The organism is Herbaspirillum sp. YR522 (genome assembly GCF_000282575.1).
Classification (GTDB): domain Bacteria; phylum Pseudomonadota; class Gammaproteobacteria; order Burkholderiales; family Burkholderiaceae_D; genus Herbaspirillum.
In genome coordinates, this window is record NZ_AKJA01000109.1 from 1 (window position 1) to 56454 (window position 56454).

Below are 56454 nucleotides of genomic sequence, written 5' to 3' on the forward strand. Positions count from 1 at the left end.
TGAGAAATGGGGGGATTACCGATCTTCCTCGCAGAGTGATCAACATCCCAATAGAACTCCGGAGAATCGGAAATAAAGGCGTACCCCCTGCCGTGGCGCTGTCTACATCGGCAGTCAGAATTTTGGAGCAACTGCCGCGAGTAGATAACCGCGTCTTCCCCTCAACGCAAAATGCTTTGGTTTGCGTTTGGAAACGCTGCTTACTGAAGCTGCAGATATACGATCTACATTGGCACGACCTGAGACATGAAGCCACGAGCAGACTGTTTGAAAAAGGCCTCACTTTAGTCGACGTGGCCGGAATAACCGGCCATAAGACCGCAGCTATGCTGATGCGATACACCCACCTGTCGGTAGATCACCTGTTATCCCGTCTGGGATAAATGGCCTAGGAATTTTTATAGAGAAAAGGTGAAAAAGCATGGGGGAGATGACTTGTCAGTCAATTTTCTACCGCCCCCTATATCTCGATACGCTGGTAACGACTTTCACGCTGAATTTCGGAGCAAGAGGTGAAAAACCATGGGGCCAAAGGTGAATACCCATGGGGCATCAAGCAACTATGCGAAATAGGCTGCAGCAGCCACTACAGCCTATTTCTAACCATACTACCTACATAGGAGGTACCATGGCTGAGGCAATTTTAGCAAAAGCTCATGTTCACAATATCGTGATTGAAGACGTGCTTTGCGAAGTAAGCGAAGGCCTAGAAATTGACGAGCAGGTATTGGAATCGCTTGTCCAATTACTTCGCCCAGCAATCGACGATGTTGTCGCTGTCTGCATTGACCGAGACCGGCTGCATAGCGTAGTTGCCAGGCAGATCAAAATGCTGTCAGCAATTTCGCCGCTAGCTGGGGCCGCCTTCGGCCTTTTTGCGTCGAATCTTGCTGCAGGTTTGTAGTGCGGTGCGTCTAGCCCATGCTTAAGCCCGGGCTACGGTGCCAACATGGTCGGCACCTACCGGATCTTACTTCGCGCTTAGCGCGAAGCCGCTTCATGGGCTAGTAGCACTGAAGCCATGTCGGTAGGCTGCGGGTTCGGCAGTGGGATCGAGGTGTTTAAGGGAAAGGCTGCCTTACCCAACAGCGGAGCATTTCCAACCATAGAGATTCCTAGGCAATGTCATGGCTCGTAAAATTTTCATCGATACTGAATTTACTGACTTTCTCGATTGTCACCTCATTAGCCTTGGCATGGTGGCAGAAACTGGGGAAGAGTTTTACATGGAGGTGCCTTACCCAGATGCTGCTTGCAGCGCATTCGTTCGTGAGGCAGTCATCCCCTTGCTTGGCTCAATAGAGGATGCACATTGCCCTTTTGAAGAGCTTAAGCACAGAATTCTCAACTGGCTCATTCTCATTAGGCACGATGGCGAAATCGTCGAAATTTGCTTTGATTTCCAGACCGACTGGGACTTGTTTAATGACGCAATGGACTACCAAGTTCCAGACTGGTGTTGTCCGCGGCTGATCGCACGAAATATCAACGAGTTACTTCGTTATTCTTTCCATAAGAAGAATAAATTGCCTGAGCATCATGCGCTCTATGACGCTCGGGCAAATCGGTATGCATTTCGAGAGCGCCAGAGCGTCACTAGTTGAAGCGTTCAGTATTTTTCGTGTGATATCCGAGCTGCATGTGTTTTTCTGCATCGACGACATTCGTAAAAATGTTCGCCGCTGTCGTTCAGAATGTAATGATATCCATGTCCTCGAATCCACTGGTGTAGACCAAAACGACAAGCCAGCCAGTCTTTGAATCGCTGAAACATATTTTCCTTGTTCCTTTCAATCCATCAGACGTTGGTCGCCAACCTTGAGATGAGCATCAGTGACACATCGGTTCATCAAGGACTTTGCGTGCATGATCGCAAAATCCTTGATCTGGTCCAATGTCAGTTGGTCGACATTGAAATTGATCTCGATGCGCACTGAATCAGCTGGTCCGTCGGTACAGCTATCAGAGATAAATTCCACATCGACTCGCGCAAATGAGCGCAGGCCATCTTTCGTCACCGGGACAACACTTAACTTCGAGACACGGACTCTATCGTCAACCTCTTTCATGGTTCTTCGATCAGAAAGGCGCTTCTACTTCTTTGGTTTGGCTCCTAACGGCAACATTGAAGTTGACCTGAGCCTTTCCAAATGGGAGACCATCAGGAATTAAATTGAAATTATTGAGCTCCACGACCAGCTCTTGACCAGAAAGCTGACTTAGCGCCATGGACAAACTTTTTTCGATCTCGCGGAACGAGTGGTCTTTGAGTGCAGCCGGATCACCAATATATGCAGTGGTCGTTGATTTATATTCGCTCATGATTCTCCTAATCCACCGAAGCGGCATTATCAGTTTTGTAACGACGGCTCGCGCCGACTCTTCATGGTCAGTACCTGGCGCTCGCCGCCGGCATCGGCGATTTCCTAGAGCAATTGGATATCCAGATCGGGGCCCGCCACATGCAATTCTTCCGACATATAAGCGATGAATTTTGGCCGATCAAAGTCCAGCTTGTTGTCGGATACCCATGTTGCGACGGAATTTTGTAGACGGTTCATAAGGTCGATTTGAAGCTCATACTCTCGTGGCGATGGCCCCGGAAATTCCATTTCCGCATTCTCGATCTTTTTGAGAAACTCTACTGCCGCTTTACTATCGACTAGCTTTCCGATTTTTTCACCATTTTGAAGCCCAGAAATCATGCGGGCCAAAATGGTTTTGGCCTCAAAGCGAGCAAAGTACGACGGGCATTCGATTTCTAGTTTTGCGGTCGTGATTTGCGTTCTGCCGTTAGTTAAGCCCGCCTTAATAGCGTCCTGTCGCGTTGAATACCCAGGCACCCACCGACCAGACGCGTCTTTATATGCATATTCTTCAGTCATCATTTTCCTAGATGAATTTTCTCGCAAGGACATCTTCAAGAAACTTATGGCCGGTTAGCTTTTTCCGCTGTGCATTGTCACTTGAGACGCCTGGATATTCGGCTTACAGGGCTTGTGCGCAAGAAGCCGGGAAGTCCGGCTCAGTTGCAAAAAACCATACATTGAACGCCTGCACTACTAAAGTAGTATCGCCCTTACGGAGTGCAGCGCAGTTTTTCGATGACTTGTTCGCTCATGCTTTGACGCCATTCTTTCTTGGCCGGCACCGCGCAGGCCCTCGCAATGCACCTGGCCACAGATGCCAAGCGCTTTCCGCGCTATTTAGGCGAGTATGCATTTTCGACATCAGGTTCGCCCTTTGTCGAGTCGTATACGAATCCTTGGCGCTCCATTTCATGCTGAATTGTCCAACGCTTTTCAGTAAGGCCATCTTTATTTCTTGCCGCCTCTTGTGCGGCTTTAAACGCTTCGCTGCGTGTTGTCATCTCATTCCTTCCTGGTCAGCACCATGCCAACCTCTCTCAATGCGAAAAGCCCGTCTAGCAGGCGATGGGTAGAGCTGTGGCACACCTGGCGACCTCGCCGGCGGCGCAAGCGTTTTCCAATGCGTCCGGCGACTTACAGTGGTTCCGCGTCAGTTCGTCCCAAACGAAGGTGCTCCAATCCGCTTTGGATATGCCGCTCTTCTGGCCCCAACGCTGCTAGGAACGACGACACCGACTCTGGCTTATACCAGTAGTGGGCATGCCCCAAACCAGCGCGGACTGACTCCATTTCATTTTGAGTCAACGAGGCCATGAACGCCCTCATTCGGATCTCTACACGTTCACGTGCCTCGTGGCACGTTCGGCACAGTGCACGAAACGCACCAAGCGGGTACTCCCAAGGTTCGAAGCCGTATCGCATACTCGTGTAGTAACAATGATGTGCATCGAGTGCTTCGCCTTTGCCGCAGTCTTGGCATGAATGGCCGGCACGATCTTTGACTAGCCTCGCCTTACGTTGCCAGCGCGGGTCTTGCAGCTTCCTTAAATAAGATCCTTGGGCCGGTGAGTAGTCGTAGCCCTCTTCGACGTTGAAGCCCACGCTCCAGGAATAACCCAGCTCGTACCAAAATCCGAACGACTCAATGAGATCGTCGAACTCCGATGTATCTCCACCGTAGTTCAACATTGTGTGTAGTGCGCTGCCGTCGATCACCAAAACCAACCGCGATTCTTCGTGGAATTGTTCGCCACGCGCACGCCACTCTACATCGGTATAAAACGTGGCATCACCTAAGAGATCTTCGGTGATTAGCCACTCGTTCAACGCATTCCTCAGCCGTGCGAGATTTGCGTGCACAGGCCCTCCCTTCATCACCGTACATGTTTCTCTGAACGCCGGCGCACCGGCGTTTCCATTACACCCTTTGGCGACCCCAAATGATTCAATTTCGTTCAGATCGTGAGGCTGACCTGGCCGGGCTCGAGATTGGGTGCTTAGCTCACGATTTCGCTGAATAGAATAACACCAGGTCGATCCTGGCGTTCACGAAAAGGATGAGCCACAACGCTACGTCAGTGAAATTGGTACGCCTGATCTGATCACGCCCCCATGCCAGGTTATCCAAATACCTTTTTTTGCCCAAAAATGCATGATCTTTCGGGGTATATCCTCATCACGTCACATACCGGCCAGATCCTTATGCGTCTTCGGACATTATTTAGTGATCCTCATGAACCGTTTGAGAAGAACAAATAGCGAATTTATCCCGGCGGACCGCCTATTTGAATCCGAGCGTCAATGTGACTCTAAACCCATACTTCGGATGCCATTTCATTAATACGAAACTGATCGAGGCAATGTGACTCTACTTTGCTCAAAATTTAAGCAGAATAATGTGTATTGAAGTCGTCCTGTAAAAAAATAGAAGTCAATGTGACTCTGGTTGAGAGCGGGCAGTAGAATACGGCGTCAATGTGACTCTGGTTAGGCTTCATTTAATGTTGAATGATCTAGCCTGGCTTGTGGAGCGTACGGGACTTGATCCTCGTACAGACACTGGCGTTAAATTTCCCCCGCCGCGCATTAATTGTGCTTGCCCGTATCGAGTTCGTGTCTTAGCCGACACATGCCCCAACGCGGTCGAGACATCATCAGGATCAAGTGTTTGCTTCCATTGAGATGCAATTGCGTGCCTAAGAACGTAGGGTGTCACGTCCTTTTTTCGGGGCCAAAGAACCTTTCCCGCCCGCCTCAAGGCGGAAGTGAAATTGACCTTCGAATCAACCGAAACAATAGTGCCGTGTGCGGCTTCGGCACCGATCAAGCGCACGATCTCGGAAAGCAAAAAGTGTGGGGAATCGTGACTCAAATCATATTCAATGACCCTGAATTCCTGACCTTGGGTTTCTTTAACCTTACTTCCGATGATTTTAATGCTCAAGATCTGGTCTTCGAGGCGTACTTGAAGCCCATTCTGCAGCTCTTGCGGCCTTGACCCGCTTACGGCGGCGAGCAAAAACGCAAGCTGATACTTGCTTCCCCGGAACTGCTCATATAGTTTTTCGCGAAAGTCACCGTCCTTTGACAGACCACCGAGCATGCCCCGTTTGGAAACTCGGGCTTTCGGATCTCTTATATGACAAGTCCCGGCCTTCATTATCATCAATCTTTTAATGTCGGCGATGAAATTGATCGATTTACAAATTCTGGCGATCTCGCCATCGGCAGTAGCGGCATCTAGCTTTGCCAGAAGCGTTGCGAAGTTGGATCTCAGGAAGTGATTTGTCGCGGCCCGACGGCGATAGTACGTCGCCTTACTTCTTGTTTCTGACAGTGCAGAAAAGAGTGCGCCCGCACTGTTTTCTCCTCTAGCCGCAAGTTTCGAGATCGTGCGGCGTATCTCGGCTTCATAAGCGGCCTTTGTTTCCTCAGACGTTGTATCGAACTCCAATTCCTTTTTTATGGTTTCGATAATGGGAAGAATGTCGTCATTAAGATATTTTTTCGAGCGCTGATCGATCATTTGGTGCTCCTATCTGTAGCTTGATTTTCTTATTGAATATTGGGCCGGCACCACATTCTCTGTCTCGACAGAGAATGTCATTTGAGTTGCTGAGCACTGATGTTGAAATTAGGAGCTCGCACTGCTATCGTGACGACATAAATTTGGTGCGGAGATCAAATGAGCAATCGGGACTACTCAAATGGTATGGCGGCCGGAAGTGCCGCTGCTGTTGCAGCAGCGAAGCGAGCGCAAAACACCGCTGGACGGTGGCAGGAATTTTCCGGCCGACTCGAAACAAAGCTTGTCAACGAGGAGGTCGAGCGAAGCGTAACGATTGCATATGCCAAAGCCCTTCGGGATGCATTGAAACAAGTTGCGCCCTCGCATCCATTGCTCAATTCGACGGAAGCCGAGAAATTTCTAAACAATGCTCGCGCTCAAGCTTTTGCAGAGAAAGGCTTTGACTACAACCAGGTCACAAATCAGGTCTCTCCCCGACGATAAAAATGTCAGTCGCCGAGAAGATCTTTATTGGACGGGGTCGCTTTGTGGCTAGCTTGGGGAGGTTTGTCGGGATTGTTTGTACCTATTCCCCCTAGCGAGCCGCCTAGACCATGCCGCGCTTCCCTAACGCCCCCCACGAAAATCTGATGGCTTTCCTCCCCCGCACGTTCTGCACCGGCAAGCGCTCCCGAGGCTTGGCCGAGCCAGCGCATGATGTTGTCCGGAATGAAGTGAATCAATGAGAAGGCTAGATGAACGACAGTGGTCATGAGTGTCGCATAAATTGTTATAAAAGCAATAAAAGATACTATCCCTGTTGTTGAGTCCGCTTGAACGCCGGCTACTACGCTCATGAAGGAGCTATTAATCATTCCGGTAACTGGCTGCGTAAGTAGCATCGATCCGAGAAGGCCAAACAACATCAAGCTTGGTCGCATGACTAACGAGAGGACCATCATCCAGCCAGGACCAGCCTTACCTACGGCATCATCCCCATCCGGATGGATGTGGGCAACGGCGAAAAGCGGACCGGCGATAACCGATTCCAGGACGAGAACAAACCAATTGACGACAGAGGTCATCCAGGTGATGAACGGGATCATTGGGATATAAGTGGAAAGAACCACCCCAAAGAAAAACAAAGCGATAGCCAGAGTAGTCACCACTCCAGATAGAACCTGCAGCACGGCTCCGACATCAAAGGCTAGCCCGATGGTCCCCTTTGCGACGACCGAGCTTGCCACGCCAGCTGCGCTGGCCACCGCCGCAAGACATCCTTCACCGATACCTACGATGGTGTCGCCGAACGACTTCATCTGACTCATGTGATTCAGGTTCGAGCCGGCGATCTCCTGGGTCATCTGATTGATGCCGCCCATGAAGGGGGCTGACAGCAGCTTGCGCACATACTCCCAAGCACCTTCGCCCGCTTGGGGCAGCCGCACGTCGGTTTCCGTGTAGTAGACCTGGCGCACGCTGTCGGAACGATGCTTGGCGTATTCGTCGGCGACTGCCATTGCGTCTTTGTAGGTCTGGAGGACCTCCTGTGTTTCCTTGTCGTTGATCGCGATAGGATCCGATGTGGGAAGGCCATTCAGCGTGGATTGCATCACATCGTTCATTTTCACGATGTGGTTGTACCAGGTGCCGGCATAGATCCAGCCGCCATCTTTGGCCGCTGCCAGAAAGTCGGATCGCGCCCGATCGTTCGTCTGGTTGACCGCGTTTTTGGCCGCTGTGCGCAGCGCGTTTTCGTAGTTGTTGGCGGCTGTATCGATTGCGCCGGCGGTGGGCTTGTCACCAGTCACGATTTGATTTGCGACAGGCTGAAGCTCCTTGATCATCGACTGAAGCGCCGCGGCGTGCGCAGCCAGAATTGGCTCTTTCAGGACCTTGGTGTTGCTGTTGCCTTCGGAGGCCTCATAAGACTGCTTCCAAGAGACACCACCGCACACGTTCTTGTTGATGTAGCTGTTGTCGTTAGCGTTCCAGGTGTACTTGGTGACGCTGTAAGTTGCATTGGAGAAGTTCTTTGCCGTCGTGTACATGGCCACCGGCGGGGCCAGATCGAACACGTCGTAGTTGAGCAGTTCGCCAGAATTCATCATGACCTGCTGCGATGTTGCAGGCTCGATGCGCGTAGCGCGGCCGGACTCGCTGTATTGCTTATTCATCGCTGCGGCGCAGACCTCGAACCGCAGAACGTTTGCTGCCAGCGGCCTGGAGTCTGGAATCATCGGCCGCGAGATCATGTTGTCTCGGCTCATTTGCTCGATTGCGGCGTTCCACATTTTGTCGGCTATACCGACGCCCTGCAGGGCGAGCCACAGGATGCCGATCTGGATCAGCGAAAAGCCTGAACTGAGTGGTAGAAGCAGCGCCGTACCGCCAACGGTGCGCAAGGGGATCCAGATCGATGACATCTTCCTACCAAGCAGCTCCCCATCGTGCGCCGAGTCGACCGTCCCCTTGACGGTCGTGTAGCCGACGAAAAGCATGCCGACAAAGAGAACAGCTGTGTTGAAGATTGCCATCATGGACCCGAGCACCGTATCAGTCGGTGCGGCTGAGGCCTTGCCCCCTGACGCGATGAGGCCGACGATATCGCCGAACACCTCTCGCAGAAAGTCGACCGACGTATCACCTGCGGGTGGTGTAAATTGTGCCATCGTTGTATTTCCTGAACCAGCCAACGCCGATGTAGCGAATGCCAGAAGCAAGAATGCCGTGAGCATGCGCCTCATTTTTTTCCTCGATAGATCAGAAATGGAACGGAAAACGCATCGAAAGTCCAAAGCAGCCAGTACGACAATATGGCCCACGGCGTACCCAACTGATAGAACGCGATGACGGACGTGCCTGCGGCCATTGGAAAAAACAACCAACCATGTTCCCATTCTTCGAACGCACCTCGTAAACACAATCGATGCTGACCAAGAGGGGCAACAATACCGGTTAATAACAGAAAATACGCCCACAGCTTGAAGGTTAAGGATTCGAATCTGTGGCTATCCCAAATACGTAGAAATGCGAAACAGACCCATTGGAATAAGCGCGTCATTTTGAATTTGTCCCGATGGCAGTGCTGCTTAGAGGAGTAGCGGGGGGCGGCGGTGTATTCTCGCGAATCCACTGAATGCACCACCGCTCTGCCTCTTTCAATTTGCGTTCTGCACATGTGTTGTTGGGCCCGCACGCAGGGGCCTCTCTTGCGGCTTTCTCGCATTCTTCCTGGGCTTGTGAAGGCTTCCCTTGACTGAATTGGGCTAGGGCGGCCCCACCGAAGCAGAAATTGAGAATCAACAGGATAGGTGCAGTAACAGCTTTCACGCCGAGTCCCCTCTGTTCGCATCGCTGAAAAACTGAATGAACGCAGCGTGGACAGCTTTATGTACAAGCCCCTGCTTGGCATAAAAGCGCTGTAAGGTCGCGCTTCGCTCGACTACGCAGCGTTTAAATTCGTCGATAGCCACTTGGCGGTCATCAGCTGCTAATGCTTCAAATCGAATCTGAGCAGCGCGGTACTTGGCGGCTATTTCAGCGTTTGCAGCCTCTTGCTGGGCAAGAGTTTTTTGGGCGTGGTCATCGCGTGAAGTGGCTTTTTCGACCGCATTTCGCCAAGCGCTAAGAGTTTCGAAATCAGTTCTGTTCGGCCCCTGCTCCAACAGCCGGTTTCTGACTTTTCTTCGATATCCGCCAACATTCTTGATTGTTTTTCCCTTCTCTGCGGCCCATAAGGCCGCATTGACGAGATCTTCAAGCGAGACCTGTTCAAAATCACCACCACCAGGTTGCAGTCCATTCCCTTGAGTGGTGGTAGAGATAGGCGTAAAAATATGGTTAGGGGTATGGTTACCGGGTGCCCCTTGGGAGGTGCTTGGAAGCCCGTCACGATGCCCTCGGTAGGGGATCCTTGCTAAGCTGGAACCGATTTCTTCAAGGGGCTGCTGCCCGAAGAGCGCGTTATAGCCTTTCGCCGCGCCGCTTTCAGAAGCAGTAAGGACGCTCAGCGCTTCGGCGACAGTCCCGTCTTCATCAAATCTGAGGAACGATTCATATGCCGGGCGCTTCCATTTTTCTGGAATTTGGGACATCTCCTTCAGAGCCTTCCCTTTCACATTCCCTACGAACGCGCCGCGAATATAGTTGTGTTTCCACCATTCTTTTACCCAGACCCAGCCAGTAGCTTCGTCAATTTCAACATGTCCCTTCGCCATAAGGTCTCGAGCAGCTAAGAGTGTTTGCGCTTCACTCCAGCCCATTCCTGCACCGACGACACGCCAAACCGTACGGTAAATCCCGATGATGTTTGTATCTTGATTAGTCATCATTAGAACTAAGCACATACGATCTTCGGTGGTGAGATTAATGAGATCCGGGTCCGTCCAAAACGAATCCGAGATAATTCGCTGGCGCCCCATTAACGTTCACCTTTCGTGGAACGTGACGAGCTTCTAGCGATGGAAGCTACAGCTGCCCCCCTATCGGTGTTGCTCTCCGATGCATTTTCACCCTCCTTCATCCAATTACGGATAGCTCCCATCGACCAGCGCCGTATCGTGAAACGGCTATCAGCAGGAGGTAGCGCAACTTTTCTTTGCCGGATAGTCGTTAAGCCTATACCCGTTAAGGCACTGACTTCTTCTGCCGTTACCCAAGCTTGATCTGGTAACTTTGCAATTTTTTCCGCTAACGAAAAATCTCGCTCTTTCATAAACTCGCCTCGGTTATCAATGAATAGCCACAAAGCTACAAAAATCTTTCAAACTAAGTGTTCCACTGATAGCATTTGGCGGTCACTAAGCAGAAGTGCGAAATCTTATGAATCATTCTCAGATCCTTGATGCGCTAATGCCTGATAATCGCGGACCGGTATTTGAAGACCGTATCATCGCGAGAATGCACAGGCGTGCAAAGAACAAAGAGCCTCGAGGCCTGCTATCCCGAGTCAAGACATCTGCACTGTTGCTGTGGTTAAAAGATTGCGCGGACGAGACCTACGGCGAGGCGATTTCCTTCGGTAGATTTCAATCTTTGATTGGCCTGGGGGTGGCAGAAGATGGCGGATATTCCGAAAATCTCATATATCAATACATGAAGTGGACCGACCACAACAATGTTGATGTGCACCTAAACGACGTAAAACTTCCTGATAAAGAACGTGTTCGAGTTGCGGAACCAGCTTCTCGTAGGCTTACCTTCTCTACCGCACGTCAATGCGTAGAAAGAGCACACGATTTAGGCTGGTTTGAAGTAGACGGAGACGAGGACACAACTAGATTCTTGCTCGGCGAAGCTTTAACAGCACTCGGCTATATTCGAGAAGAAGAACTCGCTCACACAATCCTTCATCGATGGAAGCGTCAGAAGCGGTGGGGAAAACCGATTGAGCCTCATTGGCGGGCAGAAATAGCGGCGGAGGACAAGAGCCGTGCAATGAAATTACTCAAGCAATACGACGAACAGCGCATTGCAGCTAAGACAAATGCTATCCACTTGCTAGATTACTTCTTTCAGGAAATCTGCCTGAACAGCCGGGCATGAGCAGATTCAATTCGAAGTATATATTTGCCACACCAGCGCCACATTTGTCCTGCTATCGGAATATAATCGAAGTGAAATGAATGCAATCTAAATACTTACGTAATAAAGAGAACCCAATATAATCCATTGTTAATTAACGGCAAAACGTTCGATTCGTAATCAGTAGGTCGACGGTTCGATTCCGCCCATCAGCACCAGTACCAGAGCGGCTTGCAGCGATGCAGGCCGCTTTTTTTTGCTTCGCAATTCTGGTCTTGCTCCGCGATTTTTTCATTTACGTGCGCCGGACGAAATTTCGCTGGCATTGTGCCCGGCCCAAACCAAGGCTCAAAAAAGCCGCCCGAATGCGGCTCATTCATTTCGTGGGCGTTACCTTTTGGTCCCGTCGTCTTCGCACATAGATTTCAGTAGTCATCACGCTGCCGTGACCAAGCTGGCCTTGCGCTGCCCGCCCCCTTCTGCTTCTGTCTTGTCGGTGCCGGCCTACGCCCGCAGATCGCGGAACTGGAAATCGGTAAATGGTATGCCGGCATCCTCCCGGGCCTTATCGAAGCGGCTGCGCAATGTTTCATACGTGAGCGGCTGACCGACCCGCCAGCAACGTCAACGACGTGGACAAGCTGCGCGAGGCCATGCGCAACAGCAAGGGGCCGGGCAACTTCCGCAACCTGTTCGTCTATGCCCCGGGCGGGAAAAGGACGGTCTGCAAATCCTGCCGGTGTCCGAGATCGCGGCCAAGGATGAATTTTTCAGCATCAAGAACTGCACGCGCGACGACGTGCTGGCGGCGCACCGCGTGCCGCCGCAACTGCTGGGCACCATGCCCAACAACACTGGCGGCTTCGGCGACGTGACCAAGGCGGCCGCCGTCTTCGGCTGCAATGAGATCGAGCCGTTGCAGGCGCAGTTTCTTTCCTTGAATGAGTGGGCCGGCCAAGAGGTCGTCCGCTTCAAACCTTACCAACTGCCAACCAGCGAGGGAAAATAACCATGCGATCACGCCGACAACGCAGACAGCAGAATCTATCGCACCATCGCGGCCGGCCTGGCGGCTGTGCGGCGGGCGCCGGAGCTTTTACCGGATTGCCGGTGCCACTTCTGCGACGAGCATGTATCACCGCAGGCATTGTTTTGCGATGCGGATTGCCGGGATGACTATGACCGCATGCGCTGGGGGATGTTGACTATAGGTCGCTATACCGCGGCAGCAGGTCGTGCTCGACGAGACGCATTTCAATGGACGCCGCGACCTTGATGTGCTCTTCGTTGTCTACAGAGAAGGGCTCGTCGCGGATGCTCACGATGATAGTGCCCTGCTGCCCCCCGTCCTTGTCATGGACGGCGATCAGTTCTTGCGCCTCGGGCACCTGTTGCGTGTTGATTGTGCGAGGAAGATAAAGCATCCAGCCGACTCCAGGCCGATCATCAAACACTTTATGGATTGCTTCGTATCTTGCTTCGCTCACAGAAACAAAGGGTGCCGGCCAGATAGGCAAAAGCGATTCGATGAGCCGCACGACGCTCTTTTTTTCGGCCAGCGCAGGCACCTTGGACCATTCCAGGCTGAACGTGGAGTTAGTAGGCGACTCGGTGCTGAACAACAGATGCCGCATGAGCATCAATCCATCTTTTTCTATGCCGTTCCAAACGACGATGGATCGCATGTCTTCATTGGTCCGACCGCGGTCCTTTTCTTTGAAAATCGCCAATGCAGCCGCCGACGGGCCGTCTTGCTCAAAAGCTCGATTTCGCAAAGCATCTTCTGGTGTGTCCGCTGGAGGGCACCAATCGTCCAGCGGCAGTCCGAGACCAGCTAAAACCATCGCCACACGCCACACGTCGTTGATCTGTACTGACGCAGCCGGCAGGGTGGGCAGCATTGAACGATATGAAAGTGAGAGGTCCATGACTTATGGCTTATAAAAAGAATTGATACGGTATAAACCGAGCGTTCGGAATTCGCGCTTCATGCACAGGTACATGGTTTCCTCCATGAAATACCAATCCAGAGCCGCAGGCGGACTTTTCATCACGATTCCATGCTGCGCAGTAGCTTGCTCAATCAATTTGTCGTATTTCCCACTGAGCACATAGAACGTTTTGGGCTTCAATTCTCTATCATCGAAAAAATTGGTGAACAATGCTTTCGCTTCTTGCAGTAAGCAGCGATCTGCGTGAAAACCATCGAACTCCCTTCCCATGTAGTTCCATTCGGTTCCGGGCGCATATCCGGTCACCCTGGCCTGATAGGCACGTGATGCATCGGACATGCTGTGATTGGGGTGCGATAGAAATCCAGCGGTCGGCGGGCAATCTTTGCATTTTTCTTTCGACTGCGTCGCGACATCAACCTTTCCTAACGCCGAACTCTGCGCCTCTTCTGCTTTCTTGTTGCGATCTAAGATGGTGGCGGTCCCGACGCCGGTCGCGGTGGCGGCCGCACCAATGCCAAGCCAGGTGAGGACCTCGCCGGCCAGCGGAATGATGGGCAACGCTACCATGCTCGACTCTCTTCCTCACGTTGTTTGGCTGTGGTGCCCAGGTGGCGCAGCACGGCTTTCATCTCATCCAGGCGCTGTTCCGGCGTGGCACCGGGCTTGCTGAGATAACGCTGCGCTCCCGGCCGCTCGAACAGCGCGGGATAGTCCGCCGACATATACATCATGTAGATCAGATGCCCCGTGGATGCGAAACCGAGATGGCGGCCATTGTCATAGGCCGCCTGCATGCGCTTGAGGACTTCTTCACGTCCGGGGTCTGTGCGCATGTCTTCGCGCTCGGACAGGAACTGATCCGCCACCGCCGCGATGAAGTTCTGTACATCGCGCGCGAGGAATTTTTGATATTGGGCTTCAGTGAGTGTCAGCATGATGGCGGCCGATATGAACGCGACGACCATTGAGCAGCAGATGCCACTCGACGATGTCGCCGAAGAATTGACGGCGCTGGTCGTCGTCCATGTCTTGCGCGATGGTTGCCAGCACGCGCGGGTCCCAAAACCGCAGCATGGCGGTACGGCCATCGGGCAAGTGCACATCCAGCCGCTGCCGCAGCGCCGCGCCAAGGGACTCGATATCGAGTGGCGTGATGATCCACGTGACCGCATGCGCGGCGAACTCGAGCTGTTCGATCTGCTTGACCAGCCCGGCACTGGCAGTCTTCGGATCAATCAACCATGGGCCGGCATCGGCTAGCGCACCGTCTGCCGTACCATGCAACAACGCCAGCGCCCCGGGCTGCGCACCCAGCGTTTCGCCGGTGACGTGTTCCTGATACTGCAAACCGTCGACCAGCGCATGCAGATGCAGCGAGGGAGCGCCGAGTTGCGCTAAGCGGGCATTGAGTTGGTCGATCATTCGCGCACGATCATGGATGCGCCCGACTTGGCCGCGGCGACCATGCAGCTCAGGCAGATACCGGACTCCTTGGCGTCCTCGGTGAGTGACGCGGCGGATGCCGTATCCATTGCTGCGGATGAGCTGGCAGAGCGGCCCGAACTCGATTCTTCCGCATGTGTGCTCACGGCCTGGCTGGCAATAAGCGTCGCGCCGCAGGCGGTCTTGTCACCTTCACGGGCGGGCGCCTGGCCCATCGATGTCATATCGCCGGCGCCGTTGGCAATCGGAAACGTGCCTTTGCATCGCGGACAGGTAGTGAGGTCACCAACGCGGGCGACCGCCTTTCCGTGCAACAGGAAACTCTGATCGCCGGAAATGACAGTGCCGCCATGGCTGGTCTTGTCCCCGACAGTGATGAATGGACGAGTCACGCTCCCTCCCCGATGTTGTCTTCGACACAATGCGCCGATGAGCTTTAATGGGCATTTTGATGGGTTGCGACATTGAATGTTCCCAGCAGGCGAGAATTTCATTTGAGACGTGTGGCGGGCCGGTAGAGAGGCGCAGAAGGGATCACCGCGAACCCGTGAGACTAATGAATAATTATCAAAGTGATATCAAAATAGTGCCATTCCGGCCTCGCGCGCGCGGTTGCCCCCACCCCGCGCCTGCCCGCTACATAGGTCCTTTTGCAAGATGACTACGGCGTCCGACCACATTGAGCTTGCAACTGATGCAAGGAATTTCTCTTAATTGCTGTATATGTCGCAGCTATCTAATGCATCAGACCGTATAGATGGAGCCTGCTCCATGCACTAAAGTGATCCTCATCATTTGGAGGACTTTATGGCAACGCGTGCATTTATTGAACAAACGGGCGGACTGGAAGTATTGCGGTTGGAGCCGGTGAAAGAACAAACCCCAGGTCAGGGCGAAGTCTGGATCAACCAGACCGCAGTAGGCGTCAATCCCCTTGATGTGAGCCAGCGCGCAGGGCAGGCGCCGCTCCGACAGGTTCCTACCGGTCTGGGTTGGGAGGCCGCCGGGGTCGTCGCCGCAGTCGGCGCCAAGGTCTCCGGGTTCAAGGAGGGAGACCGGGTCGCCTACATGATGGGGCCCATCGGCGCATACGCAAGCGGCAGGCTCTATCCTGGAGAGAGGCTGGTTAAGCTTCCCGATGACTTGAGCGACGAGGGTGCGGCGTCGCTGATGTTCAAAGGCATTACCGCAGAGTATCTCCTCAGTTCGGTATATCCTGTGGGCCCGGGTACTCGCATTCTTCTCTACGGTGCTTCCGGTGCTGTTGGACAGATCATGGTTCCATGGGCAAAACGGCTAGGTGCCTACGTCATCGGCGTGGTGTCAAAATCGTCCAGCGTGGAGCGCGCCAGGAAGGCTGGATGCGACGAGGTTCTGGTATTTGATGCCGCGACCCTGGCCGAGAACGTCGCCGATATCACCAGAGGTCAGAAAGTCGATGTTGTCTATGACGGCGTGGGCAAGGTATCCTTCCAAGCCTCGCTTGACTGCCTGCGTCCGCGCGGAATGATGGTTTCCATGGGAATGACCTCCGGTGCACCGCCTGCGTTGGAAATCGGGACATTGAATGCCAAGGGGGCGCTCTTTCTGACTCGTCCCTCACTGGCGATCTACACCGCTGACAATGCAGAATACCAGGCCCGAGCGGCCAGGGTTCTGGCCGCATTCGCCGACGGAGTCATCCGGCCAGTGGCCCGTCACAGCTACCGCCTCGATGAAGTGGCGCAAGCACATAAGCTACTGCAGAGTGGGGAAGCAGAAGGCGCGGTTATACTTCGCCCTTGACGGGAACATAGCTCCGTCGCCTGCGCAACTGCGCGACGGAGATTTTCTATGAACCCATTCGATAGCAAAAACAGTGACCAAATCGCAGCGCTTCTGGCCCTTAACGAAGGCACTTCGTTTGTGGCGGCCGGAAAGCTTTTGCAGCGACATCCAACTGTAATCTCGAAACGTGTTGCGGAGCTCGAATCCAGGCTCGGGGTACGTTTGGTGGAACGAACTACCCGGCAAGTACGTTTTACTGAAGCCGGCCTACAGTATATCCAGCGCCTAGATTCCGTCCGAACGGCCTTATTGGATGCAGATGCTGAAGTAGCGGCCAATTCCCACCAAGCCCAGGGGACATTACGGCTGGCACTGCCTACGGCGATGGGCCGTATTTGGCTCGCGCCGCTGCTAGCGGAATTCGTCCGGGAGCATCCTAACCTTTCACTGCATGCCGAGTATTCCGAAAAATTTGTCGACATCATCACCGAAGGCTTCGATGCCGCGATCCGCATCGGCGAACTTCCGGACAGCCGGCTCAGGGCGACGAGGCTGTGTGAGAATCACAGGATCCTTTGCGCTTCCCCGTCCTACTTAAAGCAGCGCGGTGTTCCGCAGTCCCCATCCCAGCTGACATTCCACAACTGCCTGGGTTTTACCGGACTTACTTCCTTCCCTGCTTGGAAGCTGTATCGAGGAACGACTTGCGAATCAGTCCCGGTAAGGGGCAACATGACCAGCAACGACAACGAAGCGCTTCTGGCTGCAGCCATCGCCGGCGTGGGAATTTTAGCTTGCGGTTACTGGCTGGTAAGTCGGGAAATTCGTTCGGGGGGTCTGCAGCAGGTTTTGCCAGATTGGGAGCTGGATGCCAAGTCAGGCGTTTACTTTGTAAGGCCGTCTGTGAGTCATGCGGCGGCTAAAGTTAAGACCTTCAAACAGTGGATTGAAAAACGACTTCAGCCCGCCCCGCCTTGGCTGATCGAATAAGCTCTTCCAACAGAAATCTTTGCTCACCGAATCCGGCAGGCGCAGTAGCTATGACCGCTGCTGGCTGATTTCCGACCTTATGAAACTGTATAAGGACACTCGGCAGACTCTGACCTGCGGCGCTAATTTGTAGCCAGTTAAGTAGTGAGTCTGTCGTCGATCCTATCGGAATCCGACATGCTCGACGTATCGTGGCTGGCAGTTGGTAATGATGTGCACTGTGTGGCCTGCGTTCGTTTTAGAAATGGCGCCATTTTTCAATCAAGACCTTGGCCTCGGCACAGCTGCGAAACATTCTCGGTTGAGCAATTCCTCGCGTACTTACCGTTAAAGCCCTCAACGAATCCGTTCTGCCAAGGACTGCCCGGCGCGATAAAGGCTGGCCCGACCAAGGCATCCCTCAGCCAACGCATCACTTTGGCTGCTGTGAATTCGGCCCCGTTATTTGATCCTACGTACACTGGTTCTCATGCAGACGCATCAGTCTGGAGAGCGTCAGGATCACATCTTGCGAATGCAAGCTGGCGCCAACCTCAATGGCCAAGCACTCCCGCGTGTATTCATCGATTACGCACAGCATCTTCAACGAACGGCCATCAACCATCTGGTCGTGTACGAAGTCGTAGCTCCACACGGAATTGGGCTTCGTAGCGCCCGGCAGTCGCACGTCATCGCCACAACAGCGCCGACAAGGTCGTTTGCGGGGGATGCTTAGCTTCAGCGCGCTCCATAGCCGTCGAACACGCGCCTGCCCAAGCGTCAGCCAGGCCGACACCCGGCGATATCCGAAGCGCGGTACTTCCTGTGAAGCCGCAATCAATTTTGCGGCCAGATCGCGATCTTTTTCCGGCTGCAGTGGCTTGTAGGTCGCACCTCCCGGTTACGTGCCTGGTGCCGCACCTGCAGGGCCAAGCCCTGCCCCGCATCGGTTCGTTGCACGGCATCCATGCGCCGTACTTCATGGCACTCTTGTTCGAGATGGGTGAGCTCGCATGCAAGCGGGCCTTGCTGTGTATCGGTTGTACCGGGCGGCACGCCTGCGTGGGAGGCAACCGAGTCGCGGCGTCGCTGGCGTTTTCTGCCAAGTTCGCCATCGGGATTGAGGGGGTCAGGCATTTCTTTCCTCGACACGCCAATCGCCAATCGATGGCGTTTTTTCGGACAGGCGGCGATGTCCTTCGCACTCCCTCTTTCATGACGATGCCGAAAAAGCCAACACGCGCCGGAGGTGATAACGAATGCTGCGCGCTCCGTGAAGCGTTAGATGTAGGTGCAACGACTATAGAACCGTCATCCTCAGGCGCAACCGGAGGCGAGCCATCGATGAAAGGCAGCGGCATCGAATAAAAACGTTACTAAGTGCGCTAGCACACAGATAGATCGACAGCCCTAGGCTATAGTCAATCAACCGCCGCCGGCGCGATGCTGGCGATCGAATAGCGTGCCTACCGCGCCATCGTTGTCCCTATCCACCCCACCCTGTCGGCAATCATCGGGCTCTCAGGCCACGGTTTGCGATGGCCAAGTGAAAGATCCAAAACCGTGAATCCAGACCATTCCTGCCTCGAGGAAGAGCTTCCCCTGCGCGACGAACTGTTCAGTGCCCAGCAAATGGAACAGTATGGGATGCAACTGGCCATAGAACACCGGCTCGGCTCGAACCGGGGCAGCGACAGGCTGCTGCAACGACTGGCCGACAACCAGGCGCTGATCAACGCCACCTGCGCGCTCCTGGGCGATGCCGTCAAGGCCGGACGGCAGGTGACACCCGCAGCCGAATGGCTGCTGGACAACATCTACCTGATCGATGAGCAGATACGCATTGCCAAGCGCCACCTTCCCAAGAACTACAGCAAGGCATTGCCGCGCCTGGACAACGAAGGCCAAAAGGACCAGCCGCGCGTCTATGACATCGCACTGCAAACCATTGCGCACGGCGACGGCCGGATCGATCCGGACATCCTGAGCCGCTTCGTCAGTGCTTATCAGCATCTTGCGACATTGAAGATCGGCGAATTGTGGGCGATCCCCATCATGCTCAGACTGGCGCTGATAGAAAACCTGCGGCGGATCGCGGCACGACTGGCACAGACCAGGCAACACCGCAACCTGGCCCACGACTGGGCCGACGCCATACTGGAGGTGGCGCAGAAGAACCCGGCCGAACTGATCCTGATCGTGGCCGACATGGCGCGTTCCAAGCCACAGCTGCAGAGCTCCTTCGTCGCCGAATTGGTAAGGCGCCTGCAGGCAAAGGGCGCGGCGCTGAGCTTGCCGCTGACCTGGCTATCCCAACGCCTGGCGGAATCGGGCTACAGCATCGATCAGTTGATCCAGCACGAAAGCCAACAACAGGCCGCAGACCAGGTCTCGATCAGCAACAGCATCGGATCGCTGCGTTTCCTTGGCCAGATGGATTGGCGTGACTTCGTCGAGACCATGAGCAAGGTAGATCGCACGTTGCGCGACGATCCGGCCGGCGCCTATGCACGAATGGATTTTGCCACCCGCGACCGGTATCGCCATGCGGTCGAGAAAATAGCGCGCAGCACCGGACGTGACGAGTCCGATGTCGCCGCCGCGGCCATCGACTCGGCCGGCAACGCCTGCCAGGCATTGGGGGCCGAAGACCGCTAATCCCATGTCGGCTACTACCTGATCGGCGCCGGGCAGCGTCCGCTGGAGGATCTCCTCGGGGCGCGCCGGACATGGCTGCAGGCAGTACGCCAGGCCCTGGCTGCGCGGCCGTTGGCGATCTACCTGGCGAGCATCTCGGCATTGACCCTGGCCCTGGCGCTGGGCCTGACCGGGATGGCGTTACAGGGTGACGCCGCGCATTGGCCACAGCTACTTGTGGTGCTGTTCGGGCTGTTGATGGCGCTGCCATCGAGCCAGCTCGCACAGTCGCTTGTCAATTGGGCGGCGACGCTGATGGTGAAGCCTGCGTTACTGCCACGCATGGATTTCTCGACCGGCATCCCGGCGCATGCCGCTACCCTGGTGGCGGTGCCGTCGTTGCTGCAAAGCCTGGTCGGCGCGGAGCATCTGGTCGATGCGCTGGAAGTGCGCTTCCTGGCCAATCGCGATCCCGGCCTGCGCTTTTGCCTGCTTACCGACCTGGGCGATGCGCCCACGCAGAATCTGCCAGGCGACGCTGCGCTGCTGACTGCCGCCGTACAGCACATCGAGCGCCTCAATAAGAAATACCCGCGCCCGCACGGCGACTACTTCCTGCTGCTGCATCGTCCTCGCCGCTGGAACCCGGCCCAGGGTTGCTGGATGGGGCACGAACGAAAACGCGGCAAGCTCGGTGCGCTCAATACCTTGTTGCTGGATGGATCGACAGCACAGTTTTCATGTGTCGGCGGCAACATCGCAGGCCTGGTCGGCACCCGTTACGTCATCACGCTCGATACCGACTCCGGTTTGCCTCGCGACGCCGGACGCCAGCTCGTGGCAACCATGGTGCACCCGCTGAATCGGCCGCTGCGCGACGTCCGCCGCAATATCGTGGTGGCAGGTCATGGCATGCTGCAGCCGCGTATCACGGTCGGTTCCGCCAGCGCCAATGTCTCGCGCTTCGAGATGCTGTATGGCGGCGACGTCGGTATCGACCCTTACACCCGTGCGGTATCCGATGTCTACCAGGATCTGTTCGGCGAAGGCTCTTTCACCGGCAAGGGAATCTACGACGTCCAGGTATTTGAACAGGTGCTGGCCGGCCGCCTGCCCGAGAACCGGATCCTGAGCCACGATCTGCTCGAGGGGTGCTATGCGCGCTGCGCACTGATCAGTGACGTGCACGTCAACGAGCAGTATCCGTTCCGTTACAGCACCGATGTCAGCCGACGCCATCGCTGGATCCGTGGCGACTGGCAGATCGCGGCATGGATGATGCCTTGGGTCCCGTTGCCCGCGGACAGCGGGGCGTCATCCGCGGCGCATGAAAGGAACCCGCTTTCGCCGTTGTCGCGCTGGAAGCTGCTGGATAACCTGCGCCGCAGCCTGGTGGCACCGGCGACCACTGCCATGGCGCTGGTCGGCTGGCTCTTTCTTGATCAAGCTTGGCAATGGACCTTGACGGTGCTGGCAATGGCTTTCCTGCCGGCGTTGCTGTCGTCGCTGTTGGACCTGTTCAGATGGCCAGCACAGACCAGCCTGGCCCAGCACCTTGCCGCGCGCCTGGACAGTATCGCTAACCAGGCGCTGCACGGCCTACTGGCGATCGGCTTGCTGCCTTACGAGACCTGGTATCAGGCCGATGCCATCGTACGCACCCACTGGCGCTTGCTGGTGTCGCATCGCAAGCTGCTGGACTGGGTCGGCTCGACCGATATCCACTTGCGCTCTGCGGACCACCTGCGCGGCTATTACGGAGCCATGTGGAGGTCGCCCCTGCTGGCGTTTTGCGCCGCGCTGGCCCTGGTCCTGACGCATCCCGTGGGTCTGGTCTGGGCAGCGCCGGTCCTGCTGCTGTGGTGGCTGGCCCCCTACATTGCCTATCATCTCAGCCAGCCGGTGGCGCCGCGCCCGGTGGCCCTGGATGATGCCCAGAAACGTTACCTGGGCGCCCTGTCACGCAAGATATGGTTTTTCTTCGACACCTATATGAGTCCTGCGGACAACTGGCTGCCACCGGACAACCTGCAGTTGCACCCGGTGGAGGTGCTTGCCCATCGCACTTCGCCGACCAACATCGGACTGGCCCTGCTGGCAAATGTAAGCGCCTATGATTTCGGCTACATCACGCAGGCCAGGCTGGTCGAGCGCACACGGAATACTTTCCGCACCATGGCATCGCTGGCGCGCTATCAGGGACACTTCTACAACTGGTATGACACCCGCACTCTGCAACCGCTGCAGCCGGCCTATATCTCCACCTTCGACAGCGGCAACCTGGCCGGCCACTTGCTGACCCTGATCCCGGCGCTGGAAGCGCTGATCGACGCCAGCCTGCTGCAGCCGCGACTATTCCATGGCATCGGCGACACGATTGCCGTGCTCGACGAATGGGCCAAGGATTGTCCCCTGCAGGTCCCCATGGACTTGCATCAGGCGCTCCAGGCCGCACACGCCATTGCGACAGACGATATGGCCGGGCAGCACCGGGCCCTGTCCAGCCTGGGCCGGCTGGCGGCGCAATTCAACGCGCAATGCCGGCACCTGGCGGCGTCTGCCGAGGCCACACCGGCTAGCGCGTGCCTGGCCACCGTGGCGCTTGCACTGCAGGTCCAATGCCAGGACGCATTGGCACAACTCGACCACCTTGCCCCATGGCTGGCCCTGGTAACCAGCGACGATTGCCCGTCGCAGGTCGTCGCGCTCAGGACGCTGCTGGTCGCTCCGCTCACCTTGCGTCATATAGCGCAACTGCACCATGCCATTCATTCGGTACTGGCGGCAAGCGCCACCCCACCCGATGGTGCTCTCAGCCTGCCGTTGCAGCAGCTGCTGGCACAGGTCAGGTCCGCCAGCACGCGCGCCGCCGCACGACTGGTCAGAATCGAACGGCTGATGCTGCAGGCCGGCCGGTACGCCTGCATGGAGTATCGTTTCCTGTACGACCCGGCGACCCATCTGCTGGCAATCGGCTATGACGCGACCCAACACCGGCTCGACGCCGGGTCGTACGACCTGCTGGCATCAGAAGCGCGACTGGCTACCTTCGTCGGCATCGCCCAGGGCCAGTTGCCCCAGGACAGCTGGTTTGCATTGGGTCGGCAATTGACCCTGGCCGCAGGCAAGCCGGTCCTGGTGTCCTGGAGTGGCTCCATGTTCGAGTACCTCATGCCACTACTGGTGATGCCCACCTTCGGTCACACCTTGCTGGACCAGACCTACCGCGCCGTGGTCGACGCCCAGATCGCCTATGGCGAACTGCACGATGTGCCCTGGGGCATCTCGGAGTCAGGCTATAACACCTTCGACGCCAGTCTCAATTACCAGTACCGCACCTTCGGCATTCCCGGCCTGGGATTGAAACGTGGATTGGCAGACGACCTGGTCACGGCACCCTATGCATCGGTGATGGCACTGATGGTCTCGCCCCAGGCAGCGTGCCGCAACCTGCAGCACATGCAGCAGGCCGGGCTGGAAGGACGCTACGGTTTCTACGAGGCAATCGACTACACTTCGTCGCGGGTTCCGCGTGGGCAGGACAACGTGGTGGTGCGCTCGTTCATGGCCCATCACCAGGGCATGAGCCTGCTGTCGCTGGCCTACGCGCTGCTCGAGCGGCCGATGCAACGCTATTTCGAGGCGTTGCCGATGTTCCAGGCCACCATCCCCCTGCTGTACGAAAGGGTGCCCAAGGCCAGCAACAATTTCTACTCTGCCTCTGCCCTGTCCGATGTGCGTACGGTGCCAGACGCGCAGAACCTGCCGATCCGCATCATTGACCGCCCTGATCCGGTAGTGCCCGAAGTCCAGTTGCTTTCCAACGGACGCTACCATGTCATGGTGACCAGCGCCGGCAGTGGATACAGTCGCTGGGGCGAGCTGGCCCTGACCCGCTGGCGCGAGGATGGCACACGCGATCATTGGGGCACGTTCTGTTACGTGAGGCAAGTCGGCGAGGCATCCTTCTGGTCCACCACCAGCCAGCCGGCGCCGCCCACGCAGACCCACTACGAAGTCGTCTTTTCAGAGGGCCGAGCCGAGTTCGACCGGAACGACCATGATATCGAGACGCACACCGAAATCATGGTTTCGCCGGAAGACGACATCGAATTGCGCCGCACCAGGTTCAGCAATCGATCGAACCTGGCGCGCACGCTGGAATTGACCAGCTACACCGAGGTGGTACTGGCGCCGGCTGCAGCCGATGTCATGCACCAGGCCTTCAGCAACCTGTTCGTCCAGACCGAAATCGACAGCCTGCGTGGCGCGATCCTGTGTACGCGCCGCCCGCGCTCGGACGCGGAACACGTTCCGTGGCTGTTCCAGCTGCTGGGACTTGACATCAAGGCCGATCAGCTTCGTATCCAGCCGTGCCTGCCGCAGGACTGGCAAGGCTACCGCCTGGAGTATAGCTATCAAGGCACCCCATATCACATCACGATCACGCAACAGCAAGCCGGGAAGGCAGGCCAGGCAGCGTCCCGCTATGTGGTCGACGGCGAACTCCAGCAGCAGGATTTCCTCACACTGGTGGCCGATGGACGAGTACATGACGTTGAAATCCTGGTCCATCGCGCCGCCGCCACTGTCATACCCTGAGTGGCCACAAGCAGGCACTCGGGTTTTACCTGAGGCTGAAACACTGTCTCATCAGGAAACGCACTAAAGGCACTACCGGGAAGCGCCATTATCATGAACACATCGAAAACGGCACATTCCAAGGAAGAGCATCATGATCGGCACCTATCTGTTGACCATCTCCGGCTGCACCGCGGTCGTCATCGTCACCTTCCTTGGCGCGGCCCACTATGTGGCCGAGTGGCACTGGAACAAGCACCCCCTGGCGCGCGTGTCGCAACGGCGGGCTGCCAGCTTTTCATCCCGGAGGTGAGTGTTGCTGGCGCCCAAACAAAAGCGCCCCTGACCAACGGGGTCAGGGGCCACAATCCGGGGGGGACGGATTGTAGGTGGAGTCCCGGGCCCAGGACCATCACCTTGCATTCAATATAGTTATAGATTTGCTTGTGCGCCGTACGCTACCGAACACAGCGCCAGAAAAAATCGGTGCGCCGTCTGTGGAGATCGGATGGCCCATTACGGTATATGCGTCGCGCGGCCGGGACGACCACGAAAGATATCGCCGTCGTCATAGACCTTCTCTCGATGTTCCTGCTGGTCGATATCGGCCTGGCCTGGCGGCGACATCCGAGGATCGGCAGCAGGCGCCGGGCTTGCTTGGCTCGCCTGGCCCGAGGGCCAGGTCCCGGCCAGTTCCTGCCGTTGCCATATCTTCTCCATGCGGGCCTGGGCGGCGATCCTGGCTGTCTCGACTTGCGGCGGATCCGGTGACGGATCGTCTGCGGCAATTTTCCGGGTGGGCATCACTTCTCCTTTGCAAGTCGTTATCCACTGCGCAACACTGCGCCATGTAGTCTGGTCATTCATGCTGCCGACCGCACAGTAGCGTGGCAGCATGCCGATCCGCCGCGATGCGGGCCGGCCTAGAACAGCGATACCGGCATTGGCCTGGTGCGCCGTCCCTTGGTCGCGCGCCAGGCCTTCATCAGGCCGGCTGGATAGAGCGCAAGTATCGCCCGCGCAGCCTGGGGAGAGTCGATATTGAGCCAGTGCCGGTATTGCGATCTTGGCACGATGACCAGGCTGCGCTTTTCCTCGCCCGGCTTGTGAAAGAGGTTCATCAGCGGGTGGCCGTCGGCATTGATGGTGATCTGCGCAAACGAAAACGTGCAACTGCCATCCTCTTCGGTCCAGGGTTTCCAGATACCGGCCACGCAGAATGGCTGGTCGTCGGCCATCCCGATGGCCCAGCGCTCGGCAAATCCCGATTCATAGTTAGGTTCGTAGAACCATTGCGTCGGCAGCAGGCAGGTTTGCACCGTATGCCACTGCCTGGAATAGGCCGGCTTGCTGGCGATGGTTTCGGCACGTGCGTTCATGGTGGACTGCCGGATGTCGGGTTGCTGTATCCGCCTGGGCACCATGCCGTAGGTGCCGACGATCAATTCCGGCGCGCCACCCTGGCCGGCACGAATCACCGGCGCCGCATAGTCTTGCCAGATCTCATCGGACCAGGACGATGCACCGTCGATATCGGCACCGGTGAGCCCGGCAACGATTTCTTTCGAGCCTGCCTTGTAGTTCAAGCACATGTCATGCCTTTCTCTGTCACGCCCTGGTTCCACGCCCTGGTTCCGGTCGTCGCGATTGACGTTAAACCTTGGTGACGCAAGCGTATGTACGGTAAGGCGCATAGCGCTGCGGGCTGGATGTCACGCCCGGCCTGCCGTTTCAATGTTCGATACCGAACGGACGCCGCTCCTGATGCAGCGCATGATCGGACGCACGATGCCTGCCGGCGCCCCGTCCGTTGCGCTGGAGGTCATCATTGTTTTTATTGCGCCAGGACCGGTGGTGTGGACGATAACGCCGATAACGCCGATAACGCGGCGTTGACCCAACAGGAGGCAGTGATGATCGAGTGCCTATTTGTATTTCGACAGCACGGCTGTCGCTCGTCAGCGAGCTTGAGAACCCTACGACGCATGCACGTGGTGCCATCGGTGGGCGATCGCTTATGCCTGCACGATAGCCAGGGCGATGCCGTACCGGCCCGCCAGGTCGTCACCGAAGTGCTTCATGCAATTTCAGCCGAGCAGGACAGGCACACCATCACGGTGTATTACAGCGGCGCCGACGACGCCGACTGGCTCAGGCTCGGCACCTCAAGACACGGTTGAAAAGACCCGGTGGGCTGCCGATGCGGCGGCTTCATCCTCTCGCTGCGAGGCTGCGATGCTGCCCCCGGCACTTGCGCTGCAATCGATGCTTGCGAACAGGAGCCAGACGATGCACAGGAGTCGGATCAAGATCTACAAGGGTATCCAGATCGAGGTGACGGTGACCCGTTTCGATCAAGAGTTCTGCTCGTTTACCAACGTCCGTCCGTATGGGCTCGATACCGGGGCGGCTGCGGTCAGCATTTTCGCCGAATGGATCGACCAGAAGGCAATGACCCCGAAGATCGCCTTCGACAACGCCTTCTCGCGCGCACTGATTGCAATCGCCAAGCGCGATGCCCGGCGTCATCACGACCAGCGGCTCTCACCTTGATGCCGCCGGCGCGGATCGCACTGCGTCATTGCCTGCTTCGTGCCTCCTCCCCTGGCACCCCTACCCTGCGGTCTTGCGCGCAGCTGGCGGATGAGGATTCTCGAATATTTCCTCCACCGGCCGGCCGAACACGGCACTGATGCGATAGGCCAGGTCCAGCGACGGGTCGTGTTTATCCACTTCGAGCGCATTGACGGCCTGGCGCGACACGCTCAGGCGCTCGGCCAGCTGCGCCTGGGTCCAGCCTGCTTCGGCACGCAGCACGCGCAAATGGTTCTTCATCCCGGGCTCAGCGACTTGAACGCACCAGCGGCCAGACCACTGCCGAGACCATCCAGAACAAGGGATAGATCAGCAAGGCGTTCAGGCTCGGCGCTGCGGCATAGCTTTCGCCGAAGCCCCATGCGCTCGAGACCACCATGACGATGCCTGCACTGAGGATGACCCGCTTGGCCCATAGCGCGCGCAGGTATTCGTCGCTCTCGACAATCAGGCGCCATAGCGACCACACCTGCCCCGCCACCGGCAGCGCTACCGCCAGCGCCAACCCCCATCCGGCCGGCGTTCCGATCCAGGTGTCGAATACCCCCAGAATGGCACCGAGGTTGAGCACGGCGTAGACGGCCATGAAGGCAAGGGTACGAATGACGTAGCGCCGGCTGGGAGAAGCCGCGTGCGAGTGTGGCAAGGTGGCAAAAGACATAGAACGCTCCATGTAAGGTTTACATGACTTTATAGATGTCAGGTTTACCTGTCAAATAGCAGGCGATCGATTCTTTATCGTTAGCGCACGGCAGTCGTGCATCGGCGGACATGGCGGACACGGCGGGCCGATTGGTCAGCCAGTGCGCGCACCGCCGAACTGCCGGATTTTTCGTTACGACCGAGGGCACCACAGTATGGCCCCGTTCCACATAAGAAAACCGGTTCACTATGTTCGCAACCGTACATATGGAGCGGGCTGTATTTCCTATAATCCACAGGACCACATTCGTCTCGAGACACCCACCACTACGGAAAAAATACATGCATATCCGGGGACTCTGCACTCGCAAACTTCCTCTTCGCCGAGCTGTTGCCTGAAGCGCAAGCCCAGCTTCAGGCCCAGATGGAGAGGGTCGAGTTGCCGCTGGGCATGGTCTTGTGCGAGTCCGGCGAGAAACTTCACCATGTCTATTTCCCGGTCGACTCGATCGCTCGTTGCTGTCGGTGATGGAAAACGGCGCATCGGCCGAGATTGCCATCGTTGGCAACGATGGCTTCGTCGGCATCGCCGTGCTGATGGGAGGCGGCAGCACGCCCAGCAGGTGCATCGTCCAGAGCGCCGGCTGGGCGTATCGCCTGTCCGCTCTTCGATTCAGGGACGCCGTCCATGGCAATCCCCATACCTTGAACCTGATGCTGCGCTATGCCCAGGCGCTGCTGACGCAAATGGCCCAGACGGCGGTGTGCAACCGACACCACTCCATCGACCAGCAATTGTGCCGGTGGCTGTTATTGTCGCTGGACCGGCTGTCCGGCTTTCAGTTGGCGATGACCCAGGAACTGATCTCGAACATGCTGGGCGTGCGCCGCGAAGGGGTGACCGAGGCGGCCGGAAAATTGCAGAGGCTGGGCGTGATCGAATATGCCCGGGGCCGGCTCACCGTCGTCGATCGGCCACGGCTGGAGACGCTGTGCTGCGAATGCTACGCGGTAGTCAAGAAAGAGACCCACAGGCTGTTGCCTTATATGGCGGCGGCCTGTCGCGCCAAGCCTTCTGCGTGACCCGCATATGTTCGTTAACGGACAGTGACAGTTAATCAAAAGGAACATAATCCATTCATTGAAACGGTAAACGGGCCTGCGCGCGGGCCATTGGCCCTTACCATCACCCGAGAGATGAATTGGAACATGACCAGAATCATATTATTGCGACTTTGTCCCAAGGCGATCGATCGCATTTTCTGAAGCAGTGCAAGCTGGTCGAACTCAACGTGGGCGACGTTATTTCGACGCACAAGGTCAGCCAGGTCTATTTCCCGGTCAGCGGCCTGATTTCGGTGCTGTCGCTGGGTGATGCGACACAGAACTTCGAAGTCGGGATGATCGGTCGCGAGGGAATGTATGGCATTCCCTTCGCCCTCGGCCTGAAGTCCACCGTCTTTCCCGCGTCGGTGCTCTATGCCGGGCAGGCATGGCGCATACCGGCAACCGCGTTGCGCCAGGAGATGAACCAGAACAAGGCGCTGCAACTGGTCATCAATCGTTATATCAACGTTGTCATCGAACAGTTACAGCACTTGCCGTTACATCAAGTTCCATACCATCTACGAGCGGCTGGCCAAGTGGCTGCTGATGAGCCAGGATCGCGCGCATGCGACCGAGTTCGAGATCACGCAGGAGACCCTGGCGTCGGTGTTGGGTGTGCGGCGGGTAGGCATCACCGATGCGGCGATAAGGATGCGCAAGAACGGCATCATCGAATATAGCCGTGGCCATGTGAGGATATTGAACCGCCAGCGTCTCGAAGGACAGGCATGCTCCTGCTACGAAGGCGAAACGCGGATATACGCCCAGGCGCTATAGCGTCCTTCGCCTGTTCTGGACGGCCCGTCCCATGCGGTTGCCGATGGCTTCCACGGTGCCAGGCTGGAACAGCACGATCTGATACCTGGGGCCTGGCCCCAGGATATCGGAGCGTTGCCGGAACAGGTTCACCCCTTCCAGCGTCTTGAGCAGGCCTGCCAGCTCCGACTCGGAATCGACGCCGATGAGCCGGTAGATTTCTCCATGCTGGTTGCCGATGGCCACCACGAGATATTTTTCGCGCACCAGCGGGGCCTTGACGAAACCCAGCTCTACCTGCTGTATCAGGTTGCTATCGAAGTCGCTGCTGACGACTCCGCCTACTAGCGCCGTTATCTTCAAGATCTTCTCCGGATACGCTGCCTGAAGTTCGCAAACCATTGCGCGCCCACCGGATACATACTATTGCCACCCGTTGCGGTGGGTCTGTTCGATATCGAACAGACCCATGCGGGCTATCGGATAAATGAAACCCGCTGGGCCGACAGGCCGATGGATGAACGGCGACAGCGTCAGCAAGAAGGCAAGCCAGGCGATGCGTGGATGACGCTGGTGGCGCATCGATGGCCCCTGCGCGGGTAGGGAGCGCCAAGACACAGCCCGCGACGTTAGTGTATGATTCGTATACGTTTCATATATGGAGTAGACATGGGCATTGTCAATATCGACGACGAACTGCACGACCAATTGCGCAAGGCCACGGCGGTGTCGTGCCGCTCGATCAATGCGCAAGCGGCCTTCTGGATCAAGGTGGGGATGCTCAGCGAGATGAATCCGACGCAGAGCTTCAACGACATCGCGGCCGCCGAACTGCGCGCCGCCGGGGTCGTGCCGCAAGCCATCAGGGTAGCGGCACGATGACCAAGCGCCCTGAAGAAATCGCCTTGATGGCCGAGGCCGGAAAATTGCTGGCTGCGGTATTCGCGCACCTGGACCAATTGGACCTGATCGGCAGGTCGACCATGCAGGTCAACGATATGGTCGACGACTTCATCGTCGGCGAACTCGACGCGCGCCCGGCCAGCAAGGGGCAATACGGGTATGCCTATGCACTCAATGCGTCGCGCAACCACGTGGTCTGCCATGGCGTGCCATCGCCTGCCGATGTATTGCAAAGCGGCGACATCGTCAATTTCGACATCACGCTGGAAAAGCATGGCTATATCGCCGACTCGAGCAAGACCTACCTGGTGGGACAAGTCTCGGCGCCGGCCAGGCGGCTGGTGCAAGTGACCTACGAAGCCATGTGGAAAGGCATCAAGGCCGTGCGCCCGGGCGCGCGGCTTGGCGATATCGGCCATGCCATCGAACAGCACGCGCGCAAGAACGGCTACACCGTGGTCAGGCAATATTGCGGGCATGGCATCGGGCGCGAGATGCACGAACCACCGGAAGTGCTGCATTGGGGCCGGCCCAACACCGGCCTGCGCTTGCAGGAAGGCATGGTATTTACCATCGAGCCGATGATCAACCAGGGCAAGCATGATGTCGAGACCGAAGACGATGGCTGGACCGTGGTCACCTGCGACGGCAAGCTGTCGGCGCAATTCGAGCACACCATCGCGGTCACGCGCAACGGTGCGCAGGTGCTGACCCTGCGTGCCGGCGAGAAGTGTCCCGGCTAGCGCCTCTCCGACAGGCCCGGGAAGTCACCTTCACCAAACCGGTGCCCGGCTTGCGGACGTAGCGACGAACGAGCCCAACTAAGGAATTTCCCGATATCTGAATGGCAACTTTGTTCCTAGGATGAGGCGGAAGACTGCTCAAACCACCGAAAGAAAAGCCATGCCCAGATTTCGCGTCACCTACCAGCCCATGGACCAGGCGGCCCCCTTGCAGGTCGAGTTCGAGGTCGAGCAGGACGGGATCCACTGCGACATCGTCCTGAGTTCACTGGGTCGGCATATCGATCCGTTGCAGCCGTGGCCGTTCGTGGTGGCGCCGCATCCGATGGAGCGCGACGCCGATTTGGCCGAACGCGCGGTGCGCCTTGCGCGCACCATGGGGGCCATGAAATACCTGAAGATGTCGTTCGTGAGTTACCTGATGGAAGGAAAGGCCTACGAGGTGGTCTGCTAGCAAGCTGCTGGCAGGCAATTGCACCGGCCACACGCCGCCCTGGGCATCGCGTAGAATCTCCCTCGCGTTGCCGGGGCTACCGGCGCCAGCCTCCATCCACCCTATCGGGAGTCACCATGCTCGTACGTGCATTGCTGTGCATCGTTGCATCCCTGTCCATGGCAGCCTCGCTGCCGGCTTGCGCAGACGAGCTGAAGGTATTGGCCGCGGGCGCCATTGCGCCGGTGGTGCGCAGCGTGGCCGCCGACTTCGAACGTCGCAGCGGCATGCATGTCGAGGTCCAGAACGCGACCGGTGGTGTCACCGAACGGCGTATCCGTAGCGGTGAACGTTTCGACCTGACCGTGGTACCGGCCCCGCTGCTCAAGGCCCTGGTCGCAGATCGCTATGTCGATGCGCGCACGACACGGGAACTGGCGCAGGTGGGAATCGGCGTAGCCGTCAAGGCTGGCGCACCGGCGCCGGCCATCGCCACCGTGGCACAGTTCAAGGCCGCGCTACTGGCCGCACCGTCGGTGGCCGTCATCGACCCCAAGGCCGGTGGTTCCAGCGGCATCTATCTTGAAAAGCTGTTCGAGCAATTGGGGATCGCCGCGCAGATGCATGCCAAGCAGGTACTGGTGCCGGGCGGGCTGGTCGCCGAGAAGCTGCTCGACGGCAGTGCGGCGCTGGCCTTGCACCAGCAAAGCGAAATACTGGCGGTCAAGGGCGCCCGACTGGTGGGGCCGCTGCCGGCAGCGATCCAGAACTATACCGTCTACGCCGCCGGCATCTCGCCGCAATCCGGTTCGACCGGTGCTGCCCGTGCGTTCCTGACGATGTTCTCACAGGAGCATGCTCGCCAGGCCATGCGGGAGCATGGCCTGATGCCCAAGGTCGACTGATAGCAGGCGCTATTTCGCACGGCCGTAATATCTTGTAACGAATTGCCCGATGGTGTCAGCAATACCCCCGACGCCCCGGCGTAGGCCAAGCGCCGATCCTCCACGGCACGTCGCCATCGATAGCAACGCCTTGACTGGCCCGGAGATTGCACCGATGAGCTCGGCCTGGGCAAGACGCAGAATCGGTCATCGGACCCGACGCCGATGCGGCAACCAGGACTGGCGCCGGCCATGAAACTGTCAGACCCGCGCGAATCGTCCGACACGAAGTAGCCAGCACCGCCGACTGTCGCGCCGTGCTGGATTTCCTATGATGACATCACGTTTCCGCAATCAGCGGAACGACCAACCAAGGAGAACAGCCATGTCCAAGAAGATCATCAGCGTAGCTTTGTTGGCCGCCGCCGCATTGAGCACCGGTGCTTATGCCCAGTCATACCAGGGTGGCTATGATTCATCGGCTCCACAGCAGCAGTACCAAAATTCATCCTCGACCGCGCAATACTACGATTACCAGGGCAACCAATCGAGCTCGCCCTCGTCGTCCAATTACCAGGACCAGAACGGTCAGTACATGGACCATACCGGTCGCGACACCGGCCAGAACAAGGCCAATCCTTATGCGCGTGAACTGAAGGATGGTCCGATGGGCACCTCGCCAGGCGCATAACAGGTTCGACGCTAGGCCTTCACATCCTCGTTATTCAAAGTTGGAGCCCGGTCCGCAAGACCGGGCTCCAATGCATTCGTGCACCCCGGCAACGCATCGAGCGAAAAATGGCTCGACGGGCGTGTCATGCAGATGCCTATACCTGAATCGATGACCTTCATCTCGATGACGGCGCCATCGCGCGCGGCGCTGTCGTCACCCAGGTCGAGGTCGAAGCGCTTGATATCGACTTGGTATTTATGCGCGGTGATCTTGTACAGTGCGGCGGCAATCGCCGTCTCCAATTGCTGCACCGAGACTTCCTTGAGTGCACGCTTGCCGTGATGACCATCGGCGTTTCCCATGTGATTCCCCTGCAATATCAATCCGGCCGCTAGCTTAGACGGGATGGTTGCCTGTTGCGCATCAGGAATTGCCTGAGTTGTCACACGCACGCCCTCGCCTCGTCTCAGGCATTGCCTGATGCAAAAGCCGGGAACCTTGCCCTACCCTGTGTTGCAGCATCCAGACCAGGAAGGGGGCAACGTGAACAACACCATGCAGGGGAGCCGATCATGCTACTGAATCGACGGCATTCCTCGGTCTGCCTGGCCACCCTGTTCGTGGTGCTGGCCTGCGCCGCCCTGATCGGCGTCGATGGCTGGCGCACCTGGCAGGCGCGCGAGCGTATGCTGGCCCAGGCGGCGATCGACACCGGCAACATGGCCCAGGCGCTGGCGCGCCATGCCGACGATATCTACCAGGAGGCCGACCTGGTGCTGCGGGTAGTGCAGGAACACATCGCCGAGGATGGGCTGGACCCGAAATCGCTGCAACGCATTCATCGCCAGCTGGTCATGCAGGTCAACGAGCTGCCACAGCTCAACGGCATCTTCGTCTACGACCAGGACGGCCGCTGGCTGGTCAATTCGCAGCAGACGCTGGATACCACGCACAACAACGCCGATCGCAGTTATTTCATCCATCATCGCGATCACGCCGACGACCTGCCCTATCTGGGGCCTCCGGTACAGAGCAAATCGACCGGCTTGTGGATATTCACCATCAGCCGGCGCATCACTCGCGCCGACGGCTCTTTCGGCGGCGTGGTACTGGCCACCATTTCCTTCGATTACTTCAAGAGGTATTACGAGAACTTCGACGTCGGCCATCGCGGCCTGATCCTGTTCGCGCTCGACACCGGCATGCTGCTCATCCGCAGCACGCGCGGCGAGGTGAGCACCGGACAGGACTTGAGCAATTCGGCGATCTTTCGCGACCATGCCTCCAGGCGTGACCGTGGCAGCATCGAACTGGCGGCGCGCTTCGATGGCGAGCAGCGCATCAACAGTTTCGTGCGCCTGCCGCGCTATCCGATGTTCATGACGGTGGCCGTGTCGACCGATGAATTGCTCACCGGCTGGCGCCACGATGCGTACGTGCGTTCCATCGGGATCCTGTTCCTGGTGGGGGTGCTGGCGACCATGGGCCGCCGCCTGGTGAGGCAGATCAAGCGCCAGGCGCGCGCCGAGGTGGAGGCGGTAAAGGCGCGCGTCAAGACCGATCAGCTCAATGCCACCTTGGTGCAGCTGGCCATGCACGATGGCCTCACGGGGCTGGCCAATCGCCGCCATTTCGATCGCACGCTCAGTGCCGAGCTGGCGCGCGTGGCCAATGAAAAAGGCCCGCTGGCCCTGATCCTGATCGATGTCGATTATTTCAAGCTGTACAACGACGTCTATGGGCATACCAAGGGCGACGATTGCCTCAAGCAGATAGCGGCCGTCATTGGCCGCAGCAAGCGGCGTGGACGCGACCTGGCCGCGCGGTATGGCGGCGAGGAATTCGCGCTGGTGCTGCCCGACTGCGACATCCGGGGCGCCACCGCGTTGGCCAACACCCTTCGCCAGAGCATTGCCGAACTGCGGCTGCCGCACTCCGGCGGACGGCACGGACACGTGAGCGTGAGCATCGGGGTGGCCGCGCTGGACCCGGTGCAGGCCCACGACAGCCCGCTGGCGCTGATCGAAAGCGCTGACCAGGCGCTGTACCAGGCCAAGGCCGGCGGCCGCGATCGTATCGTGACCGCACCCCAGAGCCTGAAGGTGATCGCCCGCGACGAACTGGCGCGCCCGCACTCGGCGCGTAGCGGACAGGACCTCTAAGGCGTACGGCAGAGTGCGGTGAGGGTGGCGTACAATCGCCGACTTGCGCCTTGCCGCCGCCTGCGGCACCAGCGCCCCACTCACTTCGCACTCGATGAATCATCCAGACCTCGCGCGCGGCATCGCACTCTCGGTGCTGGCCTCGGCCCTGTTCGCCTTCCTCTCAGGCTATACCCGTTTGCTGGCGCCGCTGGACGGCACCACCATCTTCGCCTGGCGCATCCTGTGGACCCTGGCGGCTGTGTTGCTGCTGCTGGCCTGGCAGCGCCGGGCCAGCAGCCTGCCGGCTGCCTTGCGCACGCTGCTGGACAGCCCGGCAAAGCTGGCCTGCCTGCTGCTCATGGCGGCGCTGCTGGGATTGCAGCAGTGGCTGTTCCTGTGGGCCCCGGTCAATGGCCGGGCGCTGGAAGTCTCGCTCGGCTACTTCCTGCTGCCGCTCTCGATGGTGCTGGTCGGACGCTTCCATTATCGCGAGCGCCTGGCGCCGCTGGAAAAGCTGGCCGTGGCCTGCGCCATGCTGGGCGTGGCGCACGAATTGTGGCTCACGCGCGCATTTTCGTGGACCACCCTGGTGGTGGCGCTGGGCTATCCGCCCTATTTCATCCTGCGCCGTCGCGTCGCCCTCGATTCGCTGATGCTGTTCGCCGTCGAGTTGCTGTTGATCGCGCCGGTGGCGGTGTTGCTGCTGTACCAGGCAGACGCCTTTGCACAGGCGGCCAGCCAGCCGTTGCTGGCCGCCGTATTGCTGCCTTTGCTGGGGGTCGCCAGCATGGTGGCGCTGGCGTCCTACCTGGCGGCCGGACAGCTGCTGCCGATGGGTCTGTTCGGCATCCTGGGCTATGTCGAACCGGTGCTGCTGGTGCTGGTCGCCATGGCGGTGCTGGGCGAACGCCTCCTGCCGGGGCAACTGGGGACCTATGCGCCGATCTGGATGGCCGTCGTGCTGACCATGTTGCATAGCAGAAGACTGATGCGACGCAACGTCGAATGACACCGAATTGCAGTACTTTTGCCCCTCAGTTCAGCTGTTGCCGCCTTGGCGCCCTGTCTATACTTGGCTGGATAATCGCCAGCCCCTGAGGGGTGGCCGCTTTCCGTTTCGGGGGAAAGGTGAAGCGCATGCAATCAGAAACTGGGTCCGCCGCGGACCCCAAGCATCACGCCATTTCATACCGGGCGCGGCTGTTCGTGATACTGGTCTGCCTGGTCATCGGCATGACCCATGTATGGCAGAGCTGGAGCGCGCGCCAGAGCGACGTCAAGAATGCCCAGACCAATGCGGGCAACATGGCGCGCGCGCTGGCACAGCACGCCAATGACGCGGTCCAGGCCGCCGACGGCCTGTTGCTCGATGTCACCGATCGCATCGCCATGCTGGGCATGGGAAGTCCGCTGATCAGCGAAATGACCCCGGTCCTGGCGCGCATTGCCGAGGAAATGCCGCAACTGGATGGCTTGTTGATCTACGACGAGCTGGGTAACTGGGTCGTCAATTCGGCCGGCAAGGTGCCTGCCCACGCCAACAACGCCGACCGCAGCTATTTCATCCATCACCGCGACAACGACACCCGCAAGCTGCTGGTCGGCCAGGTGCTGCGCAGCCGCACCACCGATCACTGGGTAATCCCGGTATCGCGCCGCATCAACCACCGCGACGGCAGCTTCGCCGGCGTGGCGCTGGCCACCATAAACATCGACTATTTCGTCGACCTGTACCGTACCTTCGAGATCGGCCAGAATGGGTCGATCGCCCTGTTGCTGCGCGATGGTACGCTGTTGACGCGTCATCCTTTCGAGCCCCGCTTCATCAATCGCAGCTTTGCCGACAGCGTGATCTTCACCGACCTGCTGCCCAAGAGCCAGACCGGATCGTTCCAGATCAGTTCGCGCATCGATGGCGTACATCGCTATTTCAGTTACCAGGCGGTCGACAAGTTTCCCCTGGTCGCGGTGGTGGCGTTGGCGAGCGAGGAAGCGCTGGCCGACTGGACCCAGGAAACCCTGGTCTACTCGGCGGGCGTGCTATTGCTGCTGATGATCATCGCCAGCTTCGGCTGGCGCCTGGTGGGCCAGATCGAACTGCGGCTGCAGGCCGAGCAGAAGACGGTACAGGCCATGGAAGCACTGCGCCTGCTCAATGGCAAGCTGGAGTTGCTGGCCCACCAGGACGGCCTGACCGGGCTGTCCAACCGGCGCCACTTCGATGACACGCTCGACAAGGAATACCGGCGTGCCGCGCGCTGCAACGGCGAACTGTCGCTGGTGCTGATCGATGTCGATTTCTTCAAGCAGTACAACGACATCTACGGCCACCAGGCGGGCGACGAATGCCTGCGCCAGATCGGCCGCGTGCTGCAGCAGGTGCAGCAGCGGCCGGCCGACCTGGCGGTGCGCTATGGCGGCGAGGAAATGCTGGTGCTGCTGCCCGATACCGGTGCCCAGGGGGCGGCGCTGGTGGCGGAAAAGATCCGCGCCGGGATCGAGGCGCTGGCACTGCCGCACAGCGGCAACCCGGTCGGCGTGGTCACGGCCAGTGCAGGCGTCAACACCATCCGGCCCGACCAGCACCACCGTCCGCCGATGGGTGACCTGGTCGGTCATGCCGACACCGCCCTGTACGAGGCCAAGCGCGGCGGACGCAACCAGGTGCGTATCGCCCCGACGAGCTAGACGACGCGGCAAGAAAAAATGCCATCCAGCGCTTAACTGGATGGCATTGCACCGGCAGGTTCGTCCAGGCGCGGCGGCGCCGCAGGCGTGCGCCGCTGCCTACTACCTACTGCTTGTGATACGAGGTCACGCGTTCGACTTCGTTCTTCGATCCCAGGAACACCGCGACCCGCTGGTGCAGCTTTTCAGGTTGGATGTCGAGGATGCGCTGCTGGCCATCGGTGGCGGCACCGCCCGCCTGTTCGACGATGAAGGCCATCGGATTGGCTTCGTACATCAGGCGCAGCTTGCCCGGCTTGCCCGGCTCGCGTGCATCGGCGGGATACATGAAGATGCCGCCGCGATTGAGGATGCGATGCACGTCGGCCACCATGGAGGCGATCCAGCGCATGTTGAAATCCTTGCCCAGCGGACCCGCCGAGCCGGCCAGCATTTCGTCCACATAGCGCTTGACCGGCGGGAACCAGTGGCGCTGGTTGGATGCGTTGATGGCGAATTCCTTGGTGTCGGCAGGGATCTGGATGTCTTTCTGCGTGAGCACCCAGGCGCCCATCTCGCGGTCCAGCGTGAAGCAGTGCACGCCGTCGCCGGTGGTCAGCACCAGCACGGTCTGCGGGCCATAGACGGCGTAGCCGGCAGCGACCTGGCGGGTGCCGGCCTGCATGAAGTCCTTTTCGCTGGGTTCGGTCATGCCGTCGGGCGCCTTCAACACCGAGAAGATGGTGCCGATCGAGACGTTGACGTCGATGTTCGACGAGCCGTCCAGCGGATCGAACATCAGCAGGTATTCACCCATCGGGTAACGGTTGGGGATGCGATGGATGGTCTCCATTTCTTCCGACGCCATGGCGGCCAGGTGGCCACCCCACTCGTTGGCTTCGAGCAAAATCTCGTTGGAGATCACGTCCAGCTTCTTCTGGACTTCGCCTTGCACGTTCTCACTGCCGGCGGTGCCCAGCACCTCGCCCAGCGCACCCTTGCCGACGGCATGGGAGATGCTCTTGCAGGCGCGGCCGACGACTTCGATCAACAGGCGCAGCTCGGATGGAATCTTGTTATGCAGGCGCTGCTGCTCGATCAGGTGTTGGGTGAGGCTGATGCGTTTCATGGTGTGGTCTTCCCTGTTTGAAAATGGATTCGTTGTGTCGCTCGCGACGCCCTGTCCGACGTCGTCTGGTTGTTCAATCCGCGGCCAGCGCCTTGGTGATGACTTCGGCCACGTCGCGCGACAGTTTCGGTGCGTCGGCCACCTGTTGCAATGCCAGGCGCATCTTTTCCTGCAGCGCCGGCGTGTACTTGCGCCAGCGGTCGAGGCTGCGCGCCAGGCGTGCGGCGACCTGCGCGTTGCTGCCGTTCAAGGCGATGACCTGCTCGGCCCAGAACGCGTAGCCGCTGCCGTCGGCGGCGTGGAACGCCGATGGATTGCCATTGCAGAAGCTGAAGATGAGGCTGCGCGCCCGATTGGGATTCTTCAGCGAGAACGCCGGGTGCGTGGCCAGCGTACGCACCGTATCGACATCGGCGTGGCGGGCCGTGGCCTGCAGCGTGAACCACTTGTCGATCACCAGCGCCTCGTCCTCGAATTCGGCGTAGAAGCGCTGCAAGGCGTCGCTGTTGCCACGGGCGGCGCTATTGGTCAGCGCCGCCAGGGCGGCCAGGCGATCGGTCATGTTGTTGGCGCTGCGATCCTGTTGCTCGGCCAGCGCCAGCGCTTGCGGGTCGTCCAGCTCGGCCAGGTAGGACAGGGCCGCGTTCTTGAGGGCGCGACGCGCGGCGGCGGCCGCATCGGGACTATAGGCGCCGTCATGGTCATTGGCTTGATAGGCCGCCAGCAACTCGTCGCGCAGCTGCGCGGCCAGCGAGCGGCGCAGGAACTGGCGCGCCACGTGGATGGCGTGCGGGTCGATCACTTCCATCTGCTCGGCGATCATGGTCTCCGACGGCAGGCTCAAGGCCAGCTCACGAAACGCCGGATCGAGCGAGTCGTCGGCCAGCGTGGCGCGCAGCGCCGCGGCCAGCGCACCATCCTGCTCCAGGTTGCCCAGCACGGTATCGTCCGCCCCCCCATGGCTGGACTGGCGCGCGGCCTGCACCGCCACGGTGAGCGTCAACAGGCGGCGCATGGCCAGGCGCTGGCCGGCTTCCCAACGATTGAAGGCGTCGCTGTCATTGGCCATCAGGAAAGCCAGCTCTTCATCGCTGTAGTCGTATTTCAGCACCACCGGCGCCGAGAACCCGCGTAGCAGCGACGGCACCGGCTTTTCGGCGACATCGACGAAGCAAAAGGTCTGGCGCTGTGCGGTCAGCTCCAGCACACGGGTGGTTCCGCCGGCCTTCTTCTCGCCCTTCAGGCGCAGCGGCATGTCGCGCCCGCTGGCGTCGAGCAGGCCCACGGCCACCGGGATGTGAAAGGGCTGCTTCTTGCGCTGGCCCGGGGTCGCCGGGCAGCTTTGTTCCAGCGTCAGTTCCAGCGTCCCGGTGGCGGCGTCGTACTGCACGCTGGCATCGACCTCGGGGGTACCGGACTGGCTGTACCAGCGTTCGAACTGGCGCAGGTCGCGCCCGCTGGAGTCGGCCATGGCGGCGCGAAAATCGTCGCAGGTGACGGCCTGGCCGTCATGCCGCTCGAAGTACAGGTCCATGCCGCGGCGGAATCCGTCGCGCCCCAGCAAGGTCTGGTACATGCGCACCACCTCGGCGCCCTTCTCGTAGATCGTGACGGTATAGAAGTTGTTGATCTCGACGAACGAGTCGGGACGCACCGGGTGCGCCATCGGTCCGGCGTCCTCGGGGAACTGCGCCTGGCGCAGCACCCGCACGTCGTCGATGCGCTTGACGGCGCGGCCGCTGTCGGTGCCGACCATGTCGGCCGAGAATTCCTGGTCGCGAAATACGGTAAGGCCTTCCTTGAGCGAGAGCTGGAACCAGTCGCGGCAAGTGATCCGGTTGCCGGTCCAGTTGTGGAAATATTCGTGGCCGACCACGGCCTCGATATTGGCGAAATCGACGTCGGTGGCGATGCGCGGGTTGGCCAGCACATACTTGGTGTTGAAGATATTGAGGCCCTTGTTTTCCATCGCGCCCATGTTGAAATCGCCCACCGCCACGATCATGAAGCGGTCCAGGTCGAGTTCCAGGCCGAAGCGGTCGACGTCCCAGGCGATGCTGTGCTTGAGCGAATCCATGGCGTGCTGGGTCTTGTCCAGGTTTCCGTCTTCGACCCATACCTGCAGCAGCACTTCGCGGCCGGACTTGAGGGTGTATTTTTCTTCCTGGCAGACCAGGTCGCCGGCGACCAGCGCAAACAGGTAGGAAGGCTTCTTGAACGGATCTTCCCACTTGGCGTAGTGGCGGCCATCGGGCAAGTCACCCTGTTCGATCAGGTTGCCATTGGACAGCAGCACCGGATAGCGGCCACGGTCGGCCCGCAGCATCACGGTGTAGCGTGCCATCACATCGGGCCGGTCGGGGAAGAACGTGATCTTGCGAAAACCCTCGGCCTCGCACTGGGTGAAGAAATTGCCGTTCGACACATACAGGCCCATCAGCGAGGTATTGCGATCGGGCTGGACCAGGGTCTCGATCTGCAATTCGACCTCGGCCGGCGCGCCGGCAATGGTGAGCACACCGCCGACCAGGCGGTAGTCGCCTTTCTTGAGGGTCTTGCCGTTCAGGCGCAGCGCCACCAGCTCGAGTTCTTCGCCGAACAGCACGATATCGCGGCCGGCCGCGGCCGGATTGCGGCGCATCACGATGCGCGTGGCCACGCGGGTCTGGGCCGGATCGAGGTCGAAGCCCATGTCGACGGTATCGACCAGGTAATGGGGCGCGGCGTAATCTTTACGGTAGATCGTCTGGGGCGTATCGGTGCGCATGGATGCCTGTGGAAAAGAAGATGTCAAGAAAAAAGCAAAGGCAAACCCGGGATTCGTTCAATCAGCGAAACTGGCGGGCGAAAACCTGATTTTACCAATCGCCGGGGCCGTGCGGTCACCGGCTGCCGCACTAATGACCGACAACCGTGCCGAACGTTCGTCGGCCAGCGGCAAACGCACTAAAATAGCGCTCCCGGCGGGATCGAACATGCCGGGGACGCGGTCCAAGCGCCATCGCCACCTGCCCAGCCCCACGCCCGGCCTCATCCTTACTGGAGACACCATGAAACACTGGCTTACCTCACTGATCGCGGCGGCCAGCCTGCTGCTGAGCGGCTGCGCCTCGGTCATGCAGAGCAATGTGACGGCCTTCCACGCCTGGCCCGCCGATAGCGCCGGCAAGTCGTTCGCCTTCGCCCCGGCCACGGAGCAGCAGGGCCAACTCGAATACGACGCCTACGCCCAGTTGATCAGGCGCCAGCTGCTGGGGCTGGGCTTGAAGGAAGCATCCGAACCCCAGGCCGCGCAATTGAACGTGACGTTTCGCTACGGCATGACGACCGAGCAGGTGGTCGAGACCCGTCCTGCCTACGATCCCTACTTCTACGGTCCGGGGCCCGGCTGGGGTCGCTTCGGCCCCTACGGCTTCTACGGCCCGTTCGGCCCGGCCTATGATCCGTTCTGGTATGGCGGGCCGCTGCAAAGCACCAGTTATCCGGTGTTCCTGCGCCGCCTGCAGATCGGCATCGCCAATGCCGCCGACGGCAAGCAGCTATACGACGTCGTGGTCGACAGCGACGGTCGCCAGGCCGGCCTGGCCGCTGCCATGCCTTACATGGTGCGCGCCGCCTTCCAGGATTTTCCCGGCCCCAGCGGCGTGACGCGCCACATATCGATCAAGATCGACAAGGATGGCGGCTACGCCGCGCCGCCGGGCGCGGCCGCGCCCGCTGCCTCCGCCCCCGCTCCCGCCAGGTGAGGCTGCATCACGAATAGAACGCTTCGCTGGCCAGCGTGATGACCACCACCACCAGCACCGCCACCGCCAGTACCAGCAGCAGGCGGCCGAAGCGGGGTGAATCGGATCCCGGTTTGCCCACGGCTCAGGGAACCAGGATGGTCGAGCCGGTGGTCTTGCGCGCTTCCAGGTCGGCGTGTGCCTGGCCCACGTCCTTGAGCGCATAGCGCTGGTTGATCTCGATACTGAGCTTGCCGCTCTCGACCATGGCGAACAGGTCGGCAGCGCAGGCGTCGAGGTCTTCCCGGGTAGCCGTGTAGTTGCCCAGCGAGGGACGCGTCAAGAACAGCGAGCCGCGCGAGGCCAGTTCCGACACGCCGAACGGCGTCACCGGTCCGGAGGCGCTGCCGAAGCTGACCATCATGCCGCGTGGGCGCAAGCAATCGAGCGAGCCGATGAAGGTATCCTTGCCGACGGCGTCGTAGACGACCGGCACACCCTTGCCACCGGTGATTTCCTTGACCCGTTCGACGAAATTCTCGGTCTTGGTGTTGATCACGTGGGTGCAGCCGTGCCGCGCCGCCAGCGCGCCCTTCTCGTCGCTGCTGACGGTGCCGATCACGGTCGCTCCCAGCGCGCGCGCCCATTGGCAGGCGATCAGGCCGATGCCACCGGCGGCGGCATGCAGCAGGATGGTGTCGCCGGCCTGCACCGGATAAGTCTGGCGCAACAGGTATTGCACCGTCATGCCCTGCAGCATCATCGCCGCGGCGGTATCGAAGGAAATGCTGTCGGGCAGCCTGACCAGGATCTCGGCCGGCATCACCCGCTCTTCGGCATAGGCGCCGTTGGGGCGTCCGGCGTAGGCTACGCGGTCGCCCACCTTCAAGCCGGTGACGCCTTCGCCGAGCGCCTCGATGGTGCCGGCGGCCTCCTGCCCCAGGCCATTGGGCAGCGGCTGCGGATACAGCCCGTTGCGGAAATACACGTCGATGAAGTTCAACCCGACGGCGGCATGGCGAATGCGCACCTCGCCCGGACCCGGGTCACCCACCTCGACCTCGACATACTCCATGACCTCCGGCCCGCCGGTCTTGCTTACGCGAATTGCTCTTGCCATGCCCGTCTCCTTTGTTGAATCGAATTGGATGATTACCCCGTTCAAGCCTTCTTGCGCGACAGCAGCCAGATACCCGACAGTACCAGCGCCGTGCCGACCAGCTGGATCGCGGTGATCGGCTCGTCCAGCAGCGCCGCCCCCATGAACAGGGTCGACACCGGCCCCACCAGCCCGGCCTGGGCCGCCGTGGGGGCGCCGATGCGCGATACCGCGATCATGGTCAAGAACACGGGCAACACGGTGCAGAAGACGGCATTGAAGAGCGACAACTGATACACGCCCGCGACCTGTTGCAGCAGCGTGCCTGGCTGGCGCAGCACCACGAACTGGATCACGCAGGCCACGGTCGAGACGCACATCGCGTAGGCCACCAGGCGAATCGCGCCGACCCGGCGCACCAGCTCGCCCGAGCCGATCAGGTAGATCGAATAACAGAACGCCGAGCCCAGCACCAGGCCGCTGCCCAACAGGACGTTGCTGCCACCGGTATCGAGGTCATGCATCAGCACCAGCACGGTGCCGGCGTAGGACACCAGCAGCGCGATCCACTCGACCCAGCCGACCCGGCGCTTGAAGACGAAAAAGGCGATCAGCATCACGAACGAGGGCGTCAGGAACAGGATCAGGCGTTCCAGGCCGGCCGAGATGTATTGCAGCCCGAGGAAGTCGAGGAAACTGGACAGGTAGTAACCGGTCAGCCCCAGCACCACGATGCGCAGCCAGTCGGCGCGCGCCAGGGCCGGTTCACTGCGGGCCTTCCAGATGGCCACCGCCAGGAACATCGGGAACGCAAATACCATGCGCAGCGTGATCACCATCACGGCGTCGACCTGGTAACGGTACATCAGCTTGGCCACGATGGCCTTGGCCGAAAAGAACACGGCGCCGACGACGGCCAGCAGGAGGCCGCCGAGAAACGCCTGGCGGTGGGAAGATGGGTGGGCAATGGCAGTCATGCCGGGATTGTAAACTTAGAACTTGTTCAGCGCTTTTTGAGGAGCGAACCCAGCACCCCACGAATCAGTTCGCGCCCGACTTGCGAGCCGATGCTGCGTGCGGCCGACTTGACCATCGCCTGCAGCGGCGAATCGCTGCGGGCGCCGCGCCCGCTCCTGCCCCCGCCCAGCACACCACCGATCAGGTCGCCCAGGCCGCCGCCCTGCGGCTCAGGCTGGGGTTGGGGCGCGGGTGCCGGGTGCGCGGCGCCGCCGGCGGGCCGCCCGCTGCGCGCCTCCGGCGCCGGCTGCGGCGCCCGGCCGGCCGAAGCGCCCCAGGCGTTGTCGTCGCCCGCCACCGGGGGCGACGCCACGGCACGTCCCTTGAGGCGCTCATAGGCCGATTCGCGGTCGATCGCCTGTTCGTACACGCCAGCCACCAGCGATGAGGCCATCAGGGCACGCCGTTGCGCATCGGTAATCGGGCCAATCTGGGACGCGGGCGTGAGCACATGGCCGCGCTCGACCATGCTGGGCCGGCCCTTGTCGTCCAGAAATGAGACCAGCGCTTCACCCACGGCCAGTTCGGTGATGGCCGTGGCGGTGTCGAGCGCGGGATTAGCGCGGAAGGTCTCGGCGGCGGCCTGCACCGCCTTCTGGTCGCGCGGGGTGTAGGCGCGCAGCGCATGCTGGACGCGATTGCCCAGCTGGCCCAGCACGGCGTCGGGGATATCCAGCGGATTCTGCGTCACGAAGTACACGCCCACGCCCTTGGAGCGGATCAGGCGCACCACCTGTTCGATCTTCTGCAGCAGTGGCTTGGGCGCTTCGTCGAACAGCAGATGGGCTTCGTCGAAGAAGAACACCATCCTGGGCCGGTCGAGGTCGCCCACTTCGGGCAGGTGCTCGAACAGTTCGGACAGCATCCACAGCAGGAAGGTCGAGTACAGGCGCGGCGCATTGAGCAACTTGTCGGCGGCCAGGATGTTGATCACCCCGCGGCCCTGGGCATCGGTCTGCATCAGGTCGTCGATGTCGAGCATGGGTTCGCCGAAGAAGCGGTCACCGCCCTGCTCCTCGATGGCCACCAGGCCGCGCTGGATGGCACCGATGCTGGCCGCCGAGATATTGCCGTACTCGGTCTTGAACTCGGCCGCGTGCTGGCCCACGTGCTGCAGCATGGCACGCAGGTCCTTGGTGTCGAGCAGCAGCAGGCCATTGTCGTCGGCGATCTTGAACACCAGTTGCAAGACGCCCTGCTGGGTATCGTTCAGGTTGAGCATGCGCGCCAGCATCAGCGGCCCCATGTCCGAGATGGTGGCGCGCACCGGATGCCCCTGTTGGCCATAGACATCCCAGAACGCCACCGGCGCGGCGGCCCAGGCCGGCTCGGCCAGGCCCAGGCGCGCCAGGCGCTCGGCCAGCTTGGGGCTGCTGCTGCCGGCCTGGCCCAGGCCCGACAGGTCGCCCTTGACGTCGGCCATGAACACCGGCACCCCGATATCGGAGAGCGCCTGCGCCATCACCTGCAAGGTCACGGTCTTGCCGGTGCCGGTGGCACCGGTGATGCAGCCGTGACGGTTGACCAGTTGCGGCAACAGGCACAGTTGCACGTCGGAATGTTGGGCGATGGCGAGCACAGGGGTCATGATGGGCGGCAGAAAGGACAAATTGGGGGCGATCGCATGGGCTTGCCGATCCGATTCGCAACAGGGCGATATGCTAAAATTCTGGCCCGATTATAGTCAGAAGCGGAGCCCGGATGGCTCATCTTTCGTTCTGGCATCAACCAATCAAGCAGGAAGATTCGACATGGCTGGACACAGCAAATGGGCCAATATCCAACACCGTAAAGGCCGCCAGGATGAACGACGAGGTCGTATCTGGACCCGCCTGATCAAGGAAATCACGGTCGCCGCCCGCATGGGCGGTGGCGATGCCGACACCAACCCGCGCCTGCGCCTGGCGGTCGATCGTGCCTCCGACGCCAACATGCCCAAGGACAACGTGACCCGCGCCATCCAGCGCGGCACCGGTGCCCTCGACGGCGTGAACTACGAAGAAGTCCGCTATGAGGGTTACGGCATCAATGGCGCGGCCATCATCGTCGACTGCCTCACCGACAACCGCGTGCGTACCGTGGCAGAGGTACGCCATGCGTTTTCCAAGTTCGGCGGCAACATGGGTACCGAAGGCTCGGTGGCGTTCATGTTTACTCACTGCGGGCAGTTGATGTACGCGCCCGGCACCGACGAGAACGCGGTGATGGAAGCGGCGCTCGAGGCTGGCGCCGAGGACGTCCAGACCGACGAGGAAGGCGGTATCGAGGTATTGACCGGCCCCAACGACTTCAGCGCCGTCAAGGCGGCGATGGAAGCGGCCGGATTCAAGGCCGAGGTGGCCGACATCATCATGAAACCGTCCACCGAGACGGTGTTTGCGGGCGAGGACGGCGTACGCATGCAAAAACTGCTGGACGCCCTGGAGAACCTGGACGACACCCAGCAGCTCTATACCAACGCTGTCATCGACGAATAATCCGCCTCACTCTTACTGCGAATCCCCATGAAAATCCTAGTTGTTGGCTCCGGTGGTCGTGAACATGCGCTGGCCTGGACCATCGCCAAGTCGCCCCGCATCCAGACCGTGTATGTCGCCCCCGGCAATGGCGGCACCGCCCTCGACGAGCGGCTCACCAACATCGACATCACCGATCCCGCGGCGCTGGCCGATTTTGTCGAGAAAGAGCACGTGGCGCTGACCGTGGTCGGCCCCGAGGCGCCGCTGGCGGCCGGCATCGTCAACGTCTTCCGGGCACGCGGCCTGAAGATCTTCGGCCCCACCCGCGAAGCGGCGCAACTGGAAAGCTCGAAGGATTTCGCCAAGGCCTTCATGAAGCGCCATGCGATCCCGACCGCCGAGTACCAGACCTTCTCCGAACCTGCACCGGCACACGACTATATCGCGCAGAAAGGCGCGCCTATCGTGATCAAGGCCGATGGCCTGGCTGCCGGCAAGGGCGTGGTGGTCGCCATGACGCTGGAAGAGGCGCATTCGGCGGTGGACATGATGCTGTCCGACAACAAGCTGGGCGACGCCGGGGCGCGCGTAGTGATCGAGGAATTCCTCAGCGGCGAGGAAGCCAGCTTCATCGTCATGGTGGACGGCAAGAACATCCTGCCGCTGGCCACCAGCCAGGACCACAAGCGCCTGCAGGACCATGACCAGGGCCCCAACACCGGCGGCATGGGCGCTTACTCGCCGGCGCCCATCGTGACCCCGGCGCTGCATGCGCGTGTCATGCGCGAGATCATCGTGCCGACCGTGCAGGGCATGGCCAAGGATGGCATTCCGTTCTCGGGCTTCCTCTACGCCGGCCTGATGATCGATGAAGAAGGCACGCCCAAGACGCTCGAATTCAACTGCCGCATGGGCGACCCCGAGACCCAGCCGATCATGGCCCGTCTCAAGACCGACCTGCTGGGCGTGATGGAACATGCCGTCAACGGCACGCTCGACAAGGTCGAGCTGGAATGGGACCGCCGCACGGCGCTGGGCGTGGTGATGGCCGCCTTCGGCTATCCCGACGCGCCGCGCCGCGGCGACCTGGTCACCGATATCCCGGCCGAGACCCCGGATTGCGTCACTTTCCATGCCGGCACCACCCTGACCGGCGACAAGCTGACCACCACCGGTGGCCGCGTGCTGTGCGTGGTGGGCCTGGGCGACAGCGTCAAGGTAGCGCAGAAGCATGCCTACGACGCAGCCGACCTGATCCACTTCGCCGGCTCGCAGATGCGGCGCGACATCGGCTGGCGCGCGCTCAAGCGTTGATGCCCGTGGTGCGCTTGCCGGCGCCATGACCATCCCCCGCCCAGCCCCGCGCTTGGCGGGGGATTGTTTTTTCGGCAGTGCCGGGGCGCCACGCCTGGTCATAAAATTGGCGCCCTGCTGCAACAAAAGTGGCTTGCCGCAAACTAACACTGCTTGCCGGCCGTGACGGCTGTCAGGAAAACAATGTTGCATTAGAGAAAAGGATCTTGCATGGACACCCACCTGCTCAACTTCGACACGCTGATCAACCTCTACCTGGTGCCGTTCGGGCTGAAGGTGGTGGCCGCCATCGCCATTTGGATCATCGGCGGCATGCTGGTCAATGCCCTGTCCAAGCTGGTGCGTCGCCTGCTCACCGCGCGCCAGTTCGAGAAGACGCTGATCAACTACGCCACCTCGGCCATCCAGGTGATCCTGCGCATCATGCTGGTGATGGGCATCCTGGAGGTATGCGGCATCCCTACCACCTCGTTTGCCGCCATGATCGGTGCCGTCGGCGTGGCGCTGGGTGTGGCCTGGTCGGGCCTGCTGGCCAACTTCGCCGCCGGCATCTTCCTGGTGGTGCTGCGCCCGTTCAAGCTGGGCGACTACATCACCGCCGCCGGCCAGACCGGCACCGTCAGCGATATCGGCCTGGTGACCACCATCATCACTACCGACAACAACTTGCGCGTGATCGTCGGCAACAACAAGCTGTTCGCCGACAACATCATCAACTACAACGTCAATCCGACCCGCCGTACCGACCTGCGCTGCCAGATCGCCTATGGCGTCGATCCGCAAGAAGCGATTGCCAAGCTGCTGGCCCGGGTCAAGGCCATTCCGAACGTGCTGGAGAACCCGGCGCCAGCGGTTGCGATCCAGGAATTCAACGCCACCGGCACCCTGCTGGCACTGCGGGTGCATGCTGCCACACCCAATTTCGGCCAGGTCTACAACGACGTCAACAGCGCCATCGCCGAGGTCTGCCTCAACGAAGGCTGGCCTGCCCCGGCGACCTACCAGGTAGCCGTTCCCGTGGCGCAGCCACCGCAGAATTGAGCGCCCGTCCTCGCGCCGGCCGCGGCTTGCCGCCGCCGGCGCCCCGCTGGCGCGCCGGCAGGGTACAATCGCGGAGTTAAGAATTCGTTACCGTGCCCCGAGCGACACCCTTGTGACCACCACTACCGCCGCGCCCAGCGCATCGACCTCCGTCAGAACCTACCTGCAAGACCTGCAACAGCGTATCGTGACCGCCCTCGAGGCAGCCGACGGCAAGTCGTTCGTCGCCGATTCTTGGCAGCGGCCCGAAGGCGGCGGCGGCACCTCCCGCATCCTGGAAGAAGGCGCGCTGTTCGAACGTGGCGGGGTCGGCTTTTCGCACGTGATGGGCCAGAACCTGCCGCCATCGGCCGCGGCCAACCGGCCGCAGATCGCCGGCCGCGCCTGGGAGGCGATGGGCGTGTCGCTGGTGCTGCATCCGCGCAATCCGTATATCCCGACGGTGCACATGAATGTGCGCTTCTTCACCACCCAGGCAGAAGGCGAGGAGCCGGTCTGGTGGTTCGGCGGCGGCATCGACCTGACGCCCTACTACGGCCAGCTCGACGACGTGGTGCATTTCCACCGCAGCTGCCGTGACGCCCTGCAGCCCTTCGGCGACGACCTGTATCCGCGCTTCAAGCAGTGGTGCGACCAGTATTTCTACCTGAAGCACCGCCAGGAGCCGCGCGGCGCCGGCGGTATTTTCTTCGACGACTTCAATGCGCTGCCTTTCGAGCACAGCTTTGCGATGATGCGCAGCGTCGGCGACGCCTTCCTGGCGGCGTACCTGCCCATCGTGACGGCGCGGCGCGACACGCCCTACGGCGAGCGCGAACGCGACTTCCAGGCGTACCGGCGAGGCCGCTATGTCGAATTCAACCTGGTGTTCGATCGCGGCACGCTGTTCGGCCTGCAGTCGGGCGGTCGCACCGAATCGATCCTGATGTCGATGCCACCGCTGGTGAAATGGCGCTATGACTGGCATCCGCAGCCCGGCAGCGCCGAAGCGCAGTTATACTCCGACTTCCTGGTGCATCGGGACTGGCTGTAATGACGGCACCTGCACAACATTGCGTAGCGGTACTGGGCGGCAGCTTCGACCCGGTGCATTGCGGCCATGTCCAGCTGGCAAGACATTTCGTGGAACTGCTGCGGCCCGACGTGCTGCGGGTCATTCCCGCCGGCAACCCCTGGCAGAAGCACGGACTGCAAGCCGAACCTGCACAACGGGTCGAAATGGTACGGCGTGCCTTCGACACCCAGCAGGTGCCGGTCGAGATCGACCAGCAGGAGATTCGTCGCGCCAGCGCCACCTACACCATCGACACCCTGCGCGCACTGCGCGCAGAACTGGGGCCGGCGGTGTCGATCGTATTCCTGATGGGGGCCGACCAGCTGCAGCACCTGGACACCTGGCAGAACTGGCGCGAGCTGTTCGACCATGCCCATCTGTGCGCCGCGTCCCGCCCGGGCTTCGGCCTGCAGGCCGGCGATGTGCCGTCGGCGGTGGTGCAGGAGTTCGCCCGACGCGCCGGCAGCGCCGAGGCCATCCGTACCACCTCGCACGGGCTGGGCTGCCTGGCGCCGGGCCTGGAGGTCGATATTTCGTCGACCGCAATCCGTGCCGCGCTACAACGCGGCGAACGCCCCGATTCGCTGATTCCGGCCGGGGTGCTAGACTATATCGAACAGCATCATCTGTACCGGAACTCATTTCACCACCAAACGTGAGATGCAGTCCGAAGGGAGCGGCCCGGCGGGGGCCGCTCGCACAACGTTTATTTATGAAATGAGTTCTAACTAATGGATATCAAAAAACTGCAAACCCTGGTCGTGGACGCGCTGGAAGACGTCAAGGCTCAAGAGATCCGTGTCTTCGACACGACCCATCTGACCAGCCTGTTCGACCGCGTGGCGATTGCCTCGGGTACCTCCAACCGCCAGACCAAGGCGCTGGCGGCTTCGGTGCGCGACAAGGTCAAGTCCAAGGGCGGCAACGTGGTCAGCGTCGAAGGTGAAGACACCGGCGAATGGGTATTGGTCGACCTGGGCGACATGATCGTGCATATCATGCAACCGGCCATCCGCACCTATTACCGCCTGGAAGAAATCTGGGGCGACAAGGAAGTCAAGATGGGCGCGGCCAAGCGTACCACCACCTCGGCCGTGGCCAAGCGCGATGCCGCCGACGCTCCAGCTCCCAAGATCCGCCGCACCCGGGCACAAGCCGAAGCGGTCGAAGCCAGCCAGGCGCTGGACGACGACGAGGTCAAGAAGCCGGCACGCAAGCCGCGCACCACGGCCGCGGCCGGTGCCGGTGCCACCACCAGGACCACCCGCGCTGCCGGCACCGGCACGCGTACCTCGCGCAGTGCCGCCGGCCAGGCCGAGACCGGCGCCAAGGCCGCCACGCCGCGTGCCCCGCGGGCAGCCGCAGGTACCACCCGCACCACGACCGGTACCAAGACCGGCACCACGCGTACCACCACCGGCACCAAGACCGGCGCGGCCAAGACCACCACCACCCGCAGCAAGACCGCGGCGCCCAAGACCGCCGTGGGCAAGACCGTGCGCGTGGCACCGTCCAAGAGCGCCAGCGCCAAGAAGCCGGCTTCCAAGCGCGTCAGCAAGGCCTGATGCAGCTGGTCATTGCCGCGGTCGGGCACAAGATGCCCGCCTGGATCGAAACCGGCTTTCAGGAGTACGCCAAGCGCATGCCTCCTGATTGCCGGATCCAACTCAAGGAAATCAAACCGGTCGACCGCTCCGGCAGCCGTACCGCCGACACCGTCATGGCGCAGGAACGCAGCCGCATCGAAGCGGCCCTGCCCAAGGGGGCGCGCATCATCGCCCTCGACGAGCGCGGCCGCGACTGGACCACCATACAGTTGTCGCAACAGCTGCAGCACTGGCAGCAGGACGGCCGCGACGTCGCTTTCGTCATCGGCGGCGCCGACGGGCTCGATCCTGCCTTCAAGGCCGGCGCCGATACCCTCATACGCATCTCCAGCATGACCTTGCCGCACGGCATGGTGCGTGTATTGCTGGCAGAACAGCTGTACCGGGCCTGGTCGATCACCCAGAATCATCCGTACCATCGCGCCTGAGGCGGTTCAAGCCCGGCATTGATCCTGACCGACGGGTGTCCAGTCATGCCCAACGATGAAACGAGATCACCATGAAACAAGCGGATCGCACCATCTACCTTGCGTCGAAGAGCCCACGCCGGCGCGAGCTGCTGCGCCAGATCGGCATCGAGTTCGAATTGCTGCTCTCGGAGAAGGAAGTCGACGAAAGCGTGCTGCCCGATGAAGGCGCGCTGGACTATGTGGCGCGCGTGACACGGGCCAAGCTCGACAGCGCCCAGCAGACCATGCTGCTGCGGCAATTGCCGCATCGTCCTATCCTGGCGGCCGACACCACGGTCGTGGTCGACGACCTGATCCTGGGCAAGCCGGCCGACCGCGAGGAAGCGCTGCAGATGATCCACCGCCTGGCCGGGCGCACCCACCATGTGCTCACCAGCGTGGCCGTGGCGCTCACGCTGGGCGTACAGACCGAAGTCTGGCAAGTCACCCAGCAGTCCGACGTCAGCTTCGCCGCGCTCGACGATGCCGCTATTGCAGCCTATTGCGACACCCTTGAGCCGTATGACAAGGCAGGCGCCTACGGCATCCAGGGGTTGGCCTCGGTTTTCATCAGCAATATTGTTGGCAGCCATTCCGGTATCATGGGACTGCCGCTCTTCGAGACGGCTCAACTATTAGAAAACGCGGGCGTCCGCATCTTATGAGCGAAGACATTCTGATCAACATCACCCCGCAGGAGACACGCGTCGCGTTGATCCTGCAGGGCGCAGTACAAGAGTTGCACATCGAACGCACCCTGTCGCGCGGGCTGGCGGGCAATATCTACCTGGGCAAGGTGGTGCGGGTGCTGCCCGGCATGCAATCGGCCTTCATCGACATCGGTCTTGAACGCGCCGCGTTCCTGCACGTTGCCGATATCTGGGAAGCCCGCCCGCATGACGGCCAGAACACTCCGGCCATTCCGATCGAAAAGCTGCTGCACGATGGCCAGACCGTTACCGTGCAGGTGATCAAGGACCCGATCGGCACCAAGGGCGCGCGCCTGTCGACGCAGATCTCGATCGCCGGCCGCATGCTGGTGTACCTGCCGCAGGACAAGCACATCGGCATTTCGCAACGCATCGAGAACGAAGCCGAGCGCGAACTGCTTCGCAGCAAGGTGCAAGCCCTGCTGCCGCCGGAAGAAAAAGGCGGTTTCATCATCCGCACCATGGCCGAGGACGCGTCCGACGCCGACCTGCAGATGGACGTCGAATACCTGCGCAAGACCTGGGCCACCATCGTCAAGCAGAGCAAGACCCGACCTGCCGCCACGCTGCTGCATCAGGACCTGTCGCTGGCCCAGCGCGTGCTGCGCGACTTCGTCGGCGACGATACGGCGACCATCCAGGTCGACTCGCGCGAGAACTTCAACAAGCTGCAGGAGTTCGGCACCATCTATACGCCCTCGGTGCTGACCAAGCTGACCCACTATCGGGGCGAGCGCCCGCTGTTCGACCTGTACGGCGTGGAAGAAGAAATCGAGCGCGCACTGGGCCGGCGGGTCGACCTGAAGTCGGGCGGCTACCTGATCGTCGACCAGACCGAGGCGATGACCACCATCGACGTCAACACGGGCAGCTTCGTCAACGGCCGCAACTTCGACGACACCATCTTCAAGACCAACCTCGAGGCCGCGCATGCGATCGCCCGCCAGCTGCGCCTGCGCAACCTGGGTGGCATCATCATCCTCGACTTCATCGACATGGAAAACACCGAGCACCGCCAGGCGGTGCTGGCCGAGCTGGGCCGTGCCTTGCAGCGCGACCGCACCAAGATCTCGGTGTCGGGCTTCTCGACGCTGGGCCTGGTGGAGATGACCCGCAAGCGCACCCGCGAGTCACTGGCGCACATCCTGTGCGAGACCTGCCCTGCCTGCAAGGGGCGCGGGCAGGTCAAGACCTCGCGCACCGTATGCTACGAGATCCTGCGCGAGGTGATGCGCGAAGCCAAGCAGTTCAACCCGCGCGAATTCCGCATCCTGGCCTCGCAGCTGGTGGTAGACCTGTTCCTGGAAGAAGAATCGCAACACCTGGCGATGCTGGGCGACTTCATCGGCAAGCCTATTTCGTTGCAGGTGCAGAGTGACTACCAGCAGGAGCAGTACGACATCATCCTGATGTAAGCCGTACATGGCCGCACCGGCCGATGCAAACGCAAAACGGGCCTGGGTTCAACCCCAGGCCCGTTGTCTTTTGCCTCTTACCTTTTGCCTCGACCGGCCTTACTGCTGCACAAACAGCAGCATCGAATGCGCCGACACCACATATTCGTGCCCGGCGTCGAACACCGGGTCCTGATCCCGCCCGGGTACGTTGGTATCGATCAGGCCGACCCAGCGCTGCCCGTTCCTGGTGGCCGGCAGCGTGAAGTTGACGACATCGTTATGGCTGTTGAAGACCAGCAATACGGTCTGGTCGGCCGCCGCCCGGCGCATGTTGCTGACCCGGGCACGACCGTCAAGCACCAAGCCAAAGCATTTCATCGTGGTGTCGGCCCATTGTTCCTGCGACAAGGTCACGCCTGCCGGCGAAATCCAGTCGGCGTCCACCGTGTCGAGGTCTTCATTGAGTTCGCCATTCATGAACCGGCTGCGCCGCAGCACCGGCATGCGGGCGCGCAGCTTGAGCAGGTCGGCGGTGAACTTCAGTTGGGCGCGACCGCGCTCGTCGATCTTGTCCCATTGCAGCCAGCTGATGTCGTTGTCCTGGCAATAGGCGTTGTTGTTGCCGCCCTGGCTACGGCCGAACTCGTCGCCTGCCAGCAACATCGGGGTGCCCTGGGCCAGCAGCAAGGTCGATAACAGGTTGCGTTTTTGCCGCTCGCGCAATTCGATGATGGCTTCGTCGTCGGTGGCACCTTCGGCGCCGCAGTTCCAGGAGCGATTGTCGGAATGACCGTCGCGGTTGTCCTCGCCATTGGCGTCATTGTGCTTGTCGTTATAGCTGACCAGGTCCTGCAGCGTAAAACCGTCATGGGCGGTAATGAAGTTCACGCTGGCCCAGGGCCTGCGCCCGCGCTTGTGGAACAGGTCGGCCGAACCGGCAAAGCGGGTGGCGAAATCGGCGGCCAGGCCCTCGTCGCCTTTCCAGTAGGCGCGCACCTGGTCCCGGAACTTGTCGTTCCATTCGGCCCAGCCGGGCGGGAACTCACCCACCTGGTAGCCGCCGGGGCCGCAATCCCAGGGCTCCGCGATCAACTTGACCGCGGCCAGCACCGGATCCTGCAGGCAGGCGTTGAGGAAACCGCTGCTCAGGT

General features: G+C 60.1%; 57 protein-coding genes and 3 pseudogenes (1 of these 60 only partly in view). 33 read left to right on the forward strand and 27 right to left on the reverse strand.

The window, feature by feature from the left end:
* The 3 genes from PMI40_RS23315 to PMI40_RS14815 all read left to right on the forward strand — a co-directional run.
* The coding region (locus PMI40_RS23315; RefSeq protein ID WP_157221560.1) for a tyrosine-type recombinase/integrase at positions 1-383 on the forward strand (383 nt) is incomplete at its 5' end.
* A 245-nt stretch (positions 384-628) separates the two neighbouring features.
* Complete coding sequence (locus PMI40_RS23990; protein WP_157221561.1) at positions 629-904, forward strand: hypothetical protein; 276 nt, start codon at positions 629-631, stop codon at positions 902-904.
* A 223-nt stretch (positions 905-1127) separates the two neighbouring features.
* Positions 1128-1604 carry a 3'-5' exoribonuclease gene (locus PMI40_RS14815; RefSeq protein ID WP_040502105.1) on the forward strand — a complete coding sequence of 159 codons (477 nt, stop codon included), beginning with the start codon at positions 1128-1130 and terminating at the stop codon, positions 1602-1604.
* A 186-nt stretch (positions 1605-1790) separates the two neighbouring features.
* Here the strand turns inward: PMI40_RS14815 and PMI40_RS14820 are convergent, their stop codons facing one another.
* The 6 genes from PMI40_RS14820 to PMI40_RS23320 form a co-directional block, all read right to left on the reverse strand.
* Entirely contained in the window at positions 1791-2069 is a 279-nt protein-coding gene (locus tag PMI40_RS14820) for a hypothetical protein (RefSeq protein WP_040502106.1), read from the reverse strand.
* A gap of 10 nt (positions 2070-2079) precedes the next feature.
* Positions 2080-2322 (reverse strand): hypothetical protein, encoded by a 243-nt coding sequence (locus tag PMI40_RS23995; RefSeq protein ID WP_008116843.1) that lies wholly within the window; start codon positions 2320-2322, stop codon positions 2080-2082.
* 104 nt (positions 2323-2426) lie between these two features.
* Complete coding sequence (locus PMI40_RS14825; RefSeq protein WP_157221562.1) at positions 2427-2885, reverse strand: hypothetical protein; 459 nt, start codon at positions 2883-2885, stop codon at positions 2427-2429.
* A 317-nt stretch (positions 2886-3202) separates the two neighbouring features.
* The gene (locus PMI40_RS24000) at positions 3203-3370 is read right to left on the reverse strand and encodes a hypothetical protein (protein WP_157221563.1); all 168 of its coding nucleotides are present in this window, start codon (positions 3368-3370) and stop codon (positions 3203-3205) included.
* A 133-nt stretch (positions 3371-3503) separates the two neighbouring features.
* A complete protein-coding gene (locus PMI40_RS14830; RefSeq protein ID WP_238540956.1) occupies positions 3504-4196 on the reverse strand; it encodes an HNH endonuclease in 693 nt (230 codons plus the stop codon).
* A 667-nt stretch (positions 4197-4863) separates the two neighbouring features.
* Positions 4864-5895, reverse strand: coding sequence for a site-specific integrase (locus PMI40_RS23320; RefSeq protein ID WP_008116849.1), 1032 nt, complete (start codon positions 5893-5895; stop codon positions 4864-4866).
* A 159-nt stretch (positions 5896-6054) separates the two neighbouring features.
* On the opposite strand from PMI40_RS23320, the gene PMI40_RS24005 reads away from it, so the two are divergent.
* Positions 6055-6381, forward strand: coding sequence for a hypothetical protein (locus PMI40_RS24005; protein WP_157221564.1), 327 nt, complete (start codon positions 6055-6057; stop codon positions 6379-6381).
* Between the two features lie 5 nt (positions 6382-6386).
* Here PMI40_RS24005 and PMI40_RS14840 read toward each other — a convergent pair whose 3' ends face one another.
* On the reverse strand, positions 6387-8615 hold the full coding sequence (locus PMI40_RS14840; protein WP_238540957.1) for a DotA/TraY family protein: 2229 nt from the start codon (positions 8613-8615) through the stop codon (positions 6387-6389).
* A 591-nt stretch (positions 8616-9206) separates the two neighbouring features.
* The gene (locus tag PMI40_RS14845) at positions 9207-10211 is read right to left on the reverse strand and encodes a hypothetical protein (protein WP_162130381.1); all 1005 of its coding nucleotides are present in this window, start codon (positions 10209-10211) and stop codon (positions 9207-9209) included.
* A 490-nt stretch (positions 10212-10701) separates the two neighbouring features.
* Here PMI40_RS14845 and PMI40_RS24010 point away from each other — a divergent pair, with 490 nt between their 5' ends.
* Together PMI40_RS24010 and PMI40_RS14850 are read left to right on the forward strand one after the other, a co-directional pair.
* The gene (locus PMI40_RS24010) at positions 10702-11424 is read left to right on the forward strand and encodes a hypothetical protein (RefSeq protein ID WP_157221566.1); all 723 of its coding nucleotides are present in this window, start codon (positions 10702-10704) and stop codon (positions 11422-11424) included.
* A gap of 593 nt (positions 11425-12017) precedes the next feature.
* Positions 12018-12412 (forward strand): annotated as a pseudogene (locus PMI40_RS14850) (capsid portal protein); the annotation flags it as partial.
* Between the two features lie 196 nt (positions 12413-12608).
* On the opposite strand, the gene PMI40_RS14860 reads toward PMI40_RS14850, so the two are convergent.
* The 5 genes from PMI40_RS14860 to PMI40_RS14880 are packed head-to-tail and all read right to left on the reverse strand — an operon-like array spanning position 12609 to position 15193.
* Positions 12609-13331 (reverse strand): Imm52 family immunity protein, encoded by a 723-nt coding sequence (locus tag PMI40_RS14860; protein ID WP_040502113.1) that lies wholly within the window; start codon positions 13329-13331, stop codon positions 12609-12611.
* Positions 13332-13334: 3 nt separating this feature from the next.
* Positions 13335-13925, reverse strand: coding sequence for a Tox-REase-5 domain-containing protein (locus PMI40_RS24395; RefSeq protein ID WP_008116861.1), 591 nt, complete (start codon positions 13923-13925; stop codon positions 13335-13337).
* Positions 13919-14293: a hypothetical protein gene (locus tag PMI40_RS14870; protein ID WP_040502121.1), complete on the reverse strand. Its 375-nt coding sequence runs from the start codon at positions 14291-14293 to the stop codon at positions 13919-13921. The genes PMI40_RS24395 and PMI40_RS14870 overlap by 7 nt, the downstream gene beginning before the upstream one ends.
* The gene (locus tag PMI40_RS14875) at positions 14277-14780 is read right to left on the reverse strand and encodes a DUF4123 domain-containing protein (RefSeq protein ID WP_008116866.1); all 504 of its coding nucleotides are present in this window, start codon (positions 14778-14780) and stop codon (positions 14277-14279) included. Before PMI40_RS14875 ends, PMI40_RS14870 begins: the two co-directional genes overlap by 17 nt.
* Positions 14777-15193, reverse strand: coding sequence for a PAAR domain-containing protein (locus PMI40_RS14880; protein WP_008116868.1), 417 nt, complete (start codon positions 15191-15193; stop codon positions 14777-14779). Before PMI40_RS14880 ends, PMI40_RS14875 begins: the two co-directional genes overlap by 4 nt.
* Positions 15194-15608: 415 nt before the next feature.
* Between PMI40_RS14880 and PMI40_RS14885 the strand changes: the two genes are divergently transcribed.
* Both PMI40_RS14885 and PMI40_RS14890 read left to right on the forward strand, forming a co-directional pair.
* The gene (locus tag PMI40_RS14885) at positions 15609-16586 is read left to right on the forward strand and encodes a quinone oxidoreductase (protein WP_008116870.1); all 978 of its coding nucleotides are present in this window, start codon (positions 15609-15611) and stop codon (positions 16584-16586) included.
* 48 nt (positions 16587-16634) lie between these two features.
* Positions 16635-17558 carry a LysR family transcriptional regulator gene (locus PMI40_RS14890; protein WP_008116871.1) on the forward strand — a complete coding sequence of 308 codons (924 nt, stop codon included), beginning with the start codon at positions 16635-16637 and terminating at the stop codon, positions 17556-17558.
* Positions 17559-17695: 137 nt separating this feature from the next.
* Here PMI40_RS14890 and PMI40_RS14895 read toward each other — a convergent pair.
* Both PMI40_RS14895 and PMI40_RS24015 read right to left on the reverse strand, forming a co-directional pair.
* A pseudogene (locus tag PMI40_RS14895) lies at positions 17696-18429 on the reverse strand (IS3 family transposase); the annotation flags it as partial.
* Complete coding sequence (locus PMI40_RS24015) at positions 18375-18674, reverse strand: hypothetical protein (protein ID WP_157221567.1); 300 nt, start codon at positions 18672-18674, stop codon at positions 18375-18377. The pseudogene PMI40_RS14895 and the gene PMI40_RS24015, both read right to left, overlap by 55 nt.
* Before the next feature lie 426 nt (positions 18675-19100).
* On the opposite strand from PMI40_RS24015, the gene PMI40_RS24400 reads away from it, so the two are divergent.
* From PMI40_RS24400 to PMI40_RS24275, 3 genes are all read left to right on the forward strand, one after another.
* Positions 19101-20195, forward strand: a complete 1095-nt coding sequence (locus PMI40_RS24400; RefSeq protein WP_008116874.1) for a hypothetical protein — start codon at positions 19101-19103, stop codon at positions 20193-20195.
* A 111-nt stretch (positions 20196-20306) separates the two neighbouring features.
* Positions 20307-24776 (forward strand): glucoamylase family protein, encoded by a 4470-nt coding sequence (locus PMI40_RS14900; protein ID WP_008116876.1) that lies wholly within the window; start codon positions 20307-20309, stop codon positions 24774-24776.
* Positions 24777-24909: 133 nt separating this feature from the next.
* Entirely contained in the window at positions 24910-25068 is a 159-nt protein-coding gene (locus PMI40_RS24275) for a hypothetical protein (RefSeq protein WP_008116878.1), read from the forward strand.
* A gap of 203 nt (positions 25069-25271) precedes the next feature.
* Here PMI40_RS24275 and PMI40_RS14905 read toward each other — a convergent pair whose 3' ends face one another.
* Together PMI40_RS14905 and PMI40_RS14910 are read right to left on the reverse strand one after the other, a co-directional pair.
* Positions 25272-25559 (reverse strand): hypothetical protein, encoded by a 288-nt coding sequence (locus tag PMI40_RS14905; protein ID WP_008116880.1) that lies wholly within the window; start codon positions 25557-25559, stop codon positions 25272-25274.
* A 119-nt stretch (positions 25560-25678) separates the two neighbouring features.
* Positions 25679-26347 (reverse strand): SOS response-associated peptidase, encoded by a 669-nt coding sequence (locus tag PMI40_RS14910; RefSeq protein ID WP_008116883.1) that lies wholly within the window; start codon positions 26345-26347, stop codon positions 25679-25681.
* A gap of 264 nt (positions 26348-26611) precedes the next feature.
* On the opposite strand from PMI40_RS14910, the gene PMI40_RS14915 reads away from it, so the two are divergent.
* Together PMI40_RS14915 and PMI40_RS14920 are read left to right on the forward strand one after the other, a co-directional pair.
* Entirely contained in the window at positions 26612-26935 is a 324-nt protein-coding gene (locus PMI40_RS14915) for a hypothetical protein (RefSeq protein ID WP_040502115.1), read from the forward strand.
* A 109-nt stretch (positions 26936-27044) separates the two neighbouring features.
* On the forward strand, positions 27045-27308 hold the full coding sequence (locus tag PMI40_RS14920) for a hypothetical protein (RefSeq protein WP_008116889.1): 264 nt from the start codon (positions 27045-27047) through the stop codon (positions 27306-27308).
* A 60-nt stretch (positions 27309-27368) separates the two neighbouring features.
* Here PMI40_RS14920 and PMI40_RS14925 read toward each other — a convergent pair whose 3' ends face one another.
* Together PMI40_RS14925 and PMI40_RS14930 are read right to left on the reverse strand one after the other, a co-directional pair.
* A complete protein-coding gene (locus PMI40_RS14925) occupies positions 27369-27590 on the reverse strand; it encodes a helix-turn-helix transcriptional regulator (protein WP_008116891.1) in 222 nt (73 codons plus the stop codon).
* A 7-nt stretch (positions 27591-27597) separates the two neighbouring features.
* A complete protein-coding gene (locus PMI40_RS14930; RefSeq protein ID WP_008116893.1) occupies positions 27598-28011 on the reverse strand; it encodes a hypothetical protein in 414 nt (137 codons plus the stop codon).
* Positions 28012-28416: 405 nt separating this feature from the next.
* On the opposite strand from PMI40_RS14930, the pseudogene PMI40_RS14935 reads away from it, so the two are divergent.
* Together PMI40_RS14935 and PMI40_RS24610 are read left to right on the forward strand one after the other, a co-directional pair.
* A pseudogene (locus PMI40_RS14935) lies at positions 28417-29075 on the forward strand (Crp/Fnr family transcriptional regulator).
* A 570-nt stretch (positions 29076-29645) separates the two neighbouring features.
* Positions 29646-29876, forward strand: a complete 231-nt coding sequence (locus PMI40_RS24610) for a helix-turn-helix domain-containing protein (protein ID WP_369770845.1) — start codon at positions 29646-29648, stop codon at positions 29874-29876.
* On the opposite strand, the gene PMI40_RS14945 is transcribed toward PMI40_RS24610, so the two are convergent.
* Positions 29871-30218 carry a hypothetical protein gene (locus tag PMI40_RS14945; RefSeq protein WP_157221568.1) on the reverse strand — a complete coding sequence of 116 codons (348 nt, stop codon included), beginning with the start codon at positions 30216-30218 and terminating at the stop codon, positions 29871-29873. The two genes, PMI40_RS24610 and PMI40_RS14945, sit on opposite strands and share 6 nt — an antisense overlap.
* Positions 30219-30524: 306 nt before the next feature.
* On the opposite strand from PMI40_RS14945, the gene PMI40_RS14950 reads away from it, so the two are divergent.
* From PMI40_RS14950 to PMI40_RS14970, 5 genes are all read left to right on the forward strand, one after another.
* Positions 30525-30737 carry a ParD-like family protein gene (locus PMI40_RS14950; protein ID WP_008116902.1) on the forward strand — a complete coding sequence of 71 codons (213 nt, stop codon included), beginning with the start codon at positions 30525-30527 and terminating at the stop codon, positions 30735-30737.
* Positions 30734-31501, forward strand: a complete 768-nt coding sequence (map, locus tag PMI40_RS14955) for a type I methionyl aminopeptidase (RefSeq protein WP_008116904.1) — start codon at positions 30734-30736, stop codon at positions 31499-31501. The genes PMI40_RS14950 and map overlap by 4 nt, the downstream gene beginning before the upstream one ends.
* Positions 31502-31661: 160 nt before the next feature.
* Positions 31662-31955, forward strand: a complete 294-nt coding sequence (locus tag PMI40_RS14960) for a hypothetical protein (RefSeq protein ID WP_008116905.1) — start codon at positions 31662-31664, stop codon at positions 31953-31955.
* 116 nt (positions 31956-32071) lie between these two features.
* The gene (locus PMI40_RS14965; protein ID WP_008116907.1) at positions 32072-32839 is read left to right on the forward strand and encodes a substrate-binding domain-containing protein; all 768 of its coding nucleotides are present in this window, start codon (positions 32072-32074) and stop codon (positions 32837-32839) included.
* A gap of 364 nt (positions 32840-33203) precedes the next feature.
* Positions 33204-33509, forward strand: a complete 306-nt coding sequence (locus PMI40_RS14970; RefSeq protein ID WP_008116910.1) for a hypothetical protein — start codon at positions 33204-33206, stop codon at positions 33507-33509.
* Between the two features lie 11 nt (positions 33510-33520).
* On the opposite strand, the gene PMI40_RS14975 is transcribed toward PMI40_RS14970, so the two are convergent.
* Positions 33521-33853, reverse strand: a complete 333-nt coding sequence (locus PMI40_RS14975) for a hypothetical protein (protein ID WP_008116912.1) — start codon at positions 33851-33853, stop codon at positions 33521-33523.
* A gap of 210 nt (positions 33854-34063) precedes the next feature.
* On the opposite strand from PMI40_RS14975, the gene PMI40_RS14980 reads away from it, so the two are divergent.
* The 3 genes from PMI40_RS14980 to PMI40_RS14990 all read left to right on the forward strand — a co-directional run bounded on the left by PMI40_RS14980 (position 34064) and on the right by PMI40_RS14990 (position 38323).
* Positions 34064-35653, forward strand: coding sequence for a diguanylate cyclase (locus PMI40_RS14980; RefSeq protein ID WP_008116914.1), 1590 nt, complete (start codon positions 34064-34066; stop codon positions 35651-35653).
* A gap of 94 nt (positions 35654-35747) precedes the next feature.
* A complete protein-coding gene (gene rarD, locus PMI40_RS14985) occupies positions 35748-36644 on the forward strand; it encodes an EamA family transporter RarD (protein ID WP_008116916.1) in 897 nt (298 codons plus the stop codon).
* A 128-nt stretch (positions 36645-36772) separates the two neighbouring features.
* A complete protein-coding gene (locus PMI40_RS14990) occupies positions 36773-38323 on the forward strand; it encodes a sensor domain-containing diguanylate cyclase (RefSeq protein WP_008116918.1) in 1551 nt (516 codons plus the stop codon).
* A gap of 106 nt (positions 38324-38429) precedes the next feature.
* Here PMI40_RS14990 and PMI40_RS14995 read toward each other — a convergent pair whose 3' ends face one another.
* On the reverse strand, positions 38430-39431 hold the full coding sequence (locus PMI40_RS14995; protein ID WP_008116921.1) for a class 1 fructose-bisphosphatase: 1002 nt from the start codon (positions 39429-39431) through the stop codon (positions 38430-38432).
* A 73-nt stretch (positions 39432-39504) separates the two neighbouring features.
* A complete protein-coding gene (pepN, locus tag PMI40_RS15000; RefSeq protein ID WP_008116923.1) occupies positions 39505-42198 on the reverse strand; it encodes an aminopeptidase N in 2694 nt (897 codons plus the stop codon).
* Between the two features lie 283 nt (positions 42199-42481).
* Here pepN and PMI40_RS15005 point away from each other — a divergent pair, with 283 nt between their 5' ends.
* Entirely contained in the window at positions 42482-43177 is a 696-nt protein-coding gene (locus PMI40_RS15005; protein ID WP_008116925.1) for a DUF4136 domain-containing protein, read from the forward strand.
* 124 nt (positions 43178-43301) lie between these two features.
* Here PMI40_RS15005 and PMI40_RS15010 read toward each other — a convergent pair whose 3' ends face one another.
* From PMI40_RS15010 to PMI40_RS15020, 3 genes are read right to left on the reverse strand one after another with little or no spacing between them, the layout of a single operon-like run.
* Positions 43302-44276: a quinone oxidoreductase gene (locus tag PMI40_RS15010; protein ID WP_008116927.1), complete on the reverse strand. Its 975-nt coding sequence runs from the start codon at positions 44274-44276 to the stop codon at positions 43302-43304.
* 41 nt (positions 44277-44317) lie between these two features.
* On the reverse strand, positions 44318-45232 hold the full coding sequence (locus tag PMI40_RS15015; RefSeq protein WP_008116928.1) for a DMT family transporter: 915 nt from the start codon (positions 45230-45232) through the stop codon (positions 44318-44320).
* Between the two features lie 26 nt (positions 45233-45258).
* Positions 45259-46860 (reverse strand): helicase HerA-like C-terminal domain-containing protein, encoded by a 1602-nt coding sequence (locus PMI40_RS15020; protein WP_008116931.1) that lies wholly within the window; start codon positions 46858-46860, stop codon positions 45259-45261.
* A 163-nt stretch (positions 46861-47023) separates the two neighbouring features.
* On the opposite strand from PMI40_RS15020, the gene PMI40_RS15025 reads away from it, so the two are divergent.
* The 9 genes from PMI40_RS15025 to rng all read left to right on the forward strand — a co-directional run bounded on the left by PMI40_RS15025 (position 47024) and on the right by rng (position 55321).
* Positions 47024-47749 (forward strand): YebC/PmpR family DNA-binding transcriptional regulator, encoded by a 726-nt coding sequence (locus tag PMI40_RS15025; RefSeq protein WP_008116933.1) that lies wholly within the window; start codon positions 47024-47026, stop codon positions 47747-47749.
* A gap of 27 nt (positions 47750-47776) precedes the next feature.
* Entirely contained in the window at positions 47777-49045 is a 1269-nt protein-coding gene (gene purD / locus PMI40_RS15030) for a phosphoribosylamine--glycine ligase (RefSeq protein ID WP_008116935.1), read from the forward strand.
* A gap of 210 nt (positions 49046-49255) precedes the next feature.
* A complete protein-coding gene (locus PMI40_RS15035; RefSeq protein WP_008116937.1) occupies positions 49256-50086 on the forward strand; it encodes a mechanosensitive ion channel family protein in 831 nt (276 codons plus the stop codon).
* Between the two features lie 112 nt (positions 50087-50198).
* Positions 50199-51119, forward strand: coding sequence for an oxygen-dependent coproporphyrinogen oxidase (gene hemF, locus PMI40_RS15040; protein ID WP_008116941.1), 921 nt, complete (start codon positions 50199-50201; stop codon positions 51117-51119).
* Positions 51119-51799, forward strand: coding sequence for a nicotinate-nucleotide adenylyltransferase (locus PMI40_RS15045; RefSeq protein WP_008116943.1), 681 nt, complete (start codon positions 51119-51121; stop codon positions 51797-51799). Before hemF ends, PMI40_RS15045 begins: the two co-directional genes overlap by 1 nt.
* 72 nt (positions 51800-51871) lie before the next feature.
* Complete coding sequence (rsfS, locus tag PMI40_RS15050; RefSeq protein WP_008116944.1) at positions 51872-52705, forward strand: ribosome silencing factor; 834 nt, start codon at positions 51872-51874, stop codon at positions 52703-52705.
* Positions 52705-53175 carry a 23S rRNA (pseudouridine(1915)-N(3))-methyltransferase RlmH gene (gene rlmH, locus PMI40_RS15055; protein ID WP_008116946.1) on the forward strand — a complete coding sequence of 157 codons (471 nt, stop codon included), beginning with the start codon at positions 52705-52707 and terminating at the stop codon, positions 53173-53175. The genes rsfS and rlmH overlap by 1 nt, the downstream gene beginning before the upstream one ends.
* Before the next feature lie 71 nt (positions 53176-53246).
* A complete protein-coding gene (locus tag PMI40_RS15060) occupies positions 53247-53861 on the forward strand; it encodes a nucleoside triphosphate pyrophosphatase (protein WP_008116949.1) in 615 nt (204 codons plus the stop codon).
* On the forward strand, positions 53858-55321 hold the full coding sequence (gene rng / locus PMI40_RS15065; protein WP_008116951.1) for a ribonuclease G: 1464 nt from the start codon (positions 53858-53860) through the stop codon (positions 55319-55321). The genes PMI40_RS15060 and rng overlap by 4 nt, the downstream gene beginning before the upstream one ends.
* A gap of 99 nt (positions 55322-55420) precedes the next feature.
* Here the strand turns inward: rng and glgX are convergent, their stop codons facing one another.
* On the reverse strand, positions 55421-56454 hold the final stretch of the coding sequence (gene glgX, locus PMI40_RS15070) for a glycogen debranching protein GlgX (RefSeq protein ID WP_008116953.1). 1126 nt of this gene lie beyond the right edge of the window; 1034 of the gene's 2160 nt are visible here — the last part of the coding sequence; its start codon lies off the right edge, out of view; the stop codon is at positions 55421-55423.

Excerpts from the sequence above, each read along its gene's own strand:
- PMI40_RS23990 (WP_157221561.1), top strand. The coding sequence starts at position 629 with ATGGCTGAGGCAATTTTAGCAAAAGCTCATGTTCACAATATCGTGATT.
- PMI40_RS14815 (WP_040502105.1), top strand. The coding sequence starts at position 1,128 with ATGGCTCGTAAAATTTTCATCGATACTGAATTTACTGACTTTCTCGAT.
- PMI40_RS14820 (WP_040502106.1), bottom strand. The coding sequence starts at position 2,069 with ATGAAAGAGGTTGACGATAGAGTCCGTGTCTCGAAGTTAAGTGTTGTC.
- PMI40_RS23995 (WP_008116843.1), bottom strand. The coding sequence starts at position 2,322 with ATGAGCGAATATAAATCAACGACCACTGCATATATTGGTGATCCGGCT.
- PMI40_RS14825 (WP_157221562.1), bottom strand. The coding sequence starts at position 2,885 with ATGACTGAAGAATATGCATATAAAGACGCGTCTGGTCGGTGGGTGCCT.
- PMI40_RS24000 (WP_157221563.1), bottom strand. The coding sequence starts at position 3,370 with ATGACAACACGCAGCGAAGCGTTTAAAGCCGCACAAGAGGCGGCAAGA.
- PMI40_RS23320 (WP_008116849.1), bottom strand. The coding sequence starts at position 5,895 with ATGATCGATCAGCGCTCGAAAAAATATCTTAATGACGACATTCTTCCC.
- PMI40_RS24005 (WP_157221564.1), top strand. The coding sequence starts at position 6,055 with ATGAGCAATCGGGACTACTCAAATGGTATGGCGGCCGGAAGTGCCGCT.
- PMI40_RS14840 (WP_238540957.1), bottom strand. The coding sequence starts at position 8,615 with ATGCTCACGGCATTCTTGCTTCTGGCATTCGCTACATCGGCGTTGGCT.
- PMI40_RS14845 (WP_162130381.1), bottom strand. The coding sequence starts at position 10,211 with ATGATGACTAATCAAGATACAAACATCATCGGGATTTACCGTACGGTT.
- PMI40_RS24010 (WP_157221566.1), top strand. The coding sequence starts at position 10,702 with ATGAATCATTCTCAGATCCTTGATGCGCTAATGCCTGATAATCGCGGA.
- PMI40_RS14860 (WP_040502113.1), bottom strand. The coding sequence starts at position 13,331 with ATGGACCTCTCACTTTCATATCGTTCAATGCTGCCCACCCTGCCGGCT.
- PMI40_RS24395 (WP_008116861.1), bottom strand. The coding sequence starts at position 13,925 with ATGGTAGCGTTGCCCATCATTCCGCTGGCCGGCGAGGTCCTCACCTGG.
- PMI40_RS14870 (WP_040502121.1), bottom strand. The coding sequence starts at position 14,293 with ATGCTGACACTCACTGAAGCCCAATATCAAAAATTCCTCGCGCGCGAT.
- PMI40_RS14875 (WP_008116866.1), bottom strand. The coding sequence starts at position 14,780 with ATGATCGACCAACTCAATGCCCGCTTAGCGCAACTCGGCGCTCCCTCG.
- PMI40_RS14885 (WP_008116870.1), top strand. The coding sequence starts at position 15,609 with ATGGCAACGCGTGCATTTATTGAACAAACGGGCGGACTGGAAGTATTG.
- PMI40_RS14890 (WP_008116871.1), top strand. The coding sequence starts at position 16,635 with ATGAACCCATTCGATAGCAAAAACAGTGACCAAATCGCAGCGCTTCTG.
- PMI40_RS24015 (WP_157221567.1), bottom strand. The coding sequence starts at position 18,674 with ATGCCTGACCCCCTCAATCCCGATGGCGAACTTGGCAGAAAACGCCAG.
- PMI40_RS24275 (WP_008116878.1), top strand. The coding sequence starts at position 24,910 with ATGATCGGCACCTATCTGTTGACCATCTCCGGCTGCACCGCGGTCGTC.
- PMI40_RS14905 (WP_008116880.1), bottom strand. The coding sequence starts at position 25,559 with ATGCCCACCCGGAAAATTGCCGCAGACGATCCGTCACCGGATCCGCCG.
- PMI40_RS14910 (WP_008116883.1), bottom strand. The coding sequence starts at position 26,347 with ATGTGCTTGAACTACAAGGCAGGCTCGAAAGAAATCGTTGCCGGGCTC.
- PMI40_RS14920 (WP_008116889.1), top strand. The coding sequence starts at position 27,045 with ATGCACAGGAGTCGGATCAAGATCTACAAGGGTATCCAGATCGAGGTG.
- PMI40_RS14925 (WP_008116891.1), bottom strand. The coding sequence starts at position 27,590 with ATGAAGAACCATTTGCGCGTGCTGCGTGCCGAAGCAGGCTGGACCCAG.
- PMI40_RS14930 (WP_008116893.1), bottom strand. The coding sequence starts at position 28,011 with ATGTCTTTTGCCACCTTGCCACACTCGCACGCGGCTTCTCCCAGCCGG.
- PMI40_RS24610 (WP_369770845.1), top strand. The coding sequence starts at position 29,646 with ATGAGCCAGGATCGCGCGCATGCGACCGAGTTCGAGATCACGCAGGAG.
- PMI40_RS14950 (WP_008116902.1), top strand. The coding sequence starts at position 30,525 with ATGGGCATTGTCAATATCGACGACGAACTGCACGACCAATTGCGCAAG.
- map (WP_008116904.1), top strand. The coding sequence starts at position 30,734 with ATGACCAAGCGCCCTGAAGAAATCGCCTTGATGGCCGAGGCCGGAAAA.
- PMI40_RS14960 (WP_008116905.1), top strand. The coding sequence starts at position 31,662 with ATGCCCAGATTTCGCGTCACCTACCAGCCCATGGACCAGGCGGCCCCC.
- PMI40_RS14965 (WP_008116907.1), top strand. The coding sequence starts at position 32,072 with ATGCTCGTACGTGCATTGCTGTGCATCGTTGCATCCCTGTCCATGGCA.
- PMI40_RS14970 (WP_008116910.1), top strand. The coding sequence starts at position 33,204 with ATGTCCAAGAAGATCATCAGCGTAGCTTTGTTGGCCGCCGCCGCATTG.
- PMI40_RS14975 (WP_008116912.1), bottom strand. The coding sequence starts at position 33,853 with ATGGGAAACGCCGATGGTCATCACGGCAAGCGTGCACTCAAGGAAGTC.
- PMI40_RS14980 (WP_008116914.1), top strand. The coding sequence starts at position 34,064 with ATGCTACTGAATCGACGGCATTCCTCGGTCTGCCTGGCCACCCTGTTC.
- rarD (WP_008116916.1), top strand. The coding sequence starts at position 35,748 with ATGAATCATCCAGACCTCGCGCGCGGCATCGCACTCTCGGTGCTGGCC.
- PMI40_RS14990 (WP_008116918.1), top strand. The coding sequence starts at position 36,773 with ATGCAATCAGAAACTGGGTCCGCCGCGGACCCCAAGCATCACGCCATT.
- PMI40_RS14995 (WP_008116921.1), bottom strand. The coding sequence starts at position 39,431 with ATGAAACGCATCAGCCTCACCCAACACCTGATCGAGCAGCAGCGCCTG.
- pepN (WP_008116923.1), bottom strand. The coding sequence starts at position 42,198 with ATGCGCACCGATACGCCCCAGACGATCTACCGTAAAGATTACGCCGCG.
- PMI40_RS15005 (WP_008116925.1), top strand. The coding sequence starts at position 42,482 with ATGAAACACTGGCTTACCTCACTGATCGCGGCGGCCAGCCTGCTGCTG.
- PMI40_RS15010 (WP_008116927.1), bottom strand. The coding sequence starts at position 44,276 with ATGGCAAGAGCAATTCGCGTAAGCAAGACCGGCGGGCCGGAGGTCATG.
- PMI40_RS15015 (WP_008116928.1), bottom strand. The coding sequence starts at position 45,232 with ATGACTGCCATTGCCCACCCATCTTCCCACCGCCAGGCGTTTCTCGGC.
- PMI40_RS15020 (WP_008116931.1), bottom strand. The coding sequence starts at position 46,860 with ATGACCCCTGTGCTCGCCATCGCCCAACATTCCGACGTGCAACTGTGC.
- PMI40_RS15025 (WP_008116933.1), top strand. The coding sequence starts at position 47,024 with ATGGCTGGACACAGCAAATGGGCCAATATCCAACACCGTAAAGGCCGC.
- purD (WP_008116935.1), top strand. The coding sequence starts at position 47,777 with ATGAAAATCCTAGTTGTTGGCTCCGGTGGTCGTGAACATGCGCTGGCC.
- PMI40_RS15035 (WP_008116937.1), top strand. The coding sequence starts at position 49,256 with ATGGACACCCACCTGCTCAACTTCGACACGCTGATCAACCTCTACCTG.
- PMI40_RS15045 (WP_008116943.1), top strand. The coding sequence starts at position 51,119 with ATGACGGCACCTGCACAACATTGCGTAGCGGTACTGGGCGGCAGCTTC.
- rsfS (WP_008116944.1), top strand. The coding sequence starts at position 51,872 with ATGGATATCAAAAAACTGCAAACCCTGGTCGTGGACGCGCTGGAAGAC.
- rlmH (WP_008116946.1), top strand. The coding sequence starts at position 52,705 with ATGCAGCTGGTCATTGCCGCGGTCGGGCACAAGATGCCCGCCTGGATC.
- PMI40_RS15060 (WP_008116949.1), top strand. The coding sequence starts at position 53,247 with ATGAAACAAGCGGATCGCACCATCTACCTTGCGTCGAAGAGCCCACGC.
- rng (WP_008116951.1), top strand. The coding sequence starts at position 53,858 with ATGAGCGAAGACATTCTGATCAACATCACCCCGCAGGAGACACGCGTC.